Below are 56,762 nucleotides of genomic sequence, written 5' to 3' on the forward strand. Positions count from 1 at the left end.
GGACTTGCCGGAGCCGGACAGGCCCATGACGACGAAGACCTCGCCGGGCGAGACGTCGAAGTGGACGTCGCGTACGGCGGCGGTGCAGCCGGTGCGGTCCATGAGCTCGCGGCGGGTGAGCCCGCACAGCTCCTCGGAGTCCGGCACCTGGTCGGCCTTCGGCCCGAACACCTTCCACAGCCTGCGCACGGAGATGACCGGGGTGGAGCCCGAGTCCTGGGGCGTGCCGCGCCGCTGCGGCACCTCGGTCTGTGTGGTCACGTTCGACCTTCTTTCGGCGTTCAGCCGCGGAACCAGTGCTGCGGCCGGGGTTGGATGTTCTGCCAGATGTGCTTGGGCTCTCGGTACTCGTTCAGGCCGGTCGGTCCCAGCTCCCGGCCCACCCCCGAATGCCCGAAGCCACCCCATTCCGCTTGCGGCACATAGGGGTGGTAGTCGTTGATCCACACCGTGCCGTGGCGAAGCCGCCGGGCGACGCGCTGGGCCTTGCCGGCGTCCTGCGTCCACACGGCGCCGGCGAGTCCGTACTCGGTGTCGTTGGCGATGCGTACGGCGTCGTCCTCGTCGGTGAAGCGCTCCACGGTGAGCACGGGCCCGAAGGACTCCTCGTGCACCACGCGCATGTCCTGCCGGCACTCGTCGAGGACGGTCGGCGGGTAGTAGTGGCCGTCTCCCAGCGCGGGGTCGTCGGGCCGGGCGCCGCCGCAGCGCAGTACGGCGCCCTCGGCGATCCCCGCGGCGACGTACGCCTCGACCTTCTCCAGGTGCTGGGCGGAGATCAGCGCTCCGGTCTCGGCCTCGGGGTCGAAGGGGCCGCCGAGGCGGATCTGCCGGGCTCTGCGGACGACCTCGTCGACGAACCGGTCGTGCAGACAGTCCTCGACGATCAGCCGGGCCCCGGCCGAGCAGACCTGGCCCGAGTGCAGGAACACGGCCGTGAGGGCGAAGTCGACGGCCGTCTCGAAGTCGGCGTCGGCGAAGACGACGTTGGGGTTCTTGCCGCCGAGCTCCAGCGCGACCTTCTTCACGCTCGCCGCGGCGGTGGCCATGATCCGCTTGCCGGTCTCCAGGCCCCCGGTGAAGGAGACCATGTCCACGGCCGGGTCCTCGCAGAGCGGTGCGCCCACCTCGGGCCCGGTGCCCAGGACGAGGTTCGCGACGCCCGCCGGGAGCCCCGCCTCCTCCAGCGCCTTCATCAGCAGGACGGAGGTGGAGGGGGTGAGCTCGCTGGGCTTCAGAACGATCGTGTTGCCGGCGAGCAGCGCCGGGGCGACCTTCCAACTGGCTTGCAGCAGCGGGTAGTTCCAGGGGGTGATGAGCCCGCACACACCGACGGGCTCGTACACGACGCGGCTGACGGCGTCGTCGCGGCCGGTGTCGATCGCGCGGCCGGCGTCGGTGCCCGCGAGGCCGCCGTAGTAGCGGAAGCAGGAGACGACGTCGGCGATGTCGTACTCGCTCTCCACCAGCCGTTTGCCGGTGTCGAGGGACTCGGCGCGGGCGAACACCTTGGCGTCGCGCTCGAGAATGTCGGCGGTGCGCAGCAGCAGCGCGCCGCGCTCACGTTCGGGGGTGTTCGGCCAGTCCCCCGCGTCGAAGGCGCGGCGGGCCGCGGCGATCGCGGCCTCGGTGTCGGGGCGGGTCGCCTCCGATACGGTCGACGCGAGCGTGCCGTCGGCAGGACATCGGATGTCACGGTGCCCACCGGCGACCGGGTCCCGCCATTCGCCATCCACGTACAGGTCTGCCACGCGACGAGCCTTTCAATGGAAATTCGTTGCGCATCGTGCACCCGATTGCTTGTGGTGGAACACAGTGTCGAATGGGCGGACCGGCGTCAAGAGGTTGGCTGATGACGATTTCGCCATGCGCACCTTTACCCACCCGCCCTTGACCACAAGCGGCGCCGAGCCGACCATGTTGCGTATCGCTCACCATGTTGTGCATTACGCACCAACGGAGGCCGCACATGTCCCCTCGACCGCACCCTGGCCGCGAGTACGTCCTGACCCTCTCCTGTCCCGACAGCGCGGGACTGGTGCACGCCGTGAGCGGCTTTCTCGTCAGGAACTCCGGCAACATCCTGGAAAGCCAGCAGTTCGACGACCGACTTCAAGGCCGCTTCTTCATGAGGGTCCACTTCGACGTTTGCGATCCCGACGTCGATCTCGAACAGCTGCGTTACCGGTTCGGTCCCGTGGCCCAGGCCTACGGCATCACCTGGGCGCTGAGCGGCGCGGCCACACCGACCCGGACGCTGATCATGGTGTCCAAGTTCGGCCACTGCCTGAACGACCTGCTCTTCCGCGTGCGCACCGGCGCCCTCAACATCGAGATCCCGGCGATCGTCTCCAACCACCGGGACTTCGAGAAGCTGGCGGAGACGTACGGCATCCCCTTCCACCACATCCCGGTGACCAAGGACACCAAGCCCGAAGCCGAGGCACGGCTGCTGGAGCTCGTGCGCGAGCTGGACGTCGACCTGGTCGTGCTGGCCCGCTACATGCAGGTCCTCTCCGACGACCTGTGCAAGGAGCTGGAGGGCCGCGCCATCAACATCCACCACTCCTTCCTCCCCAGTTTCAAGGGCGCACGCCCCTACGAGCAGGCCTACCGGCGCGGAGTGAAGCTCGTCGGCGCGACGGCGCACTATGTGACGCCGGACCTGGACGAGGGGCAGATCATCGAGCAGGACGTGGTCCGGGTGGACCACTCGCTCGACCCCGGCGACCTGGTCACGGTCGGGCGGGACGTGGAGGCGCAGGTGCTCGCGCATGCGGTGAAGTGGCACAGCGAGAGCCGCGTGATGGTGGACGGCAACCGCACGGTGGTCTTCCGCTGAGAGGCCCGCACAGCGGGGCGGGACCGGATTCCGGTCCCGCCCTTGTCGTATGCGGCTCGGCAGCGCCCCTGAGGGGCGCTGGACTGTATCCACATGCGGCTACCGCCGCGCGGGCGCGACCAGCCACGACGAGCCCGCAGACGACGGACGACCCTTCCGTCTCAGCCGCCCAACCGGTCAAGCACAGCGCAGCGCCACCGCTCCGTCTCGGCGATCTGGTTGAACGTGAACAGGTGCAGTCCGCTCACTCCCGCCGAGGGTGCGGTGAGGGCCTTCGCCGTGCGGGTCAGCAGCCGCTCGGGCGCATACCCGCCGGGGGCCGCGAAACGCGCGAACCACGAGGCGTGCTTCGTCAGGAAGCGCGTCGACTCCCCCACCCCGATCTTCGTGGCCATCGCCAGCAGCTTCGCCCGCTGCACGGGCCCCGCGACGCCCACATGGACCGGCAGAGTGATGTCCCGGCGCCGTATACGAACGAGCCACTCCCCCAGCACCCGCGGGTCGAAGCACAGGTTGCTCACGATGTACGTGGCGTGCTCGCGCTTGTCCCACATCGCCTGGACGGTGACGTCGTCGTGGATGAGCGGATGGCTCTCGGGGTAGCCGGTGACGCCGACGCGGGCGAAGGGGCTGCCCAGCTCGCTCAGCCTGCGCAGCACGGGAAGCGCCCCGTCGTAGACCCCGGCCGGCGGGTCCGAGTCACCTGCGGGGACGAAGACGTCGTCCACGCCGGCCTCCCGGAGCCGGCCCGTGACCTCTTTCAGGTGTACGTCGTCCCGCAGCAGCCGCGCCGGCACGTGCGGGACGACCCGGTAGCCGTGTGCCGCGAGCCGGGTGGCGAGGTCGAGGGTCGGTTCCAGGCCCTTGACCGGCGACGCCGTCACGGTGACGACGACGTCGCGCGGGACATGGGCGAGGACCTTGTCCTCGGTCGCCTTCGCGGGCAGCACCTCGTAGCGGACGCTTCGCAGCAGCGCCCTCAGCCCTGTGGCACTCAACACCTACTCCGTTTGCTTCTGGACGTCACGGTGGCGGTAGTACGCGGCCTTCGACGGCGCCAGCGGCTCCTTGCCGAGGATCAGGTCGGCGGCCTTCTCGGCGACCATCATCACCGGGGCGTAGATGTTGCCGTTGGTGACGTACGGCATCACCGACGCGTCGACGACCCGCAGGCCCTCCACGCCGTGCACGCGCATGCTGGTGGGGTCGACGACCGCCATCTCGTCGGTGCCCATCTTGCAGGTGCAGGACGGGTGCAGGGCGGTCTCGCCGTCCTTGGCCACCCACGCGAGGATCTCCTCGTCGGTCTCCACGGACGGTCCGGGTGAGATCTCCCCGCCGTTGTAGGGGGCGAGCGCGGGCTGGTTGAGGAGCTTGCGGGCCACCCGGATCGCCTCGACCCACTCACGGCGGTCCTGCTCGGTGGAGAGGTAGTTGAAGCGCAGTGCCGGGTGCTCGCGCGGGTCCTTGCTCTTGATCTTCACCGAGCCGATGGCGTCGGAGTACATGGGTCCGACGTGCACCTGGTAGCCGTGGCCGCCGGCGGGCACGGAGCCGTCGTAACGGACCGCGATGGGCAGGAAGTGGAACATCAGGTTGGGGTAGTCCACGTCCTCGTTGCTGCGGGCGAAACCGCCGGCCTCGAAGTGGTTGGTCGCGGCCGGGCCCTTCCGGAACAGCCACTGCAGGCCGATGAACGGGGCCCGCCACTTCGCCAGGTACGGCTGCATGGAGACGGGCTGCTTGCAGGCGTACTGGATGTACACCTCCAAGTGGTCCTGCATGTTCTCGCCGACGCCGGGGAGGTCGTGCACGACGTCGATGCCCAGCGCCCGCAGTTCCTCGGCGTTGCCGACGCCGGAGAGCTGGAGCAGCTGCGGGGAGTTGATGGCGCCGCCGCACAGGATGACCTCACCGGCGCGGACCTGCTGGAGCGCGCCCTTGCCGCGCTGGTACTCGACTCCGACGGCGCGCTTGCCCTCGAAGAGGACGCGGGTGACGAGGGCGCGGGTCCTGACGGTGAGGTTGGGCCGCTTCATCGCCGGCTTCAGGTACGCCTTCGAGGCCGAGAGCCGGCGTCCGCGATGAACATTCCGGTCGAACTTGGCGAAACCTTCCTGCCGATAGCCGTTGACGTCGTCCGTGGGGGCGTAGCCCGCCTCCTCGGTGGCCTTGAGGAAGGCGCTGAAGAGGGGGTTGGACGCCGGCCCGCGTTCGAGGACGAGAGGGCCGTCATGTCCGCGGAACTCGTCGTCGGGGTCGGCCGCGAGACAGTTCTCCATGCGGCGGAAGTACGGCAGACAGTGCGCGTAGTCCCAGGTCTCCATGCCCGCATCGGCGGCCCAGCGCTCGTAGTCCATGGGGTTGCCGCGCTGGAAGATCATGCCGTTGATGCTGCTGGAGCCGCCCAGCACCTTGCCGCGCGCGTGGTAGACGCGTCGGCCGCCCATGTGCGGCTCGGGCTCGGACTCGTACTTCCAGTCGTAGAACCGACTGCCGATCGGGTAGGTCAGCGCCGCGGGCATGTGGATGAAGACGTCCCACGGGTAGTCCGACCGGCCCGCCTCCAGGACCAGGACCCGGTTGGCCGGGTCGGCGGAGAGTCTGTTCGCCAGTGCACTGCCGGCCGAACCGCCGCCGACGATGACGAAGTCGTACTGCAAGGGAGCCATGGTGCCTCGTCTCGCTCGCGCCGTAGATGTGCGAGGCATGCTAGACCCAGTCGCGCGATACGCACCAGGTTGCGAACGGCGCAACTTCCAGGCCTTCGTTTCGACGGCGTTACTTGCAGTGACGTTGTTTACTGCGCGTATAGTTTCACTGTGAGCAACTACAGCCCTGACACAGAAACGTCGAATTCGCAAACGGGCGGCGTCCAGTCGGTCGACCGCGCCATCAGCGTCCTGGAGATCCTCGCGCAGCGTGGCGAAGCGGGCGTCAGCGAGGTGGCGGGCGAGATCGAGGTGCACAAGTCCACCGCCTTCCGCCTGCTCGGCGCCCTGGAGGCACGCGGTCTGGTGGAGCAGGCCGGCGAGCGTGGCAAGTACCGGCTCGGCTTCGGCATCGTTCGCCTGGCGGGAGCGGTCACCAGCCGTATCGACATCACCCAGCAGGGCCGGCCGGTCTGCGAACGTCTGGCCGAGGAGCTCGGCGAGACGGTCAACATCGCGGTCATGCAGGAGCACTACGCGATCAACCTGTACCAGGTGCGGGGTCCGGGAGCCATCACCGCGCACAACTGGGTCGGCCAGCTCACCCCGCTGCACGCCACCTCCAGCGGCAAGATCCTGCTGGCGTATCTGCCCTCCAAGGAGCGCGCCGCGCTGCTGTCCGAGGCCGGTATGAAGAAGGTCACCCCGCGCACCATCACCGCGAAGACGAAGCTCGAGAAGAACCTCGCCGAGGCCCGGGAGCGGGGCTACTCCTTCACCCTGGAGGAGCTGGAGGTCGGTCTGCACGCGATGGCCGCCCCGGTCCGCAACCGGGACGGCGAGGTCATCGCGGCACTCAGCGCCTCCGGGCCCGGCTACCGGTTGACCGAGGAGCGCCTGCACGAGCTTTCCCCGGTGCTCCTCAAGGGCGCCCAGGAGATCAGCCACCGGATGGGCTACCTGGGCTGAGTCACCGGCGGATTCACCCCTGAGGGGTACCCAGGCGCTCGTTCACCCAGTCGTGGAACGCGCCGATGTGATGCTCGCTGGGCACCAGCACACCACCCTTGGCATACATACGGGAGCTCATTCCGGGCTGCGTGCGCTCACAGGCGTCGAAGTCCTGCTGGTTGACGCGGTGGAAGAGTTCCACGGACCGGCTGACGTCCTTGCCGCCCTCGACGACATGCGGCAGATACAGCCAGTCGCACTCGACGATCGTGCGGTCCACCGCCACCGGGTACATCCGGTGGAAGATCACGTGGTCGGGCACGAGATTGATGAACACCTGGGGCCTGACGGTGATCGCGTAGTAGCGGCGGTCCTGGTCGTCGGCGACCCCGGGAATGCGGTCCAGGCCCTCGGAGCCGTCGACGGTGAAGCCCTGGACCTCCTCGCCGAACTCCGCGCCGTGGCCCACGTAGTACTGGGCGGCGTAACCGTCCGCGAACTCCGGGAGCACCTCGGTGAGTTCGGGGTGGATCGTGGCGCAGTGGTAGCACTCCATGAAGTTCTCGATGATGAGCTTCCAGTTCGACTTCACGTCGTACGTGATGCGCTTGCCGACGGAGAGGTTGTCGATGTCGTAGCGCTTGATCGACTCGACGTCGCCGAGGCGGGAGACGACCTCACCGACGACGTCCTCCTCGAAGGACGGCGGGTTCTCCGCGAGGCAGACCCAGACGTAGCCGAGCCATTCGCGCACGGCCACGCTCACCAGGCCGTACTCGGTACGGCCGACGTCGGGCATCTTGGTGAGGTTGGGGGCCGCGACGAGCTTGCCGTTCAGGTCGTACGTCCAGGCGTGGTACGGGCATTGGAAGGCCCGCTTCACCTCGCCGGCCTCCTCGGTGCAGAGCTTGGCTCCGCGGTGCCGGCACACATTGAAGTACGCACGGATGCTGTTGTCCCTCGCCCGGGTGACGAGGATGCTCTCGCGGCCCACGTCGACGGTGCGGAAGGCACCGGGCTTCGCCAGTTCGGAGGCGCGCGCCACGCAGAACCACATGGTCTCGAATATGCGCTCCTGCTCCTGGGCGAAGATCCCCGGGTCCGTGTAGGAGGAGCCGGGAAGAGTGGCGATCAGGCTGTCCGGCAGGCTGGTCGAGGTCACGGTGCACTCCTCGGGGGAACGTCGTGGAGGGGTCATTCACACGCCGGGAAGAGCGACTCCGGACGGTGTTGTGCATGAAGCAACGCTGCGTGCCATGCGAAACCGCAGCATGGGATGCCGCTGGGGCGGTGTCAAGATGCGGGCGGCGTTCAGGACGCGGGTGGCATCAGGACGCGGTGGCAGCGAGTTGCTTGCGCCAGCGGGTGAACAGCCGCGGCTGGTTCATCCCGAGTACGGCGACCGGGGCTCCGGCCCGCCGGTAGACGGCGAGGACGTCGCGGTCGTCCGCGGCGCCCGCCTCGATGGTGACGCTGTCGGCGCCGGCGGCGTGACCGGCGAACTGGATCTTCACGCCGTACTGGTCGGACCAGAAGTACGGCGGCCGGGGCACACCGGGTTCCACCGCACCGCCCGCGAGCAGTGTGGCGACCGCGGCGTCGGGCCGCTCGCGCGCGCCGGTCCAGTGCTCGACCCGGCGATGGAACCCCGCGCGCGGGTCGTACCAGTTGGCGCAGTCACCGACCGCGACCACACCGGCCAGGCTGGTGCGGCCGTCGGCGCCGCACTTGACGCCGTCGTCGAGAGCGATGCCGGAGTCCGCCAGCCACTCGACGTTCGGGCGGGCACCCACACCCACCACCACGATGTCGGCGGGGATGCCGCGGCCGTCCTCCAGCAGGACGGCGTCGACGCGGGTCTCCCCGCTCAGCCCCTTGACGCCCACACCGCACTCCAGCCGTACGCCGTGGTCGGCGTGGAGGGCGGAGACGATGGCGCCCATCGTCTCGCCGAGCGGTCCGGCGAGCGGGGTCGGGGCCGCCTCGACGACGGTCACGTCGAGCCCGAGGACGTACGCGGTGGAGGCGACCTCGGCTCCGATGAAGCCTCCGCCGATCACCACCAGGCGTCCACCGCGGGCCAGTTCGTCCCGCAGGGCTCGGGCGTCGTCCAGGGTGCGCAGCGTGTGCACTCCGGCCAGGCCCTCGGACCCGGGGAGGGTGCGTGCCGCCGCGCCCGTCGCGATGACGACGCCGTCGGCCCGCACCTCCCGCCCGTCACCGAGCCGGACGACACGCCGCGCGTGGTCGAGTCCGGTGGCCCGGACGCCGAGCAGCCACTCCGCCTGAAGGTCCTCGTCGTCCGTCTCCAGGGCGAGTTCGGCTTCGCCGAGCGTGCCGGACAGGAACTCCTTGGACAGCGGGGGCCTGTCGTACGGGCGGTGGAGCTCATCCCCGATGACGACCAGCCGGCCGCCGTAGCCCTGCTTGCGCAGTGAGCGCGCCGCCGACAGCCCGGCCAGCGAGGCGCCGACCACGGCGACCGTCCTCACGCGGGACCCCCGGCGAGCCGGGCCGCGATGCAGGGCGGCAGGTTGGGCGCGTCCGTGGACAGACGGACGTAGACCATGCCGTCCTCGACGACGACCTCGTGCGTCCGGACCGGGAGCTTGGCCGGCGGGGCGTCGACCGCGCCGGTCCTCAGGTCGAACTTGGAAGCATGCAGCGGGCATTCCACCTCGCAGCCCTCCAGCCAGCCGTCGGCGAGCGACGCGTCCTGGTGGGTGCAGGTGTCGTCGATGGCGAAGAGTTCGCCGTCGTCGGTGTGGAACACCGAAACCGGCGGATCGATGTCGAGCCGGTGGGCCTCGCCTCGCGGAAGGTCCTCGAGACGGCACGCGGGAATCATCATGACACCTCGGTGCGTATAACGAAACGGATTGCGGTAAGCGCAACATCAGTCTGGGGCGGCCCAGAACCCTTGTCAAGGCGTTCCGAGGGCCCTCTGAGGCCATTCATCGCGTTGCGCCATGAAAAACCAACCTCACATAGAACAACAGCAGCCCGCCGCTTCGGCTCGCGGTGACCGCGAGCCGAGGGCGGGCGTGTGAGGGTCGCAGGCGGCGTCAGAAGCCGCGGTCGACCCACTCCTGCAGGTGCGGGGCCTCGGCCGCGACAGTGGTCGTGTCACCGTGCCCCGTGTGCACGACGGTGTCCGGCGGCAGCGTCAGCAGCCGGTCCCGGATCGAGTCGACGATGGTCGGGAAATGGCTGTACGACCGCCCGGTCGCGCCCGGTCCGCCGGCGAACAGGGTGTCGCCGCTGAAGAGCGCCTTCAGAGCCGGTGCGTACAGACAGACCGCCCCGGGGGCGTGGCCGGGCGTGTGCAGCACGGTCAGCTCGACGCCGGCCACCGTGAGGCCCTGGCCGTCGGTCAGTTCGGCGTCCGGCGCCCGGTCGGGGTGGGTCTGTTTCCACAGCGGCAGGTCGTCCGGGTGCAGGAGGACGGGGGCGCCGGTGCGGGCCGCGAGTTCGGGAGCTGCGTCGATGTGGTCGTTGTGCGCGTGGGTGCTCACGATCGCGATGAGGCGCCGGTCGCCGACGGCCTCGGCGATGGCGTCGGCGTCGTGCGCGGCGTCGATGACGATCGCCTCGGTGTCGTCGCCGACGATCCACACGTTGTTGTCGACGTCCCAGGTGCCGCCGTCCAGGGAGAACGTCCCCGAGGTGACGAGGTGTTCGATGCGGGCCGCCATCAGAGGACCACCACCGAGCGCAGCACGTCGCCGTGGTGCATCCGCTCGAAGGCCTTCTCGACCTCGTCCAGCGCGATGGTCTCCGTGACGAAGGCGTCGAGGTCCAGGCGGCCCTGCAGGTAGAGGTCGATCAGCATCGGGAAGTCCCGGCTCGGCAGACAGTCGCCGTACCAGGAGGACTTCAGGGAGCCGCCGCGGCCGAAGACGTCCAGCAGCGGCAGTTCGAGCTTCATCTCGGGGGTCGGCACGCCGACCAGGACGACCGTGCCGGCGAGGTCGCGGGCGTAGAAGGCCTGCTTGTACGTCTCCGGGCGGCCGACCGCCTCGATGACGACGTCGGCGCCGTGACCGTCGGTCAGCTCGCGGATCGCTTCGACCGCGTCGGCGGACTTGGAGTTGACGGTGTGGGTCGCGCCCAGCTTCGAGGCGGTCTCCAGCTTGCGGTCGTCGATGTCGACCGCGATGACCTTGGCCGCGCCCGCCAGGTTCGCCCCGGCGATCGCCGCGGCCCCGACACCGCCGCAGCCGATGACGGCGACCGAGTCGCCCCGGCCGACGTTGCCGGTGTTGATCGCGGCACCGATGCCCGCCATCACGCCGCAGCCCAGCAGACCGGCGGCGGCCGCCGACGCGGACGGGTCGACCTTGGTGCACTGCCCGGCCGCGACCAGCGTCTTCTCCGCGAACGCGCCGATACCGAGCGCGGGCGACAACTCGGTGCCGTCGAGCAAGGTCATCTTCTGCTCGGCGTTGTGGGTGTTGAAGCAGTACCACGACTCCCCGCGCAGACAGGCACGGCACTGGCCGCACACCGCACGCCAGTTGAGGATCACGAAGTCGCCGGGCGCGACGTCGGTGACCCCCTCCCCCACCGACTCCACGATGCCCGCGGCCTCATGGCCCAGCAGGAACGGGAAGTCGTCGTTGATGCCGCCCTCTCGATAGTGCAGATCGGTGTGGCAGACCCCGCAGGCCTCGATCTTCACCAGCGCCTCACCCGGACCCGGGTCAGGCACGACGATCGTTTCCAGGCTGACGGGGGCGCCCTTGCCCCGCGCGACGACAGCACGGACCTGGTGCGTCATGGCCACTCCTCGGCTGATCGAGACTTGAAATCGGATGTTGCTCATTACGGCACACATCTCGCGTGTCGCAACACAGCATCGTGGAGCGCCGACCGGGGGTCAAGGAGCGCGACGAGGTTCCCTCGGCCGGGCGGGATCGCGGTGGGAGCAGCACGAACGCCCGGCGGGGCCGGGGCCGACCATGTCGGTGCCACGGCCCCGCCGGGCGCGGGTCCGCCGCTCTCAGTGAGCGGGGGTGGAGGGCTCCGTGGGGTGCACGGGGTCCTGGGACTGCTGGGGCTGTTGGGACTGCTGGGGCCGCGTGGACTCCGCGCCGTCGTTGCACGCCACGGGGCCGATGCGCAGCTCGAAGTCGCCGTCGTACTTTTCGTGACCGGCGATGACAGCCGTTTCGATGGCCTCCTTGCCGATCCGCCCGCGGATGATGAGCGGGTCCTGGCGCAGATCGCGGGTGAGGGCGATACAGAGGCCGACCATCACCAGGGTGAAGGGCGCCGCCGCGAGAATGGTCAGGTTCTGCAGTCCGGTGAGCGCGTCGCCCTTGCCGCCGCCGATGAGCAGCATGATCGCGGCGACCGCACCGGTCAGCACGCCCCAGAAGACGACGACACCGCGGGTGGGTTCCAGGGATCCGCGCTGCGAGAGCGTGCCCATCACGATCGAGGCTGCGTCGGCGCCGGAGACGAAGAAGATGCCGACGAGGATCATCACCACCACGCTCGTGACCGTGGCGACCGGGTACTGCTGGAGCACGTCGAAGAGCTGGCCCTGCGCGGTCGAGGCGTCACTGAGGCGCTTCTCGTCCTGCAGGTGCATCGCCGAGCCGCCGAAGACGGCGAACCACAGCAGGCTGACGGTGCTGGGGACCAGGATGACGCCGCCGACGAACTGCCGGATGGTCCGGCCACGGCTGATGCGCGCGATGAACATGCCGACGAAGGGCGTCCAGGAGATCCACCAGGCCCAGTAGAAGACCGTCCAGCCGGCCAGCCAGTCGGCGACGCCTTCACCGCTCGACGCCTCGGTACGCCCGATCATCTGGGTCAGGTCGCCGAGGAAGGCGCCTATGGAGGTGGGCAGCAGGTCGAGGATGAAGATGGTCGGGCCGACGAGGAACACGAAGAGCGCCAGGGTCACCGCCAGCACCATGTTGATGTTGGACAGCCACTGGATGCCCTTCTCGATCCCGGACACCGCCGAGGCGACGAACGCCACGGTCAGCACCGCGATCACGGCGACCAGCAGGCCGGTGCCGACGGATCCCAGCCAGCCGAGTCCGGTGAAGCCGCTGCCGATCTGCAGGGCGCCGAGGCCCAGGGAGGCGGCGGAGCCGAAGAGGGTGGCGAAGATGGCGAGGATGTCGATGACCCGGCCGCCCCAGCCGTTCGCCCGCTTCTCGCCGATCAGCGGGGTGAACACGGCACTGATCAGCTGCCGCCGGCCGCGCCGGAAGGTGCTGTAGGCGATCGCGAGACCCACCACCGCGTACATGGCCCACGGATGCAGCGTCCAGTGGAAGAGGGTGGTGGCCATGGCGGTCTCCATGGCCTCGTTGGCGTCGGCCGGGTCGGTGCCCGGCGGTGGCGTGACGAAGTGCGAGAGCGGTTCGCTCACGCCGTAGAACATCAGGCCGATGCCCATGCCCGCGCTGAACATCATGGCGATCCAGGAGACGGTGCGGAACTCGGGCTGCTCGCCCTCCTTGCCGAGCGTGATCCGCCCGTACCGGCTGACCGCCAGCCAGAGGGCGAAGACCACGAAGCCCGAGGCCGCGAGGACGAAGGCCCAGCCACCGTTGCGGATGGTCCCGTCCAGGAGCTTTCCGGACACGCTCTCCAGCGTGTCGGTCGCGGTGGCTCCCCATACGACGAAGGCGAGGGTGAGGGCCGCGGCAACGCCGAAGACGATCAGGTCGGTGCGGGGGCCGGCGGACCCCGCCGGGCTTCCTGGGAGATCCGCGGCAACGGGATGGCTGTGCCTCCCGTCCCTTTCGCGGGTTTTGCTCATCAGCTCGTCCTTTCCACAGACGGCAGTGGAGTCTTTGTCGCGGACGACGACGGGGGAACTCGTCGGTGATTCCGCCTGACCGACCGGCACGCCGGAGCGGATGGGAGAACGACGAGAGGAGGGGAGGCGGAGCGGCCGCCATGGTGCGTCGTTGCGAATAATGCATCTTGATTCACTATGGGCAACAACCATCTGGGCGCCCGGGAGGGCTGTCAAGGGGTCGGACGTGCCGAGTTGCCCGACCGCGATCGACCCGTGACCATGAACGCCCGCAAGCGCGGTTACGCCGACCCGACGAGCCGTCAGCCGTCAGCCGTCAGCCGTCAGCGCGGGAGGGCAGGCGGGAGCCGCGCCGGTACGCACCCGACGCCACCGTCAGCAGCCGCCGCGCTTTGAGCCGCGTCTCGGCCCACTCGCGCTCGGGGTCGGATCCCCAGGTGATCCCGGCCCCGGTACCGAAGCGCAGTAACGGACCGCCGGGAGCGGTTGCGGTCGATCCAGAACGTGCGGATGCCGACGGCGAGTCGACCCGTGCCGCGGTCGGCGTCGACCCAGCCCACGCCACCGCAGTACGGGCCGCGGGGCGCCGTCACCAGCGCCGCGATGATGCGCAGCGCGCTGGACTTGGGGGCGCCCGTGACGGAGCCGGGCGGGAAGTTACCGGCGAGCAGCTCGGGCCATCCGGCACCTTCGGCGAGTTCGCCACGCACCGTGGACACCAGATGCACCAGGCCGGGGTGTGCCTCGACGGCGCACAGTTCCGGGACGGTCACGGAGCCGGTGGCGCAGACGCGTCCCGGGTCGTTGCGGACCAGGTCCACGATCATGACGTTCTCGGCGTGGTCCTTGTCGAGGAGGTCCGCGGCGGTGCGGCCGGTGCCCTTGATGGCGCCGGAGACGACCGTACGGCCGTCCCGGCGCAGGAAGAGCTCGGGCGAGGCCGTGGCGATCTCCATGCCGTGCGCGGGCAGGCGCACGGTGTCGGCGTAGGGCGCGGGGTTGCCGCGCGCCAGCAGGGTGGTGAGGGCGTCGACGTCCGCGCGCTCCGGGTCGGGCAACGGCGCGGACAGCACCCGGCGCAGGTTGGCCTGGTAGACCTCGCCGGCCGCGATGTGCTCACGGCAGCATCGATTATGCGGCTGCGCCGCGGGGCCGCACCCCGGCGATGTAGGCGGCCCGGTCGAGGGAGGACGTCCAGTCGTCCGGGGCTGGGCCACGCCACGTACCGGGCTCGAGAGCGGGCACGGGTTCCCGGCGTACGTCTCCGAAGCGCGCGCACACCAGGCGCCCCTCGAAGTCGGCGACCACGGCCCAGAACCCGGTGGAGTCCAGGGCCGCGGGGTCGCTGGTCACGTCCCGGAGGTCGGTGGCGACGAGACCGCCGAAGCGGGCCAGCGGTGCGAGGTCGTAAGGGCGTCCACTCATCGGTCACCACCTCTCCGGAGGGGAACGACGAACGGCAGGGATGTACGTCCCCGTCGTTCAGCGGCTGGGCTACGCGTCGGCGGACACCTGTCCCACTCAGACCCGTTCCAGTCGGACCCCTTCCGGTCGGAGCTGTTCCAGTCGGACGACGATGGACTTCGACGTGGGGGTGTTGCTGATGGCCGCCGTGGAGTCCAGTGGTACGAGGACATTGGTCTCGGGGAAGTAGGCGGCGCAGCAGCCCCGGGGGGTCGGGTACGACACGGCCCGGAAGGCCGGTGCCCTGCGCTCCACTCCGTCGCCGTACTCACTGACGATGTCGACCATGTCCCCGTCGGCGAGGCCGCGCTCGGTGAGGTCGTCGGGGTGCAGGAAGAGGACCCGGCGGCCCTGCCGGATGCCGCGGTAGCGGTCGTCCAGGCCGTAGATGGTGGTGTTGTACTGGTCGTGGGAGCGCAGCGTCTGCAGCAGCAGTCGGCCCGGCGGGACCTTGGGGCTCTCCAGCGCGTTGGCGGTGAAGTTGGCCAAGCCCGTGCTCGTCGTGAACCGGCGCTCGTCGCGGGGCGGGTGGGGCAGGGCGAAGCCGCCCGGCTGCCGCACCCGGGCGTTGAAGTCCTCGAAGCCTGGGATGACGCGTTCGATGCGGTCGCGGATACGGTCGTAGTCCGCCTCGAACTCCTCCCACGGCACCTGCGGGTCGGCTTCGCCGAGGGTGGCCCGGGCCATCCGACAGATGATCGCGACCTCGCTCAGCAGGTGCTCGGACGCGGGCGCGAGCCGCCCCCGCGACAGGTGCACCATGCCCATGGAGTCCTCCACTGAGACCAGTTGGGGCCCGCCCGGCCGCAGGTCGGCCTCGGTGCGGCCGAGGCACGGCAGGATGAGGGCCTGCTCCCCCGCGATGACGTGCGAGCGATTGAGCTTGGTGGAGATCTGGACGGTGAGCCGGCACCTGCGCAGGGCCTGCTCGGTCAGGTCGGTGTCGGGGGCCGCGGCGACGAAGTTGCCGCCCAGCGCGACGAAGATCTTCACGTCGCCGTCGCGCATGGCGCGGATGCTGTCGACCGCGTCGTGGCCGTGGCGGCGCGGGGGCGTGAAGGCGAACTCGGCGCCGAGCCGGTCCAGGAAGGCGGCGTCCGGCTTCTCGTAGATGCCCATCGTGCGGTCGCCCTGCACGTTGGAGTGGCCGCGCACCGGGCAGAGGCCGGCGCCGGGGCGGCCGATGTTGCCGCGCAGCAGAAGGAAGTTGACGACGTCCCGGATGGTGGGCACGGAGTGCTTGTGCTGGGTCAGTCCCATCGCCCAGCAGACGACGATCTTCTTGGCGGCCAGCACATGGCCGAACGCGGTCCGGATCTCCTCCTCGGGCAGACCGGTGGCCTGAAGGATCTCCTCCCACGACGCCTTGCGGGCGTGCTCGGCGAACTCCTCGAAGCCATGCGTGTACCGCTCGATGAAGGAGGTGTCCAGGCAGCTGCCGGGCGACTCGTCCTCCGCCTCCAGCAGCATGCGGTTGAAGGCCTGGAAGAGCGCCTGGTCGCCACCCAGCCTGATCTGCAGGAACTGGTCCGCCAGCTTGGTGCCGCCGCCGATGACACCGGACGGCTTCTGGGGGTTCTTGAACCGGAGCAGCCCCGCCTCGGGCAGCGGGTTGACCGCGATGACGCGCGCGCCCTGCTGCTTGGCCCGCTCCAGCGCGGAGAGCATCCGCGGGTGGTTGGTGCCCGGGTTCTGGCCGACCACGAGGATCAGATCGGCCTCGTAGAGGTCTTCCAGGCTGACGCTGCCCTTGCCGATGCCGATGGTCTCCACCAGGGCCGAGCCGCTGGACTCGTGGCACATGTTGGAGCAGTCCGGCAGGTTGTTGGTGCCGAAGCCGCGGACGAAGAGCTGGTAGAGGAACGCGGCCTCGTTGCTCGCCCGTCCGGAGGTGTAGAAGGCGGCCTGGTCCGGGTGGTCGAGCGCGCCGAGCTCGCGGGCGATCACTGCGAACGCCTCGTCCCAGGAGATCGGCCGGTAGCGGTCGGCGCCGGCCGGGCGGTACATCGGGTGGGTGAGCCGTCCCTGCTGTCCGAGCCAGTAGTCGCTGCGCGGAAGCAGGTCCTCCAGGGTGTGCTCGGCGAAGAACTCCGGCGTCACCCGGCGTACGGTGGCCTCCTCGGCGACGGCCTTGGCGCCGTTCTCACAGAACTCCGCCTTGTGCCGGTGGTCGGGCTCCGGCCAGGCGCACCCCGGACAGTCGAAGCCCTCCTTCTGATTCACCCGGAGCAGCGTGAGCAGGCTGCGGCGGGCCCCCATCTGTTCGCCGGCGTGCCGCAGCGAGGAGGTGACCGCGGGGAGGCCGGCGGCGTACTCCTTCGGGGGGCCGATCCGCAGACGGGCGTCGCCGGGGTCCTCAGCAGGTGGCTTGCGAGTCATCTGTAGCGCTACTCCGCGGTGTAGGGAATAAGCTCAGTTGCGCAACACACAACAGTACCGCCATACGCAACGCGTCTAAGGAAGCCCGACTGACGACCTCCTGTCAAGGCCGTCCGGCAGGATCACCGGACGGCCATGCGGCTCAGGGACGGTCAGTTGCCGTCGCGGTGTGCGTGTGCTTCGGCGAGGAGGAGGTAGCTCGCGGCGGTCCAGGTGTAGGCGCGGTCGCGCAGGCCCGTCCCGGTCAGGGCGTCGAAGTTCTCGGCGAAGCCGTGGGCCTCGCACAGGGCGCGGAAACGTACGCTGATCTCGTCGGCGAGCCGGTGGTGCCCGGCGCGGCGCAGACCGTCCTCGACGAGGACCGTGGCGGGTGCCCAGATGGGGCCGCGCCAGTAGCCGTCGGAGAGGTAGTGCGGCGAGGTGGTGACTTCCGTGGCCAGCCCATATGGGGTCAGGTGGGCCTCGATCCGGGCGGCCAGCACACCGCTGACCTCCTCCGGCAGATGCTCGCCCAGCACGATGGGCATCAGGTCGAGGAGGCCGGCGCTGTCCCAGTTGTCGCCGCTGTCGACGCCCCGGGCGACGAACCGGTCCCCCTTCCAGAGCTCGTCGAGCATCGCCGTCTGGGTCGTCTCGGCGGCCCGCGTCCACCGGCGGGCGGCGTCGGGTCTGTCCAACCGCGTTGCCAGGTCGGCGAGTTCGCGGAGCTGGAGGACGAGGAAGGCGGCCAGGTCCGCGGTGACGACGACGCGTTCGGGGTCGAAGGTGGTGGCGTTGTCCCAGCCGCTGTCGTTGCCGTGCTGATAGTGGGGCAGCGCGGCACCGGGGGCGCGCCGTGCGGTGAGCCAGAAGTCGGTCCAGCGCTCCAGCCTGTCGTACGTCTCGGCCAGTTCCGCCCGGCCCGGCGGGGTGGTCAGGCGACGGCGCAGGTGGCCGAACGCCCAGCCGTGGATGGGCGGTTTGACGAAGTTGCGCAGGACCTCGGAGTGGGTGACCGAGTCGGGCAGCGCCCCGGTCCCGTCCTGGTGGTCGAAGGGCAGGTGGAACTGGTCCCAGGCGAGTTCGGGGCAGCCGGGGGCCAGGGCCAGGGCGTTGAAGCAGTGGTCCCAGCTCCAGACCTTGTCCATCCAGTGCTTGGACATGAGGACGGCGGGCCGGGTGACCAGAGCGACCGGGCGCACCGTCGCGGACCACAGGACGTACGCGGCGAGTTCGGCGGCCGGGGTCGCGGCCGAGCGCCAAGGGGCGACCCTGTCGACGAACTCCGCGTAGGAGTTCCGCGCGGTCTCGACGACCTTGCCGAAGGTCAACGTCGAGGCGTACGGAGGGCGGGCGGTGTCGAGTTCTTCGACCGCGATCTCCCAGGGCACCCCGGCGTCCGAGCCGGCGGCGACGGTGAGGCCGCGGTCGGCGTCGCCCAGGGCTTGGGCTCCGAACGTGTCGGCCGTGCCGGAGAGCACGGTGACGCGGTAGCGGCGCCCGGTCTCGTACGACGTGAAGACGTACGCGTCGGCGGCCGCGTCACGGAAGAAGTAGGTGCCGCTGAACGGGGTCAGCTTCCGGGCCGCCGCGCTGACACGCAGCGGCATCCCCGCACCGCGCAGCCGTACGGAGTCCGGCGACTCGTAGGCGAGGTCGACGCGGCCGGTCGCGCCGATCCAGCTCAGCAGGCCCGGTCCGGCCTCCACGCGGGTCTCGGCCCGCTCGCCCGTCGCGGCGTCGAGCGGCATGAGGCGCAGGACGGCGTGCATGCCGTTCTGGTGCGAGACCAGGTGGAGGTCCTCGGCGCGGGTCTTCTCCGCCACCACGGGGGAGATGCCGAACCAGGATCCGTAGGTGCTGAAGGGGATGTCGTCGACGGAGAAGTCCGGGCCGGGGCGGTCGGCGGTCATGACAGGTCACTCGTTTCTCGGGCAGGGGAGGCCGACCGTCCGGGGGCGAACGGACGGTGGCCGTTGGGGGCGAGGCGGAAGGGGTCAGTCCTTGACCGCGCCGGCGGTCACACCGGCGGCGACATAGCGCTGGGCGAGGACGAGGATGACCGCGGCGGGCAGCGAGGCCACGACAGCGGTGGCCATGATCGCGTTCCACTCCTGGTTGTTGTTGCCTATGTAGTGGTAGATGCCGAGGGTGATCGGCTCGTGGGCGCCGCCGTTGACGAGCGTGCCCGCGAAGACGAAGTCGGACCACGACCAGAGGAACGCGAACAGGGAGACCGTGACCACGGCGTTGCGGCTCATGGGCAGGACGATCGACCAGAAGGTGCGCAGCGGTCCGGCGCCGTCCGTCTTCGCGGCCTGGAGGAGCTCGCCGGGGATGCCCGACATGAACGCGGTGAAGATCAGCACCGCGAAGGGGACGGCCAGGGTGGAGTCGGCGACGATCAGGCCGGGGACGGACTGGAGCAGCCCGAGCTGCAGGTAGATGGCGTAGAAGCCCATCGCCATGATGATGCCGGGGATCATCTGGGCCGCCAGGAGGAGGAAGTTGAGCACACCGCCGCCGCGGGGGCGCAGCTTGGCCAGGGCGTAGCCGGCGGGGGCGGACAGCACCACGGTCAGGACGACCGTGCCCAGGCCGATGACGAGGCTCGTGCCGAGATACGGCAACTGCTCGTCGAGGACTGTGCGGTAGCCCGCGAGTGTGCCATGGACGGGGAACAGGTCCGGCGGGCTCTTGCGCATGTCCTGGTCGCGGGTGAACGACACGTTCAGCATCCAGTAGACCGGGAAGAGCATGATCGCGGTCAGCAGGACACCGACGGCCGTCTTCCCCCACGTACGCTTGCCGCTTCGGTTCATGACAGCGCCTGCTTTCTCTGCACCCGGACGTACACCAGGCCGAATACCAGGGCCGCGACCACGAGCAGGTTGCCGACGGCCGCGCCCGGGCCGAAGGCGGGCACGAGGTTGCCGAAGCCGAGCTGGTAGGACCAGGTGGCGAAGGTCGTGGACGAGTCCGCCGGGCCGCCCTTGGTCATGATCCAGATGATGTCGAACACCTTGAGCGTGTAGACGAGGCCCAGCAGAAGGGTGATCGCGGACACCGGGCGCAGCAGCGGGAAGGTGATGCTCCAGAACCGCCGCCAGGCACCCGCCCCGTCGAGGGCGGCGGCCTCGTACAGCGCGGCCGGGACCGACTGGAGGCCGCTGTAGAGCACGACCAGGTTGAACGGGACGCCGATCCAGATGTTCGCGATGATGACCGAGGTCAGCGACCAGGACGGCGAGGTCAGCCAGTTGACCTGGTCGACGCCGACGGCGCCCAGCAGGGCGTTGACGACACCGGATTCGCTGTTGAGCATCCACGACCAGGTGGAGGCCGACACGATCAGTGGCAGCAGCCAGGGCACGAGGAAGAGTGCCCGCAGGGTCGCCGACAGCCGGAAGTGCTGGTTGAAGAAGACCGCCAGGGCCAGACCGATGACGTACTGGAAGAACAGGCACACGGCGGTGAACACCACGGTGTGCAGCAGGGCCGGGGCGAACGTCGGATCGTCGAAGACGGTCCGGTAGTTCTCCACGCCCGTGAACGGCGCGTCGCCCTGGACGAAGGAGCGGACCGTGTAGTTGCGCAGGCTCAGGTCGATGTTGCGGTAGAGCGGATAGGCGTAGAAGAGGGCGAGGTAGAGGGTCACCGGGGCGAGGAAGGCCCAGGCGGCCCACTGCTGGGAGCCGGGGCGGCGCCGCGCCCGGGGCGGTGCGGAGGGGGCCGCACCGCTGAAGCCCGGGGTGGCCCCGCGGTGCGGCGCTTCGGTGGTGTGACTCATCAACGGACCCTGATGTGCGGTCACTTGACGGCGGACTGGGCGGCGGTGAGCGCGTCCTTCGGGGACGTCGAGCCGCTCAGGGCGGACTGGACGGCCTTCCACATCTGCTCGGAGATCTTGGGGTACTTGGTGCCCAGGTCGTCGCTGGTGCGCCCCTTGGCCGCCTTGACCGCGTCGACCCACGGCTTCAGATCGGCGTTCGACGCGATCTGCTTGTCCTGGACCTCGCTGGTCGGGGCCACGTAGGACAGGGTGGTGTCGGTGTCGTAGAGGTTGTCGGTGCTGGTCAGACAGGTGACCAGCTTCTGCGAAGTGGTGTATCGGCCGGTGTCGCCCTGGACCGGGACGGTGACGAACTCGCCGCCGGTCGGGGCCGAGGCGTTGCCTCCGTCGGCGCCGGGGATGGGCAGGACGCCGTAGTCGAAGCCCGCCTTCTCGGCGTTCGCGAGCTGCCAGGTGCCGTTCTCGGCGAAGGCGTAGTCGCCGCTCGCGAACTCCTGCCAGCTGGTGGTCTGGGTGTTGTTGATGACGGAGTTGGGCGCGTAGCCCTTGTCGAGCCAGTCCTTCCACAGGGACAGCGCCAAGACGGCCTGGGCGGAGTCGAGTTCGGTGAGCTTCGCGCCGGATCCCCAGAACCAGGGCAGGAACTGGAAGCTGCCCTCCTCGGTGCCGATCGCGGAGAAGGTGATGCCCTTCTTGCCCGCCTTCTTCACCTTCTCCAGTGCCGCCGTCAGCGACTTCCAGTCCTTGACGGAGGCTATGTCGACGCCGGCTTCCTTCAGCACCTCCTTGTTGTAGTAGAGGGCGAGGGTGTTGGCGCCGATCGGTGTGCCGTACGTCTTCCCGTCCGACTGGCCGGCGGCGAGCAGGTTGGGGTCCACCTTGGAGGTGTCCAGCTTGTTGTCGTCGGTCGTGGTGAGCACACCCGCCTCGGCCAGGGTCGACACCACCGGGTTGTCGACGATGAGGACGTCCGCCGAGTTGTCCTGCTGCGCGGCCAGCAGCGCCTTGTTGGACAGGTCGCTGGTGTCGAAGGCGGTCCGCTTGATCTTGACGCCGGCCTCGGTGCCGCAGGAGTCCAGCAGCTTCGCCCAGGCCGAGCTCTTGTCGAACTGCGGGTACGGGTCCCAGATGGTGTACGTGCCGCTGTCCGCCGCGTTCGACCCGGTGCCACCGGAGCCGCCGCCGCAGGCGGTGGCGGTGGTGGCGACCGCCAGGGCGGTGAGGGCCGCGGCGGTCAGACGGCGCTGTCTGGAGGAGCTGTTCATTGCGGGGCTTCCTTTGTTTTGGGCATGCCGGTGCCGAGGGCACGGGGCGAGGGAAGAAGGGCACGGCGAACGGCGCCATGGGACGGTTCAACGCCCGGTGGAGTGAAGTGAGTTGAGAGAACTACGCGGGTGCGGTCAGAGCTCGATACCGGTCCCTGCGGGCCCGGTGCTGGCCCGCAGGGAGATCGGCGGCACGAGGAGGTGGTGCCGGGGCGGTCCGTCGGGCTGGTCGAGCCGCTCCACCAGCAGTTCGACCGCGCGCCGGCCCATCTCCTCCGCCGGCACGTCCGCCGCGGTGAGCTGCGGGGTCACCGTCTCCGCCCAGCGCCCGGCGACGACCCCGGTCACGGAGAAGTCGCGCGGCACATGGCGGCCCGCCAGGGCGAGCCCGCGGTAGAGGCCGCCGAGGGCCGCCTCGTTCAGCGTGACCAGGGCCGTGGTGGCCGGGTCGTCGTGCAGGATGCGTTCCACACAGGCCTGGCCCGAGGCGGCGTCGTCCCCACAGCAGTACGTCCGCACTGTCAGCCCGCGTTCGGCCGCGGCCTTGGTGAAGCCGTCCAGGCCGCGGTGCGCGGACTCGTATCCGGCCCGCAGCAGTTGCTCGGGCCGGTTGACGAAGGCGACCCGGCGGTGGCCGAGGTCCGCCAGATGGTGGACGCACGCCGCCGCGAGTGCGGTGTGGTCCAGGCCCACCCACCAGCTGCCCTCCTGATGGGCGGTGCGGCCGATGGCTACGGAGGGGAAGTCCAGGGCGGCCAGGTGATCGACCCGGTCGTCCTCCAGTCTGATCTCCATCAGGATCGCGCCGTCGACGCGCCGCTCCCCCAGCAGCCGCTGGAAGGAACGGTCGCTGTCGACGCCGCTGGGCGAGAGCAGCACGTCGTAGTCGTAGGCCGCGGCGGCCTCCACCACGCTGCCGATGAAGTCCAGCTGCATGCCGGTGTAGTGGTTGCCGGCCGGCGGGAAGACCAGGCCGATCGTGCTGGTCCGCCCGTTGGCCAGGGCGCGGGCACTGGCGCTGGGCCGGTAGCCCAGCTCGTCGACGACCTGCTGGATCTTGCGGCGGGTGTCCTCCGAGACCGGGCGTTTGCCGCTCAGCGCGTAGGACACGGTGCTCCGCGAGACACCGGCCCGCCGGGCGATCTCACCGATGTTCACGGGACTCCTTCGTCGAACCGGTTCGAACGCGGACCGTTGTCGAACCGGTTCGCGTGAAGTGAAGGTAGGAACCGCCCGGGCGCCTGTCAACACCTCTGGCCGCACTTTCGCGCCCGGACGATTCGCCCGGCAGAACCTTGTGCCAGAGGGATTGATGCCCGGGAGCTCCGGTGCTAGCTTCGCGAACCGGTTCGATGAAGTGATCCTTCCGACGTCCGAGAGCCTCTCCCGCGCCTTCCCTGGAATGCCGGGCTCGCCCTCCCGCTGCACGACGAGATCCCGCACCTCAGCGGTTCGGACGATCGAACCGGTTCGACAGACGGTTTCCGACAGATGCCGACCCCGACCCAGCACCCGTTACTCGAGGATTGAGGACGCAATCCATGCCATCCGCTGAAAGACCCGCCCGGCGCCGAGCCCCGGCCGCCATGGCCGTCGCTCTCGGCGCGGGCCTGCTGACCGCACCGGCCGTCCCCGCGCAGGCGGCCGACGCGCCCCAGCCCGCCGCGCGCTACACCTTCGACGAGGACGACCTCACGTCCGGCAGGATCACCGACAGCTCCGGCAACGGCCTGACGGCGACCCTGGTGAACGGCTCCACCGCCCAGTCCGTGGCGGGCACGGACGGCGGCAGGGCCCTGGCCCTGCCCGGCGGGGCGCCCACCTCCGACGGCGCGTACGTCCGTCTGCCCCGCGAGATCGTCGGCGACGCGACCGACCTGACGGTCTCGGCCCGCGTGAAGTGGAGCGGCGACAAGTCGTCCTGGCAGCGAATCTTCGATCTGGGCACCAACACCACCAAGTACCTCTTCAGCACCCCGTACAACGGCGGCGGCCTGTTCCAGACCTCCGTGACCACCGGCGGAGGCGGCGCGGAGGCACAGGTCCGCGGCTATGCGGCGCTTCCCGCGAACGAGTGGCGGACCGTCACCGTCACCCTCGACACCACGGCCGGCAAGCTCACCACCTACCTCGACGGCGTGGCGGTCTCCTCCGCCGCGACCGGCATCAAGGCCAAGGAACTGCTGGACGGCTCGGCCACGGCGGCCGGCTACATCGGCAAGTCCTTCTGGCCGGACCCGCTGCTCAAGGGCGCGATCGACGACTTCACCGTGTGGCACGCGGCGCTGAACGCCGAGCAGGTGGCCGGTACGGTCGGGAACATGCCGACGGTCCAGGACCTCTCGAAGACGTCCTTCGAGGTGCGTACGACGACCGGTACCGCCCCGTCCCTACCGCCCGCCGTCCGGTCCTCCTTCTCGGACGGCTACGACCGCGACCTGCCGATCACCTGGGACGCCGTACCGTCCGACAAGTACGCCCGGCCGGGCACCTTCACGGTGGCGGGCACGGCGGCCGGGCGCGACGTGAAGGCCACGGTCACCGTGGTCCGCGAGGGGCAGCTCACCGTCGACCTCGGCTCGGACACCGGCGCCTTCCACGGCGGCGCGTCCGGCACCCTCTACGGCCTGTACGGACCGGACGTCCCCACCAACAACCTCATCGAGGGCATGGGGCTGCGCACGGTCTCCACCAAGGCGCAGGACGGACCGCAGCACCCAGGTGCCGACGCGCTGGAGGTGGTGCAGCCGCTGGCGGACTCCACCGACGGCGATGTGTACATCTACATGACCGACATCCACCGCGGCTTCCCGTACCAGTGGCCGGGCGACACCCCGGCGCAGAAGCTCAAGCTCTACCGGGAGAAGCTGGCCAAGCAGGTCGACCAGGTCCTGCAACTGCCGAAGCAGTACCAGGACAACATCGTCTTCGTGCCGTTCAACGAGCCCGAGGGCAACATGTTCGGCACCGGCGAGTGGAGCTACAACAAGGTCAGCTGGCTCAACGACCCCGACGACTTCTTCGCCGCCTGGGACGACGCCTACAAGCTCATCAAGGGGAAGATGCCGAGCGCCCGCATCGCCGGCCCCAACACCAGCGTCCTCTACGACCAGGTCAAGGGCTTCCTCACCCACACCCTCGCCGCCGACACCCTCCCGGACGTCATCACCTGGCACGAGCTGAGCCACCCGGAGGCAGTGCGCGAGAGCGTCGCCAAGTACCGGGCGTGGGAGAAGGAGCTGTTCAAGGGCACCGAGCGGGAGGGCAGTCAACTCCCCATCAACATCAACGAGTACGCCTTCAACTACCACACCTCCGTCCCCGGCCAGATGATCCAGTGGGTGTCCGCGATCGAGGAGTCCAAGGTGGACGCCGACATCGCCTACTGGAACATCGACGGCAACCTCTCCGACTCGGCGGTGCAGTCCAACCGCGGCAACGGCCAGTGGTGGCTGCTGAACTCGTACGCCTCGATGAGCGGACACACGGTGCGGGTGGCGCCGCCGTTCCCCGGCGAGAACTACACCATGCAGGGCGTCGCCACGCTGGACGCGAAGAAGCGGCAGGCCCGGCTGATCTTCGGCGGGTCCGCCGGCAAGGGCCACATCACCTTCGCGGGCGTCCCGAAGAACGTCTTCGGGGACAGCGTGCACGCCTGGGTCCGCGAGATCGAGTGGAGCGGGCAGGTCGGCGACAACTCCGGCCCGAAGCTGCTGACGGAGACGGGCCTGAAGGTCGGTGACGACGGCGAGGTCGTCGTCGACTTCGGTGACGGCGGGCTGCCGACGCTGAAGGAGTCCTCTGCGTACGAGATCGTCCTCAGCCCGACAGGAAAGGCGAGGAGCACGCAGTCCCCGCCGGTGCGCTGGCAGGGGTCGTACGAGGCGGAGGACGCCGCCCACACCGGGTCCGGCTACTCGAAGAACGGCCCGGAGGGGTCGCCGCGCGATGTGTCGAAGTTCTACACCTCCGGCGGCTACGACGTCGGCGGTCTGCGCACCGGCTCGGACGTCACGCTCGACTTCACCGTTGACGCGCCCGAGGACGGCACCTACGACCTGAGCGTCTTCGCCAACTCCCTCAACACCTTCGACAAGGTGAGGGAACAAGGACCCACCAACGTCTTCCTGCGCGTGGACGGCAAGGCGGACAGCGAGCAGGAGCTGCATCTGCCGCTCGGCTACAAGTGGGTGGTGTGGGACCACACCGACACCAAGGTCCAGCTCACCAAGGGCAAGCACACCCTGACGCTCGCCGCGAAGAGCCTCGACGGCAAGCGCGCCACCAAGGGCGACGCCATCGTCGACCGCATCACGCTCTCCCTGTCGGCGGCTTCGGCCGCCACCCAGGTGTACGAGGGCGAGCTGGCCTGGCTCGACGGGGGTGCGCGGCCCGTCTACGACCTGCCGAAGCAGGCCGCCGCTCCCGCCACCGGCTCGGGCGCGGTCCGGCTCCCGAAGGACGGGACCGCCACGTTCTGGGTCTACTCGCCCGCCGACCGCGAGGCCACCCTCAAGGTCGACACCCTCGGCGGCACGGGCGCCCGGCTCGCCGTCAACGGGCACGACGTCCTGCGCCTGTCGAAGGGGAAGCGCAGTGTGGCCGTCTCCCTGTCGGGTGGCGTCAACAAGGTGACGCTGACCGGGGGTTCGTCCGCCACCCTCGTCGATCGGCTCACGGTCACCCCCACCGAGGGCGCGCTCCCGGCGCGTACCTACGAGGCACAGGACGCCGAGCTCGTGGGCTCGGCCACGCTCGCCCCGCTGTCCCTGGCGACCGGCGGGACGGCGATCACCGGCATCGGCGGCGCCCCGGGCAACGACAACACGGCGACGTTCACCGTCTCCGCCGACCGCGCCGGCCTGTACGCGCTGCGCATCCGCTACTCCAACCCCGAGCAGTCCGAAGCCACCCACTACAACCCGGACCCGCTCGCGCGCCACGCCGACATCACCGTCAACGGCGGCGAGATACGGCGCGTCGGCTTCCCGCACAGCTTCCATCAGAACAACTTCTGGGAGCTGACCGTCCCGGTCCAGCTCAGGAAGGGGCAGAACACGATCGCCTTCCGCTCCGAGGAAGTGCCGAACTTCGACGGCGCCACCTACGCCTCGGACACCTTCCCCGGCGTGCTGCTCCGCTCCCGCAACGCGCCGCTGATAGACCGGCTCACGGTCGCGCCCTACGCGCGGGAGGTGCGATGAGGTGAACACCACCGGCGGCGACCCTCGCCGCCGGTGCCACAAGCAGGCGCCCGGGTCGGTCACGCTCCGCCGCTCGAAGAGGAACCGGCTCGTCCGGCCCGGGAACACGGCATGATCATGGGATGAATGGCGTGGAGGACCTGACAGGCGGTGGGGACGTGAGTGAGCAGGCGGAGATCTCGTCGCCGAAAGAGGCGGCGGACAACGCGCTGGTGCTGGCGTTCGGGCGGCTGCAGGGGGCCGCGAACAGGCTGGAGTACATCCTGGGGCGGGCCCTGGAGCGGGAGTGCGGCATCAGCCACCTGATGTTCGAGGTGCTGCTGATCCTCGGGCGGACCGGTGAACCGGGGATGCCGATGCGGGCCATCGCCCAGGAGCAGGTGCTGACCACGGGCGGTGTGACACGCCTCGTGGACCGGATGGAGGCGGCCGGGCTGGTCGAGCGCGCCGAGGACCCCGGCGACCGGCGCGGTCGGCTGGTGCGCCTGACCCCGTTGGGCGAGGAGACCACCGTGCGCGCGTCCCGGCTGCACGTGGAGAACATCCGCCGCTACTTCCTGGCGCCGCTGCCGCCCGAGGACCGAGAGCGGTTCGCCGAGAACCTGCGCCTCCTCAGCCACTCGGCCCGGGACGAGCTGCCTCGCCTGCCCTGAGGCGCTCATCGGGCTGCGGCCGATCGGCAGCGCCGGCGCACTGAGGAGAGCGGACAGAGGTGTGGCCACGGTTACACGAACATGGAAATATCTGACTCGTCAGCTACTGTTCTGTCAGATGAACCGCTCGCATCCGGCGGGCGCCGTGCCGAGGTTCTCCATGCAGCTCATCTACGTCTTCGATGCCTATTGCGGCTGGTCGCACGGGTTCTCCGGCACCCTGCGCGAGGTCGTCTCCCGCCACCCGGAGCTGCCGGTGGTGGTGGTCTCCGGCGGCCTGTTCACCGGGCCCCGCCGGCTGCCGATCGGCGAGTTCGGCCACGTCCGGGGCGCGAACGCCAAGATCGCCGAACAGACCGGCGCCGAGTTCGGCGACGCGTACGAGCGACTGATCGCCGACGGATCGTTCGTGATGGACTCCGAGGACGCCGCGCGGGGAGTCGCCGCCCTGCGGCGGATCGCCCCCGACCGTACGGCCGAGCTGGTCATGGCCATGCAGCGGGCCTTCTACGTCGACGGGCTGAGCCTCTCCGACCCCGCGACCTACCGGAAGCTCGCCGAGCAGGCCGGGCTGGACGCCGACGCCGTGGTCACCGCCTTCGAAGCCCCCGAGGCCCGGGCGGCGGCACAGGCCGACTTCCACCTCGGGGCCGAACTGGGCGTCACCGGCTTCCCCACCCTCCTCGCCGTCGACGGCGACCGTGTCACCCCCCTGGCCTACGGCCACGCCACCGCCGACGAGGTCGACGCACGGCTCTCGGCCGTGCTCACCCCCTGAACCTCTCCCCCGTCGCCACCCACCACGTCCCGTCAAGGAGCCACCGATGAGCACCCTGTCCTTCAAGGTCCTGGACCTGGACTTCCCGGCAGGCAGCAAGAACAAGACCGCCACCCTCGTCACCGGTGAGAACGAGGCCCTGCTCGTGGACGCCGCCTTCACCCGCGCCGACGGCCACCGCCTGGCCGCCGAGATCCTCGACTCCGGCAAGACGCCGGCGACGGTCTTCATCAGCCACGGCGACCCCGACTTCTACTTCGGCGCCGAGGTCATCGCCGACGCCTTCCCCGACGCGCGGTTCGTCGCCACCCCGCAGACGATCGAGCACATCCAGCACTCCTACGAGGGCAAGCTCAAGGCATGGGCGGCCCTGGGCCAGAACCTCCCCACCCGCCTGGTCGACCTCGAGCCGCTGACCGGCGACCTCACCCTCGAAGGCCACCTCTTCGAGCTCAAGGGCGGTCCGGCCGCGCTGCCCGACCGTCACTACCTGTGGCAGGCCGAGCAGCGCGCGCTGCTCGGCGGCGTTCTGCTCTTCCAGCAGGAGCACGTCTGGGTCGCCGACACGGCCACCCCGGCCGACCGCGCCGCCTGGATCGATCTGCTCGACGAGATGGCCGCCCTCCAGCCGGAGCTGGTCGTCCCCGGCCACCGCCTGCCCGATACCGCCGCCGACGCCTCCGCGATCACCGCGACCCGTGACTACCTCGTCGCCTTCGAGGAGGAGCTCGGCAAGGCCGCCGACGGTGCCGCCCTGACGGACGCCCTCGTCAAGCGCTACCCGGGCCACGGCATGGTCATCGCCGCGCAGATCGGCGCGAAGGTCGCCAAGGGCGAGATGAAGTGGGGCTGACCCCCATGGCCCACGACAGCACCGACTTCGCGACCTCCACCGCTCCCGCCGACGTCGTACGCCGCCAGTACCTGGCCTCGGCCAACCGTGACCTGGCAGCCCTGCGCGCCACCCTCGCCCCCGACGTCGAGTGGACGGAGATGGCCGGCTTCCCCCTCGCCGGCACCTATCGCACCCCCGACGGCGTCACCAGCAACGTCATGGAGAAGCTCGGCCAGGACTGGGACGACTGGATCGCCCACGACGACACCTATGTCACCGAGGGCGAGAACGTCGTCGTCCTCGCCCGGTACACCGCGACCAACAAGGCGACCGGCAAGGCGATCGACGTCCGCGTCGCCCACCACTTCACCGTCTGCGGTGGGCTGATCGTCCGCTTCGAGCAGTTCGTCGACACGGCCCTCGTCCGCGAGGCCATGGCCGACTGACTCAACTCCCCTCCCAAGGCCGGGTAGTTCGCTGCTCGGCGGGAGATCGCAGGGCAGCACCGGCCGCCGTCGTGACGCACGAGGGCGGCCGCACCCGCTGCGGTCGGCGCCTGACGGACGGGAAGCCCGCCACCGCCGGGAATCACCGCGCACCACCCGCTGTTGTCCGGGAGAGCAGCCCTGCCCGAATCCCAAGGAGGCCGAGCGTGTACGGCGACCCGGCGACAGTCCGCAAGATCCTCACCGAGCTCGGTGACACCTGGGCGATCGTGGGTCTGTCCACGAACGAGCGGCGTGCGGCGTACGGGGTCGCCGACGTCCTCCAGCGCTACGGCAAGCGCATCGTGCCCGTGCACCCGAAGGCGGAGACGGTCCACGGGGAGCCGGGATACCCCTCTTTGGACGCGATCCCCTTCGAGGTCGACGTCGTCGACGTGTTCGTCAACAGCGAGCTCGCCGGTGCCGTCGCCGACGAGGCCGCGGCCATCGGCGCCAAGGCCGTCTGGTTCCAGCTCGGCGTCATCGACGAGGCCGCGTACGACCGCGCCCGCGCCGCCGGCGTCGACATGGTGATGGACCGCTGCCCGGCGATCGAGATCCCGCGCCTGGGCTGACCGGGCGACGACGATACGCCGATTCCCCGCCGATCCACCGAGCCACCCCGGAGCCCTCCCCTCCCCACGTCAGCCGCCCCATAATGCTCGGGTGACTTCCACCTCCCCCCACACCAACTCCGGTGCCCCGCAAGGCTTCCCGGTCGTCATCGTCGGCGCCGGACCGGCCGGTCTCACCATCGGCAACATCCTGCGGGCGGCGTCCGTCGACTGTCTGGTCCTGGAGACCGAGACACGCCAGTTCATCGAGCAGCGGCCGCGGGCGGGGGTCCTGGAGGAGTGGGCCGTACGCGGACTCCAGCGGCGGGGCCTCGCGGACACCTTGCTGGAGCGGGCGCAGCGGCACACCGAGTGCGAGTTCCGGTTCGCCGGGGAGCGCTACCGGTTCGAGTACGGCGAACTCACAGGGGTTCATCACTGGGTCTACCCCCAGCAGTTCCTGGTCACGGACCTGGTGCGCGAGTACGCGGACGTGCGCGGCGGCGCCATACGCTTCGGCGTGCGGGACGTGGAGCTGCACGACCTCGACACCGACCGCCCCTGGGTGTCGTACACCAGCCCGCAGACGGGTCAACGGGAGGTGGTGCACTGTGACTTCGTGGCGGGTTGCGACGGGGCGCGCGGGGTGACGCGCACGGCGCTGCCGGCCGACCGTGCCCACATCTCCCGCAGCGACTACGGCATCGGCTGGCTGGCGCTGCTCGCCGAGGCGCCGCCGTCCTCCGACTGCGTCCTGTTCGGCATGCATCCGAACGGGTTCGCCGGGCACATGCCGCGCAGCGCCGAGGTGACCCGCTACTACCTCGAGTGCCCGCCCGGCGACGACCCGGAGAACTGGTCGCACGACAGGGTCTGGACGGAGCTGCAGCAGCGGCTCGGCGCGAACGGCGCGCCACCGCTGACGGAGGGGCGGCTGATCGAGAAACGCGTACTCGACATGCACAACTACGTGGTCGAGCCCATGGTGTTCGGCCGACTCTTCCTGGCCGGTGACGCCGCTCACCTGACCGCCCCCATCGCCGCCAAGGGCATGAACCTCGCCCTGCACGACGCCTTCCTGCTGGGCGACGGTCTCGTCGCCCACCTCACGAAGGGCGACGGCACCGGCCTGAACGGCTATTCGGAGGCCTGCCTCGGCCGGGTGTGGGACTACCAGGAGTTCTCCCACTGGCTCTCCGAGGTCTACCACGGCACGTCATCGGGCGACCCCTACCGCGCGGGCACCACCCTGGCACGCCTTCGCCGCATCTTCGGCTCCCCGACAGCGGCCAGGGCGTTCGCGGAGCAGTACCTGGGCAAGAACGCCGACTACTGACCACGCCTCGGGGTCCCCCCCCCCCCCCCCCCCCCGGTCAGTCGTGCAGGGGCCGGTCGCTGAGCCGGTGGTCCGCCACGTTCAGCGCCTCGTCGACGAGGCGGCGCAGATGGCCGTCGCGCAGGGAGTAGATCACCCGGCGCCCCGCCTTGCGCGTGTTCACCAGGCCCGCGAGACGCAGCCGGGCCAGGTGCTGACTGACGGCCGGCCGGGCCGCGCCGCAGGCCTCGGTGAGCGTCGTGACGTCGGCCTCTCCCGCCGTCAGGGCGTGCAGCAGCGTGAGGCGGGTGCGGTCGCCGAGCAGAGCGAGGAGTTCGGCGGCGAGCGCGAACTGTTCCTCGCCGGGGGTGCGCGGGTGCGCATCGTGCGCAGGTGACAGGTGCATGCGTGCGCTCATACGCACATAATGGCGTCGTGGGCGGTCACGCGTCCACTCCCATCGCACCTGAAGGGGATCGCTGTGAGCGACGGGCACGAGCACGAGCACCACGACCACCACGCCGATCACAGGCACACGCACGAGCACCACGAGCACGCACACGAGCACCCGCACGGGCAAGGGCACGGGCACCAGCACGAAGACGGGCACACCCCGTCCCCCCTGCGCCACCGCCTCACCCACCTCCTCAAACCCCACTCCCACGAGACCGCCGACAAGCTCGACTCCGCCCTGGAGTCCTCGGCCCGCGGCATGCGCGCGCTGTGGGTCTCGCTGGCCGTGCTCGGCGTGACGGCGCTGGCACAGGCGGTCGTGGTGGTCGTCTCCGGCTCGGTGGCGCTGCTCGGCGACACGGTGCACAACACCGCGGACGCGCTCACCGCCGTACCGCTCGGGATCGCCTTCATACTGGGTCGGCGCGCGGCGACGCGCCGTTTCACCTACGGCTACGGGCGGGCCGAGGACCTCGCGGGCATCGTCATCGTGCTGACGATCGCCGCGTCCGCGGCCTTCGCGGCGTGGACGGCCGTCGACCGCCTCCTCGATCCGCGCCCGGTGGAGCAGATCCCGGCCGTGGCCGTGGCCGCGCTCGTCGGGTTCGCGGGCAACGAGTGGGTGGCCCGCTACCGGATCCGGGTGGGCCGGGCGATCGGCTCGGCCGCGCTGGTCGCGGACGGACTGCATGCCCGGACGGACGGATTCACCTCACTGGCCGTCCTGTTGAGCGCGGGCGGCGCGGCGCTGGGGTGGCAACTCGCGGACCCGATCGTGGGGTTGGCGATCACGGCCGCGATCGTCCTGGTGCTGCGGGACGCCGCGCGCGAGGTGTTCCGGCGGGTGATGGACGCCGTGGACCCGGCCCTCGTGGACCGGGCCGAACAGGCGCTGCGGGAGGTCGGGGGCGTACGCGAGGTGGGCGAGCTTCGGCTGCGCTGGATCGGGCACCGGCTGCGCGCCGAGGTGGCGGTCGTCGTGGACGGCGAGGCGACGGTACGGCAGGCGCACGCCATCGCGGTCGACGCCGAACACGCCCTGCTGCACGCCGTCCCCCGGCTCACCGCGGCCCTGGTACACGCGGATCCGGCACCGGTGCCGGGCGAGGCGGATCCGCATCTCGCCCTGGCGCACCACACCGCGGCCTGAGCTCAGGCGACGCCGAGCCCCTCCAGTACGACCGCCCCCGGAATCTCCGCGAACGCCTTGCCCGGCACCAGCAGTTTGCCGCGCCGGCGCCCGCTGCCGACCAGGACGTACGGGAGGTCGACGACGGCCGAGTCCACCAGCACCGGCCAGCCGTCGGGCAGTCCGATCGGGGTGATGCCGCCGTACTCCATGCCGGTCTCACCGGTCGCCGTGTCCATCGAGGCGAACGACGCCTTGCGGGCGCCGAGTTGACGGCGTACGACGCCGTTCACATCGACCCGGGTGGTGGAGAGGACGACGCACGCGGCCAGCGTCGCCTCGCCGCCGCGCTTACCCGCGACGACCACGCAGTTCGCGGACTGTTCGAGCAGTTCCCGCCCGTAGTGCTCCACGAAGACGGCGGTGTCGGCCCACTCGGGGTCGGTCTCGACGTAGACGATCTGGTCGGCGGGGACGCTGCCGCTCCAGTGGCGTACGGCGTCGGCGACCGGGCGGGTGAGCTCGTCGAGGCAGTCGGGGGCGGGAGTGGCGTTGTCGAAGTGACCGATGGGTGCGTCCATGAGCGCACGCTAACAGCACCCGGCAGGCCGTCGGCCGGGAGTCTCAGCGGACGGGCGGCACCGACACCGCGAGCACCCACTCCGCCGGGACGTCGCCCTGATTGCCGTACGTGTGGGGGGCGTTGGCCTCGAAGGTGGCGCTCGCCCCGGCCGGGACGCGGTACTCCGCGTCCTCGACGGTGAGGGTCAGCTCGCCCGCCGTCACGTGGACGATCTCGAAGGTGCCGACGGGGTGCGGGTCCGAGCTGCTGCTCTCGCCCGGCATCATCCGCCACTCCCACATCTCCAGCGGGCCCGGCGCCTCGGTACCCGCGAGGAGCCTGCTGTAGCTGCCCGCGTCGGTGTGCCACAGCCGCACCACCTGGTCGGCCGAGACGACGCGCACCTTCGGGCCCTGCTCGTAGTCCAGCAGAGTGGTGATGCTGATCCCGAGCGCGTCGCCGATCTTGATCACCGTGCCGAGGCTGGGGTTGGTGCGCGCCTGCTCGATCTGGATGAGCATGCCGCGACTGACGCCGGCCCTGGCCGCGAGCACGTCCAGGGTGAAGCCGCGCACCGAGCGCCAATGCTTGACGTTGCGCGCCAAGGACTGGGTCAGCAGGTCGAGGTCCGCCACGTTCCGCCCATCGTCGTTCCGGCCATCGCTGAGCCGCCCACCACTTCCGAAGTCAAATATTCTGGATGACAGGGTTCAGTTCACTGCACTACGGTGAGGTGCACCCCATCGCGCACCGAACTGTACTGCGAGGCCCTCGTGACAGCACTCTTCGCCCTGGCCACCAGCCTGTTGTGGGGGCTGGCCGACTTCGGCGGCGGACTGCTGGCCCGGCGCACCCCGGCGCTCACGGTGGTGGTCGTCTCACAGGCGATCGCCGCGGCCGTGCTCGGCGTGATCGTGGTGGCCACCGGTGGCTGGAGCGAGGCCGGCGACCAGCTGTGGTTCGCGGTGGCCGCCGGTGTGGTGGGCCCGGTCGCGCTGCTCTGCTTCTACAAGGCGCTCGCGCTGGGCCCGATGGGCGTGGTCTCCCCGCTCGGCACGGTGGGGGTGGCGGTCCCGGTCGGTGTGGGCGTCTTCGTCGGTGAGCGGCCCGGCCTGATGCAGATCGCGGGGATCGCGGTCGCCGTGCTGGGGGTGGTGCTGGCGGGCGGGCCGCAACTGCGGGGCGCCCCCGTGCAGCGGCAGGCCATCCTCCTCACGCTGATCGCGGCCTTCGGCTTCGGTGCGGTGTTCGCGCTGATCGCGGAGGCGTCGACCACCGTCACCGGCCTGTTCCTCGCGCTCTTCGTGCAGCGCGTGGTCAACGTCGCGGCGGGCGGCCTCGCGCTGTACGTCTCCGTGCGGCGGGGCGGCACCGCCCTCCCGCACGGCGGCTTCCCCTGGCGCTCACTGCCGGCGCTCGCCTTCGTCGGCCTCGCCGACGTCGCGGCGAACGGCACCTATGTGGTCGCCGCCCAGCACGGCCCGGTCACCGTGGCCGCCGTACTCGCCTCGCTCTACCCCGTGGTGACCGCCCTGGCCGCGCGCGGCATCCTCAGGGAGCGGTTGCGTGCGGTGCAGGCGGCGGGTGCGGGGCTCGCGCTGGTCGGCACACTGCTGCTGGCGACCGGCTGACTCAGGTCTCCGCGTCCACCTGGGCGAGTCGAGCAGCGGCTTCGTCGTCCAACGCCGCCAGTTTCGCCGCCGTCTCCTCGTCCAGCCCGGCCAGCGCCTGCAACTGATCGGGAGTGACGCCGTCGGGGATCGGCACCGGCGCCGGGGTCCGCAGCGGCGGCTGCCAGCCGTCGTCGGGCGTCCAGCGCCGTACGACCCGGGCGGGCGCCCCCGCCACGACGGCATGGTCGGGCACGACGCCCCGGACCACCGCACCGGCCGCGACCACGACGTTCCGCCCGATCCGCGCGCCGGGCAGGATCACGGCCCCGGTGCCGATCCAGCACCCCGGGCCGATCTCGACCGGCTCCATGCGCGGCCACTGCCTGCCGATGGGCTCGTGGGGATCGTCGTACGAGTGGTTCGTCGACGTGACGTAGACGTACGGCCCGAAGTAGCAGTCGCTTCCGATGGTGACCGTCGTGTCGGCGATGACATGGCTGCCGCGGCCCAGGACGACGCCGTCCCCGATGCGCAGGATCGGCTCCGGGCCGAGGTCGAGGTCGGGCATCAGACCGGCGGTCAGCGTCACCTGCTCGCCGACGATGCAGTGGGAGCCGAGGTGGATCCAGGGTTCGCCGAAGACCGTGCCGAGCGGGAAGGCGAGCCGGGTGGCTTCGCCGATCGAGCCGAAGCGGAAACGGCCGGGGTGCTCGGCGGTCACCGAACCCGTGCGCTGCGCCCAGGCCCAGCCCGCGTGGACGGCGCGCTGCGCGAGGCCGCGCCGCCAGGACGAGAACGTGTTCTTGCGCTTGAGCACCCGCTTACCGTACTGACCGTTCGGCGCCCTCATGAGGTGCGGGGGCTGTGATCTTCGCCCCACCGGGTGGCGGTAGCGTTCCGGTGTACCGCGGACGACAGGAGACGGTGATGACGCACAAGGCGCTGATCAAGGGCATCGGCGGCAGGGAGCCGAAGATCGACACGGAGGCTTTCGTGGCGCCCACGTCCGCGGTGATCGGGGATGTGACGCTGGAGGCCGGGGCGAGCGTCTGGTACGGCGCGGTGGTGCGCGGTGACGTGGAGCGCATCTCCGTCGGGGCTCAGTCCAATGTCCAGGACAACTGCACGCTGCATGCCGACCCCGGTTTCCCGGTCAGCATCGGGGCGCGGGTGTCGGTCGGGCACAACGCCGTGGTGCACGGGGCGACCGTCGGGGACGACTGTCTGATCGGCATGGGCGCGACCGTGCTGAACGGCGCGGTGATCGGGGCGGGGTCCCTGGTCGCCGCGCAGGCGTTGGTGCCGCAGGGGATGCAGGTGCCGCCGGGGTCGCTGGTGGCGGGGGTGCCGGCGAAGGTGAAGCGGGAGCTGACCGAGGAAGAGCGCCAGGGTGTGACGCTCAACGGAACGATGTATGCCGAGTTGGCGAAGGCGCACCGGGAAGAGCACGGGGCGTAGAGGTCGTAGCCGGCGCGGTCCGCGAGTGATGTGTGGCTGATCGCGCCCACGGCGGCGGAGCCGCACATCGATACGGCACCGCTCCCCTGAAGGGGCGCCTCAGTCCCCGGCGGCCACGGGCTCTGGCTCGTGCTGTGCGACCTGGGCCTTCTTCGCCTTGCGCTTGAGGATCAGCATCGACGTCAGGCCGATCAGGACCGCCGCCACCAGGCCCAGCCACGAGAAGCGCTTCAGCCAGGACTCGGCGACCACGCCTACGTAGTAGATGACCGCGGTCGTGCCGCCCGCCCAGAGGATGCCGCCGAGGACGTTGGCGATCAGGAACTTCCAGTACGGCATCCGCAGGACGCCCGCGAGGGGGCCGGCGAAGATGCGGAGGAGGGCGACGAAGCGGCCGAAGAAGACGGCCCACATGCCCCACTTCTGGAAGGAGCGCTCGGCGGTGGCGATGTGGCCCTCGCTGAAGTGCTTGGGGAATTTCCCGCCGAGCCAGGCCAGGAGTGGGCGGCCGCCCTTGCGGCCGATGGCGTAGCCGATGGAGTCGCCGATGATCGCGCCCGCGGTGGCGCACGCGCCGAGCACGACCGGGTCGATCTCACCGTGCTGTGAGGCGAGCAGCGCCGAGGAGACCAGAATGATCTCGCCGGGCAGCGGGATGCCCAGGCTCTCCAGACCGATGACCACGCCGACCAGCAGATAGATGGCGAGCGGGGGCACCGTTTCGAGCCATTCCTGGACGTGCAACGCCGCTTCCTCTCATTGCCTGGACTCTGTGTTTCCCGGCGCACGCTCGACTGTGAGCGTGCGCCGGGGCAGCCTACCCGCTCTGAGTGACGGTCTCGGTGTCCCACAGGTTGCACTGGTGCTCACGGTGCACGGCGGTACTCAGTGCGTTACCGCCCGCGGAGCCCGTCCGCAGCGTCAGCACCGTCCCGGGCCGGGTCGGCATCACGGGCTGGCCGGCGGCCCGCGGCACCCCGTCCCGGACGAAGGAACCCCAGTACTGGATCATCTGCCGCGCCAGCGTCCGCTGCTCGGCGTTCAACGGTGACCGAAGGCCGAAGTGCTTGAAGAGGTACTGCACCTCGTTGACGTGGGTCGCGCCGAAGTCGAAGTCGGTGTCGAGGTTGCGCAGGGAGGCGAAGGGCGGGGAGGCGCGGTCGGCGAACTCGTACGCGTAGACCCTGCCGCGTCCGGCGAGCGTGCCGTCGAGGCGGAGGGCCGGGCAGGCGAACAGCTGGTCGCCCTGGGCCGTGGCGTAGGCGATGGTCGGGGAGGGGTACGACGAGAGGGGGTAGCGCGCGAGCGCCTCCTCGCCGTAGTCCGCCCGCATGACCGTCGGGTACTGGTCGGCGGTGAGCGGGGTGCCGTTCAGGTCGAAACGGGCGAAGGCGAACAGCCGGCCCTCGTCCTGGTTGGCCCCGTTCATGACCGGCACACCGGCCGCTGCCCCCTGCGCGAACGCCTCCTCCGGCTGCCGCGGCAGGAAGTCGCCGCCGGCCACCGGCGCCCAGTCGAAGCCGCTCTGGGCGGCCAGGACCTCGTCGGCCGGCTTGGCGCGCAGACAGGCCAGGTCGGCACAGCCGAGTTTCCGCGCGAAGGCGGCGCCCTGCGCCACGGCCGTCTCGTGCGCACGCGCCCCGCAGTCGCCGTACGCCCCGCTCTGGATGATCCCCGCCCGGAACAACCCCTTCGCCCTCGGCGAGGCCAGCTGGGTGCAGACCGAGCGGCCGCCCGCCGACTCGCCCGCGATGGTCACGCGGCCCGGATCGCCGCCGAACCGGCCGATGTTGGTCCGCACCCAGCGCAGTGCGGCCTGCTGGTCGAGCATGCCGAAGTTGCCGGAGACCCCGTCGCGTGCCTCGCCGTCGAGACCTGCCGTGGCGAGGAAACCCATCGCCCCGAGGCGGTAGTTGACGGTCACGACGACGGTGCCGGTCTGCCGTGCGAAGGTGTCGGGGACGACGTCCTGACCGGCCCCGGCGGTGAGGCCTCCGCCGTGGAACCAGACCAGTACGGCCCGGCGTGCGGCGCCTTCGGGGACGTACACATTGAGGTCGAGACAGTCCTCGGTGTGGCTGGGCCGCTCGTAGCCGGGGTCCCAACTCGTGCCCTGCACGCACTTGTTGCCGAAGCCCCCTGCCGGACGCACCCCTTGCCAGGGCCGGACCGGCCGCGGCTCCTTCCAGCGAAGCCTGCCGACGGGCGGCTCCGCGTAGGGGATGCCGAGGAACTGCCGTCCCTCGGCGGTGGTTTCGCCTCTCACCCAGCCCGCATGGGTACGGACGACAGGGGGATCGGCGGCCTGCGCCGGTACGGGAGTGATGAGCACGGCCACGAGGGCCGACAGCGCGACGGACATACGACGGATCACCGGTCCACCTCCAGCTGCTGAGTGCGGCGGGAAAACTATGAGCGCCGGTGGCTCGTGTCAATGAAGTGAACGAGAAACGGCTGAATGGCACCAGGAGTCGAAGGAGGGGCCACCCCGGCGGAGTGGCCCCTGAGCCCCCTTGACTAGTGGAGGGCGGAATCGACCGTCGTCGTGGCGGTGCCGACGACGGCGGACACTGTGGCCGGCGCGTCGGCCGGGAGGGCCACGACGGCATCGACACGGGTGGCGGGTTCGGCCTGACCGCCGGCGAGGGAGCCCGAGTCGGAACCGGAGCCGGAATCGTCCTGGACGTAGCGCGTCTCGTACTGCGGCTCCGTCTCCTCCTCCAACTGGTCGGACTCGTCCCGCGGGGAGTCGGCCTCGGGTGGCACGGGGGCGGCGGCGTCCGGGGACTCGGGCTCGGGCTCTGCAGGCGTGCCGTGCGCCCGCTCCTCATCCGGGTTCTCCCCCTTCTCCCCGGGCCCGGCCTTCCGTACGTCCGCGAGGCGACCGTCGAGCAGCCAGCGTTGCGCCGGGGAACCGTCCCGTTCGGTGACGACCACGCTCTCGCCCTTGCCGCACGCGACCGCCAGCCCTTCGGACCGGCGCAGCAGGAGCTCCCCGTGGACGGTGAGGTCGTAGCTCACCTCGCCTGCGTGCGCGAGGCAGTCGGCCAGGACGACGGTGCCCGCGCCGGGGTCGGAGTCGAGGCAGTAGGCGGGGGCGGCGGCGCTGCGCAGCAGACCGTCGCCCTGGTACGACCACTGCTGGGACGCGGCGGACGAGCATTCCGCCAACTGGGCTCGGGCACCGCTGCGGACCTTGCCGTCGTGGAGGTCCAGGCACAGACCGCGGTCGAGGTTGCGGAGCCTGCCCTGGGCGATCGCGACGGGTTCCTCGGCCGAGGCGGCCGATGGTGTTCCGCCGGACGGGGACGAGGGCGGGGAGACGGCGCCGGGCTGGACGGACCGGCCGCTGGGCGCGCCCCAGGTGGCCCCCTGGTCGGGAGCGCCGTTCTCCTCGGACCAGCCCTTGACGGTGAGCACGGTCACCAGCAGGGCGAGGGAGGCCACGCCGACGCCCACCGCGACGGCCTTCGCGCGTCCGCGCGGTAAGGGAAGAGGTGCCGGGCGGTGCCGTCCGCCGCGGCGGGGGCGGGCGTCGGGCGCCGATCCGGAGCCGCCTCGCCCGGGCCGGGAGTCGAGATAGCGCCGGGCGCCCCAGCCGAGCACGGTTTCGGCGAGGAGCACTTCGAGGCCGCCCTCGAAATGGCTGAGCTGCTCCGCGGCGTGCCGACAGTAACGGCACTCCATCAGATGCTGCTGGACATCGGGCAGCAGGGCCCCGCCGCGGCGAATGGGGACGTCGAGGAGGCGGTTGTAGTAGCGGCATTCCCGGGTGGGCGCGAGTTCGCCGTGGGCGCGGACACAACCGCGCCGGAATTGCTCTCGCACTCCCTCCAGCGCGGCCGACGCGGTGCCCGCGTCCACCCCCAGCAGACCGGCGGGTATGGTTATCGGTTCCGCCTCGACCTCGGTGTGCCAGAGGAGGCATTGCGAGGCCCCCGACAGCGCCCGGAATGCACGCTCGGCGATTTGCCGCCTTTCGGGCGTCACGGACCGCGCGGCACGCAGCCCGCGCCCTCCGGTCGGTTTGCCGAGTTCCGGCAGGAGGGCGGAAATGCCGTCATCGGCGGCCCACTCCTTCACCATGTCCCGTACGGCGGCGAGGAGTTGGGGGCGCAGCGCGCCGGGGGCGGGCCTGCCGAGCACACGGTGGAACGCCGCTGCGGCCACCATGGAGGCCGAACTCGCCGTGGACACCAGGCAGATGGACGCGTAGTCGTACGTGGCGCGCCAGTGCCGGGCCATCAGCAGGGCGACGGCACGGGGGGCCGTCGCGGCCTGCCCCAGGCTCGCGAGGAGATTGCGGTCGGACTCTCCGGGGCTCACCCCGGGTCGTGGCGGGTACGGCGGTCGTGGGGGGTAAGGGGACTGCACTGAACCATTTCCTTCCCAGCCGCAGAACGGCATGCGAAATGCGCGTCCGTCGGAAAAGCAGGTGCCTGATTGGTGCATACCTATGCCGCGTCACTTGTGGACCGGCTATCGGGTCGCTCACTTTTGCACAAGCGATGCACAGGAACAAGAAGTTCGAGTGACCAATGTTCAAAAGGCGGGGAATTCAGAAAAGTTACCGGCGGTATCGGCACCAGCTTTCGACATCGCCGACGAACCGGCGCCAAGTTGTGTGCGCCCGAGAACCATTGGTCCACGGAATCTTCAACTCCGCTTGTCGCACAGCAAGCTCCGAGGTTCCTCTCGGCGCGCTCTCATCCCCGTGTACCAGCATGAGCCGCATGATCGTCCCCCACACGACACCCACCCCAGATTCGGACGGCACGGCCCGTACCCCCCGCGCGGTGCGCAAGGCGGTCGTCCCGGCCGCCGGCCTCGGCACGCGGTTCCTGCCCGCGACGAAGGCGACGCCCAAGGAGATGCTGCCGGTCGTCGACAAGCCGGCAATCCAGTACGTCGTCGAGGAGGCCGCGGCGGCCGGGCTCGACGACGTCCTGATGATCACGGGCCGGCACAAGCGGGCCATCGAGGACCACTTCGACAACGCCTTCGAGCTGGAGCAGGCGCTCACCGCCAAGGGCGACTCCGTACGCCTGGACGCGGTGCGCGACCCGGCCCGGCTCGCCGACATCCACCACATCCGCCAGGGCGACCCGCTAGGACTCGGTCACGCGGTGCTGTGCGCCCGTCATCACGTCGGCGACCAGCCGTTCGCCGTCCTGCTCGGCGACGACCTCATCGACCCGCGCGAGACCCTGCTCAGCCGGATGCTGGAGGTCCGCGACCGCTACGAGGGCAGCGTGGTCGCCCTCATGGAGGTCCCGCCGGAGCAGATCCACCTCTACGGCTGCGCGGCCGTCGAGCCGTCCGGCGAGGACGGCGTGGTCCGCGTGACCGGCCTGGTGGAGAAGCCGTCGCGCGAGAACGCGCCGAGCCACTACGCGGTCATCGGCCGCTATGTCCTCGACCCGGCCGTCTTCGGCGTCCTGGAGCGCACCGCGCCCGGCCGCGGCGGCGAGATCCAGCTCACTGACGCTCTCCAGGAACTGGCGACGGGCGGCACGGTCCACGGAGTCGTGTTCGACGGGTTGCGCTACGACACCGGCGACAAGGCGGACTACCTGCGCACGGTGGTACGGCTGGCGTGCGGCCGGGCGGACCTGGGCCCGGAGTTCACGGCCTGGCTGAAGGAGTTCGTGGCGGGTCTGGAGAACGGCGGCGAGCAGGAGCGGAACCGGCTCGCCGCTTGAGCGTTCGCCAGGCCACCGCCCGCTCGCACGAAGAGGCCGTTCGCGGCACGAGGAGGCCGCCCGCGGCACGAAATGGCACAGGGGCCCCACACGGGGCCCCTTCCTACTGCCGTACGGCCGGCTCAGCCGTTCGGGCGCAGGGTCCAGACGACCGTCATCTCGCCGGTCACGGCCCCGTCGCCGCGCCGGATCTCGATCGCCACGGGGAACTCGGGCCGCTCCCCCGCGTCCAGCTCCGCGACGACGTCGGCAGCGGGGCGGCCCAGCGTCGCGGTGGCGGTGACGGTGCCCATGGCGAGCTTCTTGTAGGCGATCTCGGCCCGCACCGCGAGCGGCACGGCACGCGAGAGCTGGTCGCCGAACGCGGCCAGCACGATCGTGCCACTGGCGGTCTCGCCGAGCGTGAACATCGCGCCGGCGTGCGGCCCGCCCACGTGGTTGTGGTACTCACCCTGGTCCGGCAGAGCCACCACGGCCTTCTCCGGCGTGGTCTCCAGGAACTCGAGGTTCAGGGTCCGGGCCATCGGCACGGTGGCGGCGAGCATCTCGCCGATCGACATCTGGTCTGCGCTCATGGCGGCCATGTTACCCACGAGTAGAATCCGGGGAACAGGCCTGTGTGACGAGCGTCGTGTCACAGCCCGAAGCGGCGAGTGCCGTGCAGGGCCGCTCCCCCGCCGCTGGAACCCGCCTCGCCTCAGCCGATACTGAAGGCCCCGTCGGGGGGCTCGGGTGACGGTACGGCGTCCGCGTCCCGCACCGGCCGCGCGCCGCCGATGAACCGGCGCAGGGCCGGACCGTGCTCGACGCGGGCCGGAAAGGCGTCGGAGGCGGTGAGCCGGGCCAGGGCGGCCGTGTCGAGGGGCCGGTGCGCGGCGATGAGCACCGCGTTGCCGAAGCGCCGCCCGCGCAGGACGCCCGGTTCGGCGATCAGCACCAGCTCCTCGAACAGCGTGGCACAGGTGGCGAGTTGGGAGCGTAGGAAGGCGAAGGGCGCGGCATCGGCGAGGTTGGCCAGATAGACACCGCTCCCCCGCAGCACGCGCGCGGCGTGCCGGACGTACTCCACCGACGTCAGATGTGCCGGCACCCGTGACCCCCCGAAGACGTCGGCGACGAGCACGTCGACCGAGTCGTCCGGGGCCGCCTCCAGCCAGGCACGGGCGTCCCCGGCGTGCAGCCGGATGCCGGCCCCGTCCGGGACCGGCAGCTGCTCGGCGACCAGCTCCATCAGCCCCCTATCGGCCTCGACGACGTCCTGCCGCGAGCCGGGCCGGGTCGCCGCCAGATAGCGCGGCAGGGTGAGTGCCCCGCCTCCGAGGTGCAGCACGTCCAGGGCCCGCCCGGCCTCGGCAACGGTATCGAGCGCATGCCCGAGTCGGCGCGCGTACTCGAACTCCAGGTACTCGGGTTCGTCGAGATCGACGTACGACTGAGGAGCCCCGTCGACCGTGAGCAGCCAGGCCCGCTTCCGATCGACGTCGGGCATCAGCTTGGCGGTGCCGTAGTCGACGGACCGGGTGACGGGTATGGGGTCATTCACCTTCATATTGTGCCGGGGATTCCTTACGGGGAGCACGGAGAGCGCCCCTCAAAGGGGCGCGGGGCTGTGTCGATATGCGGCTCCGCCGCGTGGGCGCGACCAGCCACAACGGCCCCGCAGCCCCACGCGGCGAGCCACCCTCACACGACGGCAGTCACGGTCCCCGCCCCGACAGTCCGCCCACCCTCACGGATGGCGAACCCGAGCCCCGGCTCCAAAGGCACCTCCCGCCCCAGCTCAACAGTCATCGTGACCGTCTCCCCGGGCCGGGCTACACCCACCTCGCCGAGGTCGATGTCCCCCACCACATCCGCCGTGCGGATGTAGAACTGCGGCCGGTACCCACTGGAAACCGCCGTCGTACGACCGCCCTCACGCGCGGACAGCACATACACCTGCGCGGTGAAGCGCCGACTCGGCACCACACTGCCCGGCGCGACGACCACGTGCCCCCGCCGGACCGCGTCCCGGGGAACCCCCCGCAGCAGCAACGCCACGTTGTCCCCGGCCTGCGCCTCGTCCATCGGCTTGCCGAACGTCTCCAGACCGGTGACCACGCTCTCCAGCCCGGCCCCGAGCACTTCGACCCGGTCACCCACCCGCACGGTGCCCCGCTCGACGGCCCCGGTCACCACCGTCCCCCGGCCGGTGATGGTGAGCACGTTCTCGACGGGCAGCAGGAACGGCGCGTCCACATACCGCTCCGGCATCGGAACGTAGGTGTCCACCGCGTCGAGCAGCGCCTCGATCGACGCCGCCCACTTCGGGTCCCCTTCCAGCGCCTTCAGCCCCGAGACCCGTACGACGGGCGCGGCGTCGCCGCCGTAGCCGTGCTCGGTGAGCAGGTCGCGGACCTCCAGCTCGACCAGGTCGGTGAGCTCCTCGTCACTCGCGTCGGCGTGTGTGAGGGCGACGACGATGTGGTCGACGCCCACCTGCCGGGCGAGCAGTACGTGTTCGGCGGTCTGCGGCATGATCCCGTCGAGCGCGGAGACGACGAGGATCGCCCCGTCGAGCTGCGCGGCGCCGGTGACCATGTTCTTGACGTAGTCGGCGTGGCCCGGCATGTCGACGTGCGCGTAGTGGCGGGTGTCGGTCTCGTACTCGACGTGCGCGATGTTGATGGTGATGCCGCGCGCGGCCTCCTCCGGCGCCCGGTCGATACGGTCGAACGGGACGAACTCCGTGTTGGCGGCGGATCCGCGCTCGGCGAGGACCTTGGTGATGGCGGCGGTCAAGGTGGTCTTGCCGTGGTCGACATGGCCCATCGTGCCGATGTTCAGATGCGGTTTGGTGCGCACGTATGCCGTCTTGGACATGGCTGTACCTCGAAGTCTCTGCGTAGAAGAGGGGACCCCAAGGACTCGCCGACCCTCCCCCTGCGGGGTCCGCCGGACTGTCCGGAGAGGGTCAGCTTCGAGCGCCGTCGGCTGCGGTCAGGAAGACCGGAACGGCAGCCTTCGGAGCATCCGCGACTGCGGATGCTGCGAGGACGAAGGCGTGCCGGAACATGAGGTCGATCATCGTCGACGGCGTGCCCGACGTCGAATGGTTTTTCGTGGATGAGGAGTTCGCGGCCTGCGCCAGGTTCCGCCGCGGCTCACGCCCCGATGTTCTTCAGCGCCTCCCGCACCGACAGCGGCGCGAACCGCCCTCGCTCCCGCGCCAGAAAGGCCCGTACGGCCTCCGGGTCGGTCTTGGCGTACTCGCGCAGGCACCACCCGATGGCCTTGCGGATGAAGAAGTCGGGGTGCCCGGACTGGCGCAGGCAGTAGCTGAAGAGGCGTTCGGTATCGGTGCGTTCCTTGTAGCGCAGCTGGTGGAGCAGCGCGGTGCGGGCGACCCACAGGTCCTCGTCGACGATCCAGGCGTCCATGTCCGCCGTGAGCTTCGGGTCGGCCGCGACGAGCCCGCCGACGACGTGCGCGGCGAGCGCGTCGACGGTGTCCCACCAGGGGACGGTGGTGACGAGGTGCCGGGCCACCGGCAGGAAGCCGGAGGAGCAGCGCCCCACGTGGCGGCGCAGATAGTCGACGGCGAAGTAGTGGTACTCGCGCTCGGGCAGTTGCCAGCAGCGCAGCGCGACGGCGGTGCAGTCGGTCTCGTCGGGGCGCGGTGTCCCCTGAAGGACGGTGCGGGACAGGGCACGGCGCTCGGGGGTGGGGATGCCGAGGAAGGGGGCCACGTCCTTCATGTACGCCCGGGCGGTGACGGCCCGATGCGGATCCGCCGCGGCGGCGTAGGCGGCGGTGAGCCGCTCCAGAACCGTGTCGGCGAGAACGCTGCGGGGAACTTGCAACGTTCCCGCACCTGTGACGCGCATGAGACGAACCATACGGCGATCACACATCTTCGTCAGTTACTGTCGCCGAATGCTCGACGATGCCACCACCCGCTCTGGGGGCACCGCAACGGCCCCTCCCCGGGCCGCCGCCACGGAGCTCGCCGTCAGCGTGCCCCTGCCGGCGCCCATGCCCGCAGGCTTCACCACGCGCTGCTCGAGAGTGCTGTTCTCGCCGTGGGCGCGGCTGTCCCTGCTCGTGGTGCTGCTGGCGGCGGCCGCGTCGTCCGTGCTGCTCTTCGAACCGCAGAAGCTCCTGGCGAACGGCTGGCCGCCGCACGTGGAGGGCGGGGCCGCGGTGGTGTTGTTCGCGGTGGCGTACGGCCTGGTCACGGTGGCATTCGTGCCGCGGCCGCTGCTGAACCTCGCGGCGGGCGCGCTCTTCGGCTCCGAGTGGGGCATCGGCGCGGCCCTGGCGGGCACGGTGCTGGGGGCCGGCCTCGCCTTCGCGCTGGGCCGGCTGCTCGGCCAGGACGCGCTGCGCCCGTTGCTGCGGGGCCGGTGGCTGAAGGCGGCGGACGGCCAGTTCAGCCGGCACGGCTTCCGCTCGATGCTGGCGGTGCGGCTGTTCCCCGGGGTGCCGTTCTGGGCGGCGAACTACGCCGCGGCCGTCTCCCGCATGGGCTACCTCCCGTTCCTGCTCGCGACGGCGCTCGGATCGATCCCCAACACCGCCGCGTACGTCGTCGCAGGCGCCCGTGCCTCCGCTCCGACCTCGCCGGCCTTTCTGATCGCGCTCGCCTGCATCGCCCTGCCGGCGCTGGCGGGCGTGGTGGTGGCCTGGTGCAAGCGCCACCACCTGCGGGGCCGCTGAACCGTGGCGCCGCCCTCGGGACCGGCTACCGGCTACACCGTTTCCAGGATCATCGCGTTGGCGAGGCCGCCCGCCTCGCACATCGTCTGCAGGGCGTAGCGGGCGCCGCGCTCGCGCATCGCGTGCACCAGGGTCGTCGTCAGCCGGGTTCCACTGGCGCCGAGCGGGTGGCCGATCGCGATCGCGCCGCCGTGGACGTTGACCTTGGCGAGGTCGGCGCCGGTCTCCTGCTGCCAGGCCAGCACCACGCTGGAGAAGGCTTCGTTGACTTCGAACAGGTCGATGTCGTCGAGGCGCAGGTTCGCCCTGCGCAGAACCTTCTCGGTCGCCGGGACGACTCCGGTGAGCATCAGCAGCGGGTCGGATCCGGTGACGGCGAAGCTGTGCAACCGGGCGAGCGGGCGCAGGCCGAGCCTGGCGGCGGTCTCGCTGGAGGTGATGAGCACCGCTGAGGCGCCGTCGTTGACGGGGCTGGCGTTGCCCGCGGTGACGTTCCACTCGATCTGCGGGAAGCGCTCGGCGAAGGCCGGGTCGTAGTAGGCGGGCTTGAGGCCGGCGAGGATGTCGGGGGTGCTGCCGGGGCGGACGCACTCGTCGCGCGAGACGCCCTGCAGAGGCGCGACCTCGGCGTCGAAGAGGCCCTTGTCCCAGGTCTCGGCCGCCTTGCGGTGCGAGGAGACGGCGAACGCGTCCATCTGCTCGCGCGTGATCGACCATTTGGCGGCGATGAGCTCGGCGCTGATGCCCTGCGGGACGAGGCCCTCGGGGTAGCGCTCGGCGATGCCGGGGCCGAAGGGGTCCTTGCCCGGTGGCACGTTGGACCACATCGGCACGCGGCTCATCGACTCCACGCCACAGGCGACGACCAGGTCGTAGGCGCCCGCGATGACGCCCTGGGCGGCGAAGTGCACGGCCTGCTGGGAGGAGCCGCACTGGCGGTCCACGGTGGTCGCCGGGACCGTCTCCGGGAAGCCCGCCGACAGGGCGGCGTAGCGGGTGGTGTTCATGGCCTGCTCGCCGACCTGGTCGACGGTGCCGCCGATGACGTCGTCGATGAGCGCCGGGTCGACGGCTGAGCGTTCGACCAGGGTGCGCAGGGTGTGGGCGAGGAGTTCGACGGGGTGGACGTGCGCCAGGGAGCCGTTCGGCTTGCCCTTGCCCATCGGGGTGCGTACGGCTTCGACGATGACTGCGTCGCGCATGGTGCGGGCCTCCTTGGCCGCCGGGGCGATTACCAGTGAGTAGGAAATCCGAACTCACCATAGCCCGGCAGGTTGGAAAATCAAACCCATTTAGTTGGAAACCCGAACCCTCCCCTAAACTGAGCGCCATGGCCGCCACCAAAGACCCGCGCCCCTGTTCCATCGCCGACGCCCTGGCGCTCGTCGGCGAGAAGTACTCCCTGCTCGTCCTGCGCGAGGTGTGCCTCGGCAACGGCCGCTTCGACCAGCTCGTGCGCAACATCGGCGCCCCGCGCGACATCCTGGCCACCCGGCTGCGCCGCCTCGTCGACGCCGGCATCCTGACCAAGCGCGCCTACAGCGAGCGCCCGCAGCGGTACGAGTACCGGCCCACGCAGGCAGGGCTGGAACTGGAGCCGGTCCTGATGACCCTCATGGCGTGGGGCGACCGCCATCTCCGCAAGGACGACGACCACCCCATGGTGATCGAGCACGTCTGCGGCAACGAACTGGTCCCGCTCGTCACCTGCCGGGCGTGCGGCGACCCGGTGCAGCACGAGGACCTCACGGCCCACCCCCAGGCGCCCGGATGGACGGTGGCGGGACCCTCGGCGGCCTGATCCGGCACGACCGCGTCCACCGCACCCGTCTACCAGGGATGCGTCTCCAGATACTTGACGATCTCTCCCCGGCTCCAAGCCCCGTCGGCCACGACGACCCGGTAACGGCGGGTGAGGGTGTCACCGGGGGCGAGCTCCAGCTCGTCGTGGAACGCCCAGGACGGAGCCACGCCCGCGAAGGGCTCGTTGCGTACGAACCAGTGGGCCGGGTGGGCACCCCGCTCGCCGGCGTGGTCGTTCTCCGGGGCGTGCGCGAAGACGAGGGTCGCGTGGCCGTCGGTGCCGTCGTGCTCGCCGGAGTACGCCAGCCAGGGAGCCTGCTCGCCCATCAGATCGGTGCCCTCGGCGTCCGGGGCGATGATCCGGCCGCCCTGGAAGGAGCGCGGGCCGCGCCAGAACAGGCCCGTGTAGCCGGCCATTTCCCGCCCGGCGGTGGTGGGACTGCCGAACCGCAGCGGCTCGTCGCGCCGGTTGGTCACGGCGCTCGTCCAGGTCAGGGCCCACGACCCCGACTCCGGCTCGATGTCGTGCACCTCGACCCGACGCTGTTCGTCCGCCCACAGCTCACCGCTGTGGGGATGCCAGGTCAGCCGCTCGGCGATGACGACACGGCCACCGTCCGAGGCGACCTCGTCGAACCCGACGTGCGCCATGGACCCGACGCGCTCGGGCAGTTCGAGATAGCCCTGCCCATGGACGTAGGTGTTGCCGCCCCACAGGTTCGCGCCCGACAGATGTGAGGCCGTCAGCGACAGGCCCTTGTGCCACCGGTGGTCGTGGGGCCGGTAGTCGGTGACGACGTCACCGGCGAGGGTCCGCAGCGGGTGGAGGTACGGCTTCGGGGCCTCCCAGGCGGCCTCCGGCCCGTAGACGTAGGCGAGCAGTTCGACGCCGGTGAGCGGCTCGGTCACCGTGACACGGTCGCCGTGCGCATGGACGACACGCAGCCCGGTCACGCGGCGGCCTCCTCACCGGAGGCGATCTGCTCGCCGGAGGCCTCTTGCTCGCCGGAGGCCTCTTGCTCGCCGGAGGTCTCCTGCTCCCCCGTGCCGGGCGCCCAGCCGGGCGCACCGCCGTGCATCGCCGTATAGAAGGGGTCGCCGGGGCCGATCTCCCCCGCCTTCACCGTCGTATCGGTGAACGCGGACTTGTACAGCGCGGCGATCAGCTCCAGGCTCGTACGCCCGTCCGCGCCACTGCTGCGCGGCCGCTCCCCCGCCCGCATGCTCGCGATCAGTTCCCGCAACTGTTCCAGATGCGAACTGGGCACGTCCGCGCCGAAGTCCCGCCATGCCGCGGCCTCGGCGTCCGGCACGCCACGGGCCGGGGTGATGGCCCAGTTGTCGTTGCGGTGGCCGTAGAGGTGGGTGAGTTCGACGGTGGCCCGCTCACAGTCGAGGCGGATGCGGCTGACCTCGTCGGGGCTCAGCACGCTGTTCACCACGGTTGCCATCGCGCCGTTCGCGAACCGCACGAGGGCGGTCGAGACGTCCTCCGTCTCCACGTCGTGCACCAGCCGCCCGGCCATGGCCCGCACCTCGCTCCACGGTCCGAGCAGGTCGAGCAGCAGATCCATCTGATGGATCCCGTGCCCCATCGCGGGACCGCCGCCCTCGGTCCCCCAGCGGCCCCGCCAGGGCACGGCGTAGTAGGCGGTGTCGCGGTACCACGTGGTCTGGCAGTGCGCGACGAGCGGCCGCCCCATGGCCTGCTCGGCGAGCAGCCGCCGTACGTGCCGGGTGCCCGAGCCGAAGCGGTGCTGGAAGACGATCGAGGCGTACGGGCCACCCTCCTTGCCCTCCTGCGCCTCGACGGCGTCGAAGTCGGCGAGGCTCGGCACCGGCGGCTTCTCGCACCACACCCAGGCACCGGCGCGCAGCGCGGCGACGGTCTGGTCGCGGTGCAGGGTCGGCGGCGTGCAGATGGTGACCAGGTCGGGCCGCTGCTCCCGGAGCATCCGGTCCAGGTCGGTGTAGGGGTGGGGCGTGCCGGCCGCGGTCGCGGCAACCTCCGCGCAGAAGCCCTCGGCCGACTCCGCGTCGATGTCGACGGCGGCGACGAGCTCCGTCTCGCCCTCCTCGGCGAGCCTGGCGAGCGCGGGCAGGTGGGAGTCGCGCGCGATGGCACCGGTGCCGATCACGGCGACCCTGATGCGGCGGCCCGGGAGCGGGGCGGGACGGGGATGGTGCGTTCCGGGGGCGGTCTCGGATGTGGCCATGGACGTGATCGGACTCCTCCGGGACGCGGGCACGCGCGGAAACCAGACAGCAAGCGCTTTCAGCTCGCAGCAACGTAAGCGGCGGCCCCTGTGCAGGTCAACACCGGTTTGGCCGGGACGGGCGAGCCCTCCGCCGAACCCCCCTGTGCCGGAGCCGTCATCGCGGGACGCTACGCTGCCCCTCGACACCCGCGATCACTGCGCCGCCGACGCGGTGTCCCCGTCGCCTCTTCCACCATCAGCACTTGGACTCCGTAACTTCATGTCTTGGTTTGAATCGCTCATCCTCGGACTCGTCCAGGGGCTGACCGAGTTCCTCCCCGTGTCCTCCAGCGCGCACCTGCGGCTGACCGCGGCGTTCTCGGGCTGGGAGGACCCCGGTGCGGCCTTCACGGCGATCACCCAGATCGGCACGGAGACCGCGGTCCTGATCTACTTCCGCAAGGACATCGGGCGGATCATCTCGGCGTGGGCGCGGTCGCTGACCAACAAGGAGATGCGGCAGGACCACGACGCGCAGATGGGCTGGCTGGTGATCGTCGGCTCGATCCCGATCGGTGTGCTCGGCCTGACACTCAAGGACCAGATCGAGGGCCCGTTCCGCGACCTGCGCATCACGGCGACGATGCTGATCGTGGTCGGCATCATCATCGGCATCGCCGACCGGCTGGCCGCACGCGACGAGTCCGGCGGCCGGCACCGCGCCGCCAAGCAGCGCAAGGGCCTCGAGGACCTGGGCGTGAAGGACGGCCTGATCTTCGGGCTGTGCCAGTCCGCGGCGCTCATCCCCGGAGTCTCCCGCTCCGGCGCCACCATCAGCGGCGGCCTCTTCATGGGCTACACCCGCGAGTCGGCGGCCCGCTACTCCTTCCTCCTCGCGATCCCGGCCGTCCTCGCCTCCGGCCTCTTCGAGCTCAAGGACGCGATGGAGAGCGACCACATCACCTGGGGTCCGACGATCTTCGCGACGGTGATCGCCTTCGCGACCGGTTATGCCGTAATTGCGTGGTTTATGAAGTTCATTTCAACCAAGAGCTTCATGCCGTTCGTCTGGTACCGCATCGCGCTCGGCATCGTCATCATCGCCCTCGTGGCCACCGGCGTTCTCAGCCCGCACGCGGCGGAATCGGCGGGCTGACCGGGGCGGCACGAAAGCCCGTGACCAATCACATACGTTGTGCGTAGCCGTCCGGTAGCGCACTGTCAGTCCTTGCCCCTAGGCTTGTCCGCATGTCCCCCCATTCCTTAGGCCCTGGTTCCGTGCGGTCTGCTGCCGAGGTGAACGAGGAGATACGCGCCCTGTGGCTACGCGCGGGCGGCTCCCTGTCGGCCCAGGAGCGCGCGGAGTACGAGCTGTTGGTGGTCGAATGGGCGGCCGCCATCCGCGGTGAGGTCATCGAGGCGGCCTGACGTCGAGACGCCGGGGCGCGAGACTCCGAGGCGGCGAGACTCCGGGGCGGCCAGCCCCAGTGATGATCCGCCGCAGTCTGGGCGCTCACATCGCCTCTGGGCGCGTAGTCGTCTTCACGCTCGCAGACGCGCGAGCACCTCGTCCTCCATCGGATACGGCCGCTCATGTGGCAACAGCTCGGCCGCACGGTCCAGTTCACCAGCCCGCACACGCGCGTGGATCTCCGTGGCGAGCGGTGTCACGTCCTCGATGCCGACGATCCATTCGTCCGCGTACCGGGCGGCCGCCTCGCCGGTGAGCCCCAGCTGCAGGGACCGGTGCGGCAAGGGGTTGAGGCGCAGATCGCGCTCCGGATCCCACTGCACGCGCGCGGGTGCCGTCCTCAACTGCCGCTTCCAGGCGCCCTGGTCGCCGTGCAGGCCAGGGACGTAGTGCGAGAGGCACGCGTGGTGCAATGCCCAGGCGAAGCCGTCCCGGCTGATCTCGACGGCGAGGACGGTCTCCTGGTTCTCCTTCGTGGCCCAGCCGCAGCGGTACATCATCCAGAGGAACGACGGCTTGATCCATGTCATGCGGTCGCGGCTCCAGGACGCCGGAAAGCGGCCGTCGCGGGCGGCCGACCGGCCGATCTCGGGGCGGTAGGCCTGGTAGACGGTCACCGTGGACTCGGTGTGGTGGGCGCGTATGCGGAACCTGGGTTCCGGCCGCACCGGCTGCACGGCCCGGTCGTCCTGATCGTTGGGGTCGTTCGGGGCGCTCTGATCGTTCGGGTCGCTCTGATCGTTCGGTTCGTTCTGGTCATTCACGGGGAACAGCCTCGCCCCCGCCCCCGCCGACATCCACCGAATATCGCCGCACGCCCTCTTGGCTCCGACCACCTCATGCCCAACACTGAGCCGATGACGCAGCGTGTGGAACTCGCCACCCTGAGGGACCGGCTCGCGGTCGACGAACTGGTCACCGACTATGCCGTGGCCGTCGACGACGGCGACTGGGCGGCGTACCGGAGCCTGTTCGTCCCCGGCGGACGCGCGGACTACCGCTCGGCCGGTGGCATCGAGGGCGACGCCGGACAGGTAGCCGCCTGGCTCGCGGAGAGCATGCGGGTCTTCTCGATGCGGCAGCATCTCATCGTCAACCGCCGGGTGCGCTTCGGCATCCTCGAGCAGGACGACGGCGACACGGCCCGGGTCCAGGCCGAGTACATCAATCCGATGCGGTTCGCCGAGCACGGCGACGCCGCCTCCGCGCCCGACTTCGTGTGCGGCGGCCGGTACGCCTTCGGGCTGCTGCGGACGTACGACGGCTGGCGGCTGCGCGAGGTGGTCGTGCAGGAGAAGTGGCGTCGGCTCCCCGACCGGATCGCGCCGGCGATGACCGACTGAGCGGCGACCCGCTGTCCGTTGTCAGTGCCGACGAGCACACTGGAAAGACCACGAGGCAGGGAGGCCACCGCATGAAGACGATCAGCCACTGGCTCGCTTCGCCGTGGCGGCGTTCGGCCGCCGCCGCGCTGGCCGGTGCGCTGCCCGTGCTCGCCTATCCGGAGCCGTCGCTGTGGTGGTTCGCGTACGTCGCCCTGGTCCCGTGGATCGCGCTGCTGCGCTCCGCGCCGACCGGACGGCGGGCGCTGTACGACGGCTGGTGGGGCGGGTTCGGCTTCATGCTGGCGATGCACCACTGGCTGCTGCCGAACCTTCATGTGTTCACGTTCGTCATCGCCGCCCTGCTCGGCGCGCTGTGGGCCCCCTGGGGCTGGCTTGTACGGCGTTTCCTCGCCGCGAGGCCGTCCCCGGGCCGGGTCGCGGCGGCTCTTGCCGTGCTGCCGTCGGGCTGGCTGCTGATCGAACTCGTCCGTTCCTGGCAGGGCCTCGGCGGGCCGTGGGGTGTGCTGGGCTCCAGCCAGTGGCAGGTGGAGCCCGCGCTCCGGCTGGCGTCGGTGGGCGGGGTGTGGCTGATCAGCTTCCTGGCGGTGGCCGTCAATGTCGCGGTGGCCGTGCTGGTGGTGGTGCGCAGGTGCCGGGTGCCCGCGGTGGCCGGGCTCCTCGCCACGGCCGTCGCCACCTCGGCCGCGTGGGTGTGGTCACCTCGCCCCGACGTCGACGGCCGGGTCCGGATAGCTGTCGTACAGCCCGGCGTGATCCAGGGCGCCGGCGGCCCCGACCGCCGGTTCGGCCGGGAGGAGCAGCTCACCCGCGAGCTGGCCGGCCAGGATGTCGACCTGATCGTCTGGGGCGAGAGCAGCGTCGGCTACGACCTCGGCGACCGGCCCGACTTCGCCCGGCGGCTCGCCGCGCTCTCTCGCGAGACGGGGGCGAACATCCTGGTCAACGTGGACGCGCGGCGCTCCGACAAGCCCGGCATCTACAAGAGCTCGATCCTCGTGGGCCCGGACGGCCCGACCGGCGCCCGCTACGACAAGATGCGGCTGGTCCCCTTCGGGGAGTACATACCGCTTCGCTCGATGCTGGGCTGGGCGACCTCCGTGGGCGAGGCGGCGGCCGAGGACCGCAGGCGCGGCACGCAGCAGGTCGTGATGGATGCCGGGCAGGGGCTGCGGATCGGCCCGATGGTCTGCTTCGAGTCGGCGTTCGCCGACATGAGCCGCAACCTCGCCGACGACGGCGCCCAGGTGCTGATCGCCCAGTCGGCGACCTCGACGTTCCAGCAGAGCTGGGCCCCCGAGCAGCACGCCTCGCTGGCCGCGCTGCGCGCCGCCGAGACCGGCCGGCCGATGGTGCACGCGACCCTGACCGGCGTCTCCGCCGTGTACGGCCCCGGCGGGCAGCGCATCGGTTCCTGGCTGGGCACGGACGCGAGCACGAGCGCGGTCTACGAGGTGCCGCTGGCCGACGGTGTCACGCCGTACGTCCGTTACGGCGACTGGCCGGTGCAGGCGGCGCTGCTGATCGTCGCCCTCTGGGGCGCGAGCGAGGGCATACGGACCCTGCGGTTGCGGCTCAGGCGGCCCGCTCCTGAACCGCGTGTACAACCCGCTCGCACAGCTCATGGGTCGACAGCGCGTCCCGGGCGCTGAGCACCTTGCCCGCGCGCACGGCGTCGAGGAAGGCCAGCACCGCCTGCTCGATGCCGCGCTGCCGGGCCACCGGCACCCAGTCACCGCGCCGCCGGACGGTCGGCTGGCCCTTGTGGTCGACGACCTCGGCGAGGTTGAGCACCTGACGCTTGGTGTCCTGCCCGGACACCTCCAGGATCTCCTCGGCCGAACCGCTGAGCCGGTTCATCACGCCGAGGGCGGTGAAGCCGTCCCCGGCGAGCTGCAGCACGACGTGGTGCAGCAGACCGCCCTCGACGCGGGCGCGCACGGTCACGTCGTCGACCGGGCCCGGCACCAGGAAGCGCAGGGTGTCCACGACGTGGATGAAGTCGTCCAGGATCATCGAGCGCGGCTCTTCCGGCAGCCCGATGCGGTTCTTCTGCATCAGGATCAGCTCGCGCGGATGGTCGGCGCACTGCGTGTAGCCGGGGGCGTAACGCCGGTTGAAGCCGACGGCGAGGCTCACGTTCCGCCGCTCGGCGAGCGCCACCAGCCGCTCGGAGTCGGCGAGATGGTAGGCGAGCGGCTTGTCGACATACGTCGGCACGCCCGCCTCCAGCAGCCGGGTCACGATCTCCGGGTGCGCGACGGTGGGCGCGTGCACGAAGGCGGCGTCGAGGCCCTGGGCGAGGAGCGAGTCGAAGTCCGCGTGCCGCCGCTCCGGCGGCAGATGGAGGCTGTCGGCGACCCGGGCGAGCGTCGCGGGCGTACGGGTCTGCAGATG

Annotated in this window: 51 protein-coding genes and 1 pseudogene (2 of these 52 only partly in view); 19 read left to right on the plus strand and 33 right to left on the minus strand. The window is 70.7% G+C overall.

The window, feature by feature from the left end:
- Positions 1-261, minus strand: partial view of a glycine betaine/L-proline ABC transporter ATP-binding protein gene (locus ACIREI_RS32465; RefSeq protein ID WP_403340410.1) — the 5' end (the start) only. Its footprint begins 825 nt before the window's first position; the window shows 261 of its 1,086 coding nt (coding positions 1-261); it begins with the start codon at positions 259-261; its stop codon lies off the left edge, out of view.
- 20 nt (positions 262-281) lie between these two features.
- Positions 282-1,751 (minus strand): aldehyde dehydrogenase family protein, encoded by a 1,470-nt coding sequence (locus ACIREI_RS32470; protein WP_403340413.1) that lies wholly within the window; start codon positions 1,749-1,751, stop codon positions 282-284.
- 218 nt (positions 1,752-1,969) lie between these two features.
- Here ACIREI_RS32470 and purU point away from each other — a divergent pair, with 218 nt between their 5' ends.
- Positions 1,970-2,842: a formyltetrahydrofolate deformylase gene (gene purU, locus ACIREI_RS32475; protein ID WP_403340416.1), complete on the plus strand. Its 873-nt coding sequence runs from the start codon at positions 1,970-1,972 to the stop codon at positions 2,840-2,842.
- A gap of 161 nt (positions 2,843-3,003) precedes the next feature.
- On the opposite strand, the gene ACIREI_RS32480 is transcribed toward purU, so the two are convergent.
- A complete protein-coding gene (locus tag ACIREI_RS32480; RefSeq protein ID WP_403340419.1) occupies positions 3,004-3,840 on the minus strand; it encodes a 5,10-methylenetetrahydrofolate reductase in 837 nt (278 codons plus the stop codon).
- 3 nt (positions 3,841-3,843) lie between these two features.
- On the minus strand, positions 3,844-5,514 hold the full coding sequence (gene betA / locus ACIREI_RS32485; RefSeq protein WP_403340421.1) for a choline dehydrogenase: 1,671 nt from the start codon (positions 5,512-5,514) through the stop codon (positions 3,844-3,846).
- Between the two features lie 150 nt (positions 5,515-5,664).
- Here betA and ACIREI_RS32490 point away from each other — a divergent pair, with 150 nt between their 5' ends.
- The gene (locus ACIREI_RS32490) at positions 5,665-6,462 is read left to right on the plus strand and encodes an IclR family transcriptional regulator (protein ID WP_403340424.1); all 798 of its coding nucleotides are present in this window, start codon (positions 5,665-5,667) and stop codon (positions 6,460-6,462) included.
- 13 nt (positions 6,463-6,475) lie between these two features.
- Here the strand turns inward: ACIREI_RS32490 and ACIREI_RS32495 are convergent, their stop codons facing one another.
- The 13 genes and pseudogenes from ACIREI_RS32495 to ACIREI_RS32555 all read right to left on the minus strand — a co-directional run bounded on the left by ACIREI_RS32495 (position 6,476) and on the right by ACIREI_RS32555 (position 23,269).
- The gene (locus ACIREI_RS32495; RefSeq protein WP_403340427.1) at positions 6,476-7,606 is read right to left on the minus strand and encodes an aromatic ring-hydroxylating dioxygenase subunit alpha; all 1,131 of its coding nucleotides are present in this window, start codon (positions 7,604-7,606) and stop codon (positions 6,476-6,478) included.
- Between the two features lie 166 nt (positions 7,607-7,772).
- A complete protein-coding gene (locus tag ACIREI_RS32500; RefSeq protein WP_403340430.1) occupies positions 7,773-8,936 on the minus strand; it encodes an NAD(P)/FAD-dependent oxidoreductase in 1,164 nt (387 codons plus the stop codon).
- Entirely contained in the window at positions 8,933-9,295 is a 363-nt protein-coding gene (locus ACIREI_RS32505) for a bifunctional 3-phenylpropionate/cinnamic acid dioxygenase ferredoxin subunit (RefSeq protein ID WP_403340433.1), read from the minus strand. Before ACIREI_RS32505 ends, ACIREI_RS32500 begins: the two co-directional genes overlap by 4 nt.
- Positions 9,296-9,509: 214 nt before the next feature.
- Positions 9,510-10,139, minus strand: coding sequence for an MBL fold metallo-hydrolase (locus tag ACIREI_RS32510; RefSeq protein ID WP_403340436.1), 630 nt, complete (start codon positions 10,137-10,139; stop codon positions 9,510-9,512).
- Complete coding sequence (locus ACIREI_RS32515) at positions 10,139-11,224, minus strand: S-(hydroxymethyl)mycothiol dehydrogenase (RefSeq protein ID WP_403340439.1); 1,086 nt, start codon at positions 11,222-11,224, stop codon at positions 10,139-10,141. The genes ACIREI_RS32510 and ACIREI_RS32515 overlap by 1 nt, the downstream gene beginning before the upstream one ends.
- A gap of 222 nt (positions 11,225-11,446) precedes the next feature.
- A complete protein-coding gene (locus ACIREI_RS32520) occupies positions 11,447-13,231 on the minus strand; it encodes a BCCT family transporter (RefSeq protein WP_403340440.1) in 1,785 nt (594 codons plus the stop codon).
- 316 nt (positions 13,232-13,547) lie between these two features.
- Positions 13,548-14,656, minus strand: a pseudogene (locus ACIREI_RS32525) (chorismate-binding protein).
- A 96-nt stretch (positions 14,657-14,752) separates the two neighbouring features.
- A complete protein-coding gene (locus tag ACIREI_RS32530; RefSeq protein ID WP_403340442.1) occupies positions 14,753-17,074 on the minus strand; it encodes an FdhF/YdeP family oxidoreductase in 2,322 nt (773 codons plus the stop codon).
- 152 nt (positions 17,075-17,226) lie between these two features.
- Positions 17,227-18,966, minus strand: coding sequence for an amylo-alpha-1,6-glucosidase (locus ACIREI_RS32535; RefSeq protein WP_403340445.1), 1,740 nt, complete (start codon positions 18,964-18,966; stop codon positions 17,227-17,229).
- Between the two features lie 84 nt (positions 18,967-19,050).
- Entirely contained in the window at positions 19,051-19,875 is an 825-nt protein-coding gene (locus ACIREI_RS32540) for a carbohydrate ABC transporter permease (protein ID WP_403340448.1), read from the minus strand.
- The gene (locus ACIREI_RS32545) at positions 19,872-20,843 is read right to left on the minus strand and encodes a carbohydrate ABC transporter permease (RefSeq protein ID WP_403340451.1); all 972 of its coding nucleotides are present in this window, start codon (positions 20,841-20,843) and stop codon (positions 19,872-19,874) included. Before ACIREI_RS32545 ends, ACIREI_RS32540 begins: the two co-directional genes overlap by 4 nt.
- A gap of 20 nt (positions 20,844-20,863) precedes the next feature.
- Positions 20,864-22,111, minus strand: coding sequence for an extracellular solute-binding protein (locus tag ACIREI_RS32550; protein WP_403340454.1), 1,248 nt, complete (start codon positions 22,109-22,111; stop codon positions 20,864-20,866).
- Positions 22,112-22,246: 135 nt separating this feature from the next.
- Positions 22,247-23,269 (minus strand): LacI family DNA-binding transcriptional regulator, encoded by a 1,023-nt coding sequence (locus ACIREI_RS32555; protein ID WP_403340456.1) that lies wholly within the window; start codon positions 23,267-23,269, stop codon positions 22,247-22,249.
- Positions 23,270-23,652: 383 nt separating this feature from the next.
- On the opposite strand from ACIREI_RS32555, the gene ACIREI_RS32560 reads away from it, so the two are divergent.
- The 7 genes from ACIREI_RS32560 to ACIREI_RS32590 all read left to right on the plus strand — a co-directional run bounded on the left by ACIREI_RS32560 (position 23,653) and on the right by ACIREI_RS32590 (position 31,956).
- The gene (locus ACIREI_RS32560) at positions 23,653-27,315 is read left to right on the plus strand and encodes a LamG-like jellyroll fold domain-containing protein (protein ID WP_403340459.1); all 3,663 of its coding nucleotides are present in this window, start codon (positions 23,653-23,655) and stop codon (positions 27,313-27,315) included.
- Positions 27,316-27,473: 158 nt separating this feature from the next.
- The gene (locus ACIREI_RS32565) at positions 27,474-27,968 is read left to right on the plus strand and encodes a MarR family winged helix-turn-helix transcriptional regulator (RefSeq protein ID WP_403340462.1); all 495 of its coding nucleotides are present in this window, start codon (positions 27,474-27,476) and stop codon (positions 27,966-27,968) included.
- A gap of 160 nt (positions 27,969-28,128) precedes the next feature.
- On the plus strand, positions 28,129-28,746 hold the full coding sequence (locus ACIREI_RS32570; RefSeq protein ID WP_403340691.1) for a DsbA family protein: 618 nt from the start codon (positions 28,129-28,131) through the stop codon (positions 28,744-28,746).
- A 46-nt stretch (positions 28,747-28,792) separates the two neighbouring features.
- Positions 28,793-29,599, plus strand: a complete 807-nt coding sequence (locus ACIREI_RS32575) for an MBL fold metallo-hydrolase (RefSeq protein WP_403340465.1) — start codon at positions 28,793-28,795, stop codon at positions 29,597-29,599.
- Positions 29,600-29,604: 5 nt separating this feature from the next.
- Positions 29,605-30,027: a nuclear transport factor 2 family protein gene (locus ACIREI_RS32580; RefSeq protein ID WP_403340468.1), complete on the plus strand. Its 423-nt coding sequence runs from the start codon at positions 29,605-29,607 to the stop codon at positions 30,025-30,027.
- A 206-nt stretch (positions 30,028-30,233) separates the two neighbouring features.
- Positions 30,234-30,641: a CoA-binding protein gene (locus ACIREI_RS32585; protein ID WP_403340471.1), complete on the plus strand. Its 408-nt coding sequence runs from the start codon at positions 30,234-30,236 to the stop codon at positions 30,639-30,641.
- Positions 30,642-30,732: 91 nt separating this feature from the next.
- Positions 30,733-31,956 (plus strand): 4-hydroxybenzoate 3-monooxygenase, encoded by a 1,224-nt coding sequence (locus ACIREI_RS32590; RefSeq protein ID WP_403340473.1) that lies wholly within the window; start codon positions 30,733-30,735, stop codon positions 31,954-31,956.
- A 37-nt stretch (positions 31,957-31,993) separates the two neighbouring features.
- On the opposite strand, the gene ACIREI_RS32595 is transcribed toward ACIREI_RS32590, so the two are convergent.
- Positions 31,994-32,353: an ArsR/SmtB family transcription factor gene (locus ACIREI_RS32595; RefSeq protein ID WP_403340476.1), complete on the minus strand. Its 360-nt coding sequence runs from the start codon at positions 32,351-32,353 to the stop codon at positions 31,994-31,996.
- A 63-nt stretch (positions 32,354-32,416) separates the two neighbouring features.
- Here ACIREI_RS32595 and ACIREI_RS32600 point away from each other — a divergent pair, with 63 nt between their 5' ends.
- Complete coding sequence (locus ACIREI_RS32600; protein ID WP_403340479.1) at positions 32,417-33,538, plus strand: cation diffusion facilitator family transporter; 1,122 nt, start codon at positions 32,417-32,419, stop codon at positions 33,536-33,538.
- Positions 33,539-33,540: 2 nt separating this feature from the next.
- Here ACIREI_RS32600 and ACIREI_RS32605 read toward each other — a convergent pair whose 3' ends face one another.
- Together ACIREI_RS32605 and ACIREI_RS32610 are read right to left on the minus strand one after the other, a co-directional pair.
- Entirely contained in the window at positions 33,541-34,098 is a 558-nt protein-coding gene (locus tag ACIREI_RS32605) for a YbaK/EbsC family protein (RefSeq protein ID WP_403340480.1), read from the minus strand.
- A gap of 43 nt (positions 34,099-34,141) precedes the next feature.
- Positions 34,142-34,714 carry a helix-turn-helix domain-containing protein gene (locus ACIREI_RS32610; RefSeq protein WP_403340483.1) on the minus strand — a complete coding sequence of 191 codons (573 nt, stop codon included), beginning with the start codon at positions 34,712-34,714 and terminating at the stop codon, positions 34,142-34,144.
- A gap of 138 nt (positions 34,715-34,852) precedes the next feature.
- On the opposite strand from ACIREI_RS32610, the gene ACIREI_RS32615 reads away from it, so the two are divergent.
- Entirely contained in the window at positions 34,853-35,710 is an 858-nt protein-coding gene (locus ACIREI_RS32615; protein ID WP_403340486.1) for a DMT family transporter, read from the plus strand.
- Position 35,711: 1 nt separating this feature from the next.
- On the opposite strand, the gene ACIREI_RS32620 is transcribed toward ACIREI_RS32615, so the two are convergent.
- Positions 35,712-36,509 (minus strand): acyltransferase, encoded by a 798-nt coding sequence (locus ACIREI_RS32620; RefSeq protein WP_403340489.1) that lies wholly within the window; start codon positions 36,507-36,509, stop codon positions 35,712-35,714.
- Positions 36,510-36,619: 110 nt separating this feature from the next.
- Here ACIREI_RS32620 and ACIREI_RS32625 point away from each other — a divergent pair, with 110 nt between their 5' ends.
- Positions 36,620-37,150 (plus strand): gamma carbonic anhydrase family protein, encoded by a 531-nt coding sequence (locus ACIREI_RS32625; RefSeq protein ID WP_403340492.1) that lies wholly within the window; start codon positions 36,620-36,622, stop codon positions 37,148-37,150.
- A 99-nt stretch (positions 37,151-37,249) separates the two neighbouring features.
- On the opposite strand, the gene ACIREI_RS32630 is transcribed toward ACIREI_RS32625, so the two are convergent.
- The 3 genes from ACIREI_RS32630 to ACIREI_RS32640 form a co-directional block, all read right to left on the minus strand.
- Positions 37,250-37,894: a DedA family protein gene (locus ACIREI_RS32630; RefSeq protein ID WP_403340495.1), complete on the minus strand. Its 645-nt coding sequence runs from the start codon at positions 37,892-37,894 to the stop codon at positions 37,250-37,252.
- Between the two features lie 73 nt (positions 37,895-37,967).
- On the minus strand, positions 37,968-39,524 hold the full coding sequence (locus tag ACIREI_RS32635) for a carboxylesterase/lipase family protein (RefSeq protein WP_403340498.1): 1,557 nt from the start codon (positions 39,522-39,524) through the stop codon (positions 37,968-37,970).
- Positions 39,525-39,667: 143 nt separating this feature from the next.
- Positions 39,668-41,395: an RICIN domain-containing protein gene (locus tag ACIREI_RS32640; RefSeq protein ID WP_403340694.1), complete on the minus strand. Its 1,728-nt coding sequence runs from the start codon at positions 41,393-41,395 to the stop codon at positions 39,668-39,670.
- A 488-nt stretch (positions 41,396-41,883) separates the two neighbouring features.
- On the opposite strand from ACIREI_RS32640, the gene galU reads away from it, so the two are divergent.
- Complete coding sequence (gene galU / locus ACIREI_RS32645) at positions 41,884-42,852, plus strand: UTP--glucose-1-phosphate uridylyltransferase GalU (RefSeq protein ID WP_403340501.1); 969 nt, start codon at positions 41,884-41,886, stop codon at positions 42,850-42,852.
- 122 nt (positions 42,853-42,974) lie between these two features.
- On the opposite strand, the gene ACIREI_RS32650 is transcribed toward galU, so the two are convergent.
- From ACIREI_RS32650 to ACIREI_RS32665, 4 genes are all read right to left on the minus strand, one after another.
- Complete coding sequence (locus tag ACIREI_RS32650; protein ID WP_403340697.1) at positions 42,975-43,412, minus strand: DUF4442 domain-containing protein; 438 nt, start codon at positions 43,410-43,412, stop codon at positions 42,975-42,977.
- Positions 43,413-43,549: 137 nt separating this feature from the next.
- A complete protein-coding gene (locus tag ACIREI_RS32655) occupies positions 43,550-44,395 on the minus strand; it encodes a spermidine synthase (RefSeq protein ID WP_403340503.1) in 846 nt (281 codons plus the stop codon).
- Between the two features lie 140 nt (positions 44,396-44,535).
- Positions 44,536-45,714 (minus strand): elongation factor Tu, encoded by a 1,179-nt coding sequence (tuf, locus tag ACIREI_RS32660; protein WP_403340506.1) that lies wholly within the window; start codon positions 45,712-45,714, stop codon positions 44,536-44,538.
- A 281-nt stretch (positions 45,715-45,995) separates the two neighbouring features.
- Positions 45,996-46,718, minus strand: coding sequence for a DNA alkylation repair protein (locus ACIREI_RS32665; RefSeq protein ID WP_403340509.1), 723 nt, complete (start codon positions 46,716-46,718; stop codon positions 45,996-45,998).
- Between the two features lie 49 nt (positions 46,719-46,767).
- Between ACIREI_RS32665 and ACIREI_RS32670 the strand changes: the two genes are divergently transcribed.
- Positions 46,768-47,550: a TVP38/TMEM64 family protein gene (locus ACIREI_RS32670; protein WP_403340512.1), complete on the plus strand. Its 783-nt coding sequence runs from the start codon at positions 46,768-46,770 to the stop codon at positions 47,548-47,550.
- A gap of 32 nt (positions 47,551-47,582) precedes the next feature.
- Here the strand turns inward: ACIREI_RS32670 and ACIREI_RS32675 are convergent, their stop codons facing one another.
- Positions 47,583-48,752 carry a thiolase family protein gene (locus ACIREI_RS32675; RefSeq protein ID WP_403340514.1) on the minus strand — a complete coding sequence of 390 codons (1,170 nt, stop codon included), beginning with the start codon at positions 48,750-48,752 and terminating at the stop codon, positions 47,583-47,585.
- Between the two features lie 128 nt (positions 48,753-48,880).
- On the opposite strand from ACIREI_RS32675, the gene ACIREI_RS32680 reads away from it, so the two are divergent.
- The gene (locus tag ACIREI_RS32680) at positions 48,881-49,351 is read left to right on the plus strand and encodes a winged helix-turn-helix transcriptional regulator (protein ID WP_403340517.1); all 471 of its coding nucleotides are present in this window, start codon (positions 48,881-48,883) and stop codon (positions 49,349-49,351) included.
- A gap of 29 nt (positions 49,352-49,380) precedes the next feature.
- Here the strand turns inward: ACIREI_RS32680 and ACIREI_RS32685 are convergent, their stop codons facing one another.
- Together ACIREI_RS32685 and ACIREI_RS32690 are read right to left on the minus strand one after the other, a co-directional pair.
- The gene (locus ACIREI_RS32685) at positions 49,381-50,307 is read right to left on the minus strand and encodes a PmoA family protein (protein ID WP_403340518.1); all 927 of its coding nucleotides are present in this window, start codon (positions 50,305-50,307) and stop codon (positions 49,381-49,383) included.
- Positions 50,304-51,569 (minus strand): Gfo/Idh/MocA family protein, encoded by a 1,266-nt coding sequence (locus tag ACIREI_RS32690; RefSeq protein ID WP_403340519.1) that lies wholly within the window; start codon positions 51,567-51,569, stop codon positions 50,304-50,306. The genes ACIREI_RS32685 and ACIREI_RS32690 overlap by 4 nt, the downstream gene beginning before the upstream one ends.
- A gap of 262 nt (positions 51,570-51,831) precedes the next feature.
- On the opposite strand from ACIREI_RS32690, the gene ACIREI_RS32695 reads away from it, so the two are divergent.
- Positions 51,832-52,707 (plus strand): undecaprenyl-diphosphate phosphatase, encoded by an 876-nt coding sequence (locus ACIREI_RS32695; RefSeq protein ID WP_403340522.1) that lies wholly within the window; start codon positions 51,832-51,834, stop codon positions 52,705-52,707.
- Between the two features lie 92 nt (positions 52,708-52,799).
- Positions 52,800-52,979 (plus strand): hypothetical protein, encoded by a 180-nt coding sequence (locus tag ACIREI_RS32700; protein ID WP_078504336.1) that lies wholly within the window; start codon positions 52,800-52,802, stop codon positions 52,977-52,979.
- Positions 52,980-53,093: 114 nt separating this feature from the next.
- On the opposite strand, the gene ACIREI_RS32705 is transcribed toward ACIREI_RS32700, so the two are convergent.
- A complete protein-coding gene (locus ACIREI_RS32705) occupies positions 53,094-53,699 on the minus strand; it encodes a DUF4291 domain-containing protein (RefSeq protein WP_403340700.1) in 606 nt (201 codons plus the stop codon).
- Positions 53,700-53,879: 180 nt separating this feature from the next.
- On the opposite strand from ACIREI_RS32705, the gene ACIREI_RS32710 reads away from it, so the two are divergent.
- Positions 53,880-54,365: a nuclear transport factor 2 family protein gene (locus ACIREI_RS32710; protein ID WP_403340523.1), complete on the plus strand. Its 486-nt coding sequence runs from the start codon at positions 53,880-53,882 to the stop codon at positions 54,363-54,365.
- Positions 54,366-54,436: 71 nt separating this feature from the next.
- Positions 54,437-56,017 carry an apolipoprotein N-acyltransferase gene (gene lnt / locus ACIREI_RS32715; protein ID WP_403340525.1) on the plus strand — a complete coding sequence of 527 codons (1,581 nt, stop codon included), beginning with the start codon at positions 54,437-54,439 and terminating at the stop codon, positions 56,015-56,017.
- Here lnt and ACIREI_RS32720 read toward each other — a convergent pair.
- Positions 55,941-56,762: the 3' portion of a Gfo/Idh/MocA family protein gene (locus tag ACIREI_RS32720; RefSeq protein WP_403340527.1), read on the minus strand. 84 nt of this gene lie beyond the right edge of the window; the window shows 822 of its 906 coding nt (coding positions 85-906); its start codon lies beyond the right edge, outside the window — the gene reads right to left on this strand; it ends in the stop codon at positions 55,941-55,943. The two genes, lnt and ACIREI_RS32720, sit on opposite strands and share 77 nt — an antisense overlap.

The organism is Streptomyces sp. NPDC093591, assembly GCF_044764885.1.
Lineage (GTDB): Bacteria > Actinomycetota > Actinomycetes > Streptomycetales > Streptomycetaceae > Streptomyces.

What these genes read in the sequence shown, in the direction of transcription:
- ACIREI_RS32560 (WP_403340459.1), top strand. Translation starts at nt 23,653, where the DNA reads ATGCCATCCGCTGAAAGACCCGCCCGGCGCCGAGCCCCGGCCGCCATG.
- ACIREI_RS32605 (WP_403340480.1), bottom strand. Translation starts at nt 34,098, where the DNA reads ATGGACGCACCCATCGGTCACTTCGACAACGCCACTCCCGCCCCCGAC.
- ACIREI_RS32535 (WP_403340445.1), bottom strand. Translation starts at nt 18,966, where the DNA reads ATGACCGCCGACCGCCCCGGCCCGGACTTCTCCGTCGACGACATCCCC.
- ACIREI_RS32540 (WP_403340448.1), bottom strand. Translation starts at nt 19,875, where the DNA reads ATGAACCGAAGCGGCAAGCGTACGTGGGGGAAGACGGCCGTCGGTGTC.
- ACIREI_RS32595 (WP_403340476.1), bottom strand. Translation starts at nt 32,353, where the DNA reads ATGAGCGCACGCATGCACCTGTCACCTGCGCACGATGCGCACCCGCGC.
- purU (WP_403340416.1), top strand. Translation starts at nt 1,970, where the DNA reads ATGTCCCCTCGACCGCACCCTGGCCGCGAGTACGTCCTGACCCTCTCC.
- ACIREI_RS32680 (WP_403340517.1), top strand. Translation starts at nt 48,881, where the DNA reads ATGGCCGCCACCAAAGACCCGCGCCCCTGTTCCATCGCCGACGCCCTG.
- ACIREI_RS32520 (WP_403340440.1), bottom strand. Translation starts at nt 13,231, where the DNA reads ATGAGCAAAACCCGCGAAAGGGACGGGAGGCACAGCCATCCCGTTGCC.
- ACIREI_RS32530 (WP_403340442.1), bottom strand. Translation starts at nt 17,074, where the DNA reads ATGACTCGCAAGCCACCTGCTGAGGACCCCGGCGACGCCCGTCTGCGG.
- ACIREI_RS32505 (WP_403340433.1), bottom strand. Translation starts at nt 9,295, where the DNA reads ATGATGATTCCCGCGTGCCGTCTCGAGGACCTTCCGCGAGGCGAGGCC.
- ACIREI_RS32575 (WP_403340465.1), top strand. Translation starts at nt 28,793, where the DNA reads ATGAGCACCCTGTCCTTCAAGGTCCTGGACCTGGACTTCCCGGCAGGC.
- lnt (WP_403340525.1), top strand. Translation starts at nt 54,437, where the DNA reads ATGAAGACGATCAGCCACTGGCTCGCTTCGCCGTGGCGGCGTTCGGCC.
- ACIREI_RS32510 (WP_403340436.1), bottom strand. Translation starts at nt 10,139, where the DNA reads ATGGCGGCCCGCATCGAACACCTCGTCACCTCGGGGACGTTCTCCCTG.
- ACIREI_RS32545 (WP_403340451.1), bottom strand. Translation starts at nt 20,843, where the DNA reads ATGAGTCACACCACCGAAGCGCCGCACCGCGGGGCCACCCCGGGCTTC.
- ACIREI_RS32700 (WP_078504336.1), top strand. Translation starts at nt 52,800, where the DNA reads ATGTCCCCCCATTCCTTAGGCCCTGGTTCCGTGCGGTCTGCTGCCGAG.
- ACIREI_RS32580 (WP_403340468.1), top strand. Translation starts at nt 29,605, where the DNA reads ATGGCCCACGACAGCACCGACTTCGCGACCTCCACCGCTCCCGCCGAC.
- ACIREI_RS32675 (WP_403340514.1), bottom strand. Translation starts at nt 48,752, where the DNA reads ATGCGCGACGCAGTCATCGTCGAAGCCGTACGCACCCCGATGGGCAAG.
- betA (WP_403340421.1), bottom strand. Translation starts at nt 5,514, where the DNA reads ATGGCTCCCTTGCAGTACGACTTCGTCATCGTCGGCGGCGGTTCGGCC.
- ACIREI_RS32515 (WP_403340439.1), bottom strand. Translation starts at nt 11,224, where the DNA reads ATGACGCACCAGGTCCGTGCTGTCGTCGCGCGGGGCAAGGGCGCCCCC.
- ACIREI_RS32690 (WP_403340519.1), bottom strand. Translation starts at nt 51,569, where the DNA reads ATGGCCACATCCGAGACCGCCCCCGGAACGCACCATCCCCGTCCCGCC.
- ACIREI_RS32650 (WP_403340697.1), bottom strand. Translation starts at nt 43,412, where the DNA reads ATGTCGATCGGCGAGATGCTCGCCGCCACCGTGCCGATGGCCCGGACC.
- ACIREI_RS32640 (WP_403340694.1), bottom strand. Translation starts at nt 41,395, where the DNA reads ATGGCCCGGCACTGGCGCGCCACGTACGACTACGCGTCCATCTGCCTG.
- tuf (WP_403340506.1), bottom strand. Translation starts at nt 45,714, where the DNA reads ATGTCCAAGACGGCATACGTGCGCACCAAACCGCATCTGAACATCGGC.
- ACIREI_RS32550 (WP_403340454.1), bottom strand. Translation starts at nt 22,111, where the DNA reads ATGAACAGCTCCTCCAGACAGCGCCGTCTGACCGCCGCGGCCCTCACC.
- ACIREI_RS32570 (WP_403340691.1), top strand. Translation starts at nt 28,129, where the DNA reads ATGCAGCTCATCTACGTCTTCGATGCCTATTGCGGCTGGTCGCACGGG.
- ACIREI_RS32710 (WP_403340523.1), top strand. Translation starts at nt 53,880, where the DNA reads ATGACGCAGCGTGTGGAACTCGCCACCCTGAGGGACCGGCTCGCGGTC.
- ACIREI_RS32670 (WP_403340512.1), top strand. Translation starts at nt 46,768, where the DNA reads ATGCTCGACGATGCCACCACCCGCTCTGGGGGCACCGCAACGGCCCCT.
- ACIREI_RS32665 (WP_403340509.1), bottom strand. Translation starts at nt 46,718, where the DNA reads ATGCGCGTCACAGGTGCGGGAACGTTGCAAGTTCCCCGCAGCGTTCTC.
- galU (WP_403340501.1), top strand. Translation starts at nt 41,884, where the DNA reads ATGATCGTCCCCCACACGACACCCACCCCAGATTCGGACGGCACGGCC.
- ACIREI_RS32625 (WP_403340492.1), top strand. Translation starts at nt 36,620, where the DNA reads ATGACGCACAAGGCGCTGATCAAGGGCATCGGCGGCAGGGAGCCGAAG.
- ACIREI_RS32695 (WP_403340522.1), top strand. Translation starts at nt 51,832, where the DNA reads ATGTCTTGGTTTGAATCGCTCATCCTCGGACTCGTCCAGGGGCTGACC.